This is a genomic window from Streptomyces sp. NTD91, from assembly GCF_059510455.1.
The window spans coordinates 1-57449 of sequence record NZ_JCAJZW010000027.1 but is presented as its reverse complement, the minus strand read 5'-3'; the positions used below and the strand labels follow the sequence as shown (position 1 = coordinate 57449).

The 57449-nt window shown below is 69.2% G+C and carries 48 protein-coding genes and 3 pseudogenes; 20 read left to right on the top strand and 31 right to left on the bottom strand.

The window, feature by feature from the left end:
- Nucleotides 1-387 precede the first annotated feature (387 nt).
- Nucleotides 388-543, top strand: coding sequence for a hypothetical protein (locus AC5WRT_RS25335; RefSeq protein ID WP_496095570.1), 156 nt, complete (start codon nt 388-390; stop codon nt 541-543).
- A 417-nt stretch (nt 544-960) separates the two neighbouring features.
- Nucleotides 961-1455, top strand: coding sequence for an aminoacyl-tRNA deacylase (locus tag AC5WRT_RS25330; RefSeq protein ID WP_496095571.1), 495 nt, complete (start codon nt 961-963; stop codon nt 1453-1455).
- Nucleotides 1456-1727: 272 nt separating this feature from the next.
- Here the strand turns inward: AC5WRT_RS25330 and AC5WRT_RS25325 are convergent, their stop codons facing one another.
- Entirely contained in the window at nt 1728-2270 is a 543-nt protein-coding gene (locus AC5WRT_RS25325; RefSeq protein WP_496095624.1) for a GNAT family N-acetyltransferase, read from the bottom strand.
- An 871-nt stretch (nt 2271-3141) separates the two neighbouring features.
- Here AC5WRT_RS25325 and AC5WRT_RS25320 point away from each other — a divergent pair.
- The 4 genes from AC5WRT_RS25320 to AC5WRT_RS25305 all read left to right on the top strand — a co-directional run bounded on the left by AC5WRT_RS25320 (nt 3142) and on the right by AC5WRT_RS25305 (nt 7104).
- Complete coding sequence (locus AC5WRT_RS25320; RefSeq protein WP_496095625.1) at nt 3142-5103, top strand: ABC transporter ATP-binding protein; 1962 nt, start codon at nt 3142-3144, stop codon at nt 5101-5103.
- A 375-nt stretch (nt 5104-5478) separates the two neighbouring features.
- The gene (locus AC5WRT_RS25315; RefSeq protein ID WP_496095572.1) at nt 5479-5880 is read left to right on the top strand and encodes a sortase-dependent protein; all 402 of its coding nucleotides are present in this window, start codon (nt 5479-5481) and stop codon (nt 5878-5880) included.
- On the top strand, nt 5877-6494 hold the full coding sequence (locus AC5WRT_RS25310) for a class F sortase (protein ID WP_496095573.1): 618 nt from the start codon (nt 5877-5879) through the stop codon (nt 6492-6494). Before AC5WRT_RS25315 ends, AC5WRT_RS25310 begins: the two co-directional genes overlap by 4 nt.
- 118 nt (nt 6495-6612) lie before the next feature.
- Complete coding sequence (locus tag AC5WRT_RS25305; protein WP_496095574.1) at nt 6613-7104, top strand: RNA polymerase sigma factor; 492 nt, start codon at nt 6613-6615, stop codon at nt 7102-7104.
- 767 nt (nt 7105-7871) lie between these two features.
- On the opposite strand, the gene AC5WRT_RS25300 is transcribed toward AC5WRT_RS25305, so the two are convergent.
- The gene (locus AC5WRT_RS25300) at nt 7872-8447 is read right to left on the bottom strand and encodes a TetR/AcrR family transcriptional regulator (RefSeq protein ID WP_496095575.1); all 576 of its coding nucleotides are present in this window, start codon (nt 8445-8447) and stop codon (nt 7872-7874) included.
- Nucleotides 8448-8891: 444 nt separating this feature from the next.
- On the opposite strand from AC5WRT_RS25300, the gene AC5WRT_RS25295 reads away from it, so the two are divergent.
- Nucleotides 8892-10439, top strand: a complete 1548-nt coding sequence (locus AC5WRT_RS25295; RefSeq protein ID WP_496095576.1) for an MFS transporter — start codon at nt 8892-8894, stop codon at nt 10437-10439.
- Nucleotides 10440-10471: 32 nt separating this feature from the next.
- On the opposite strand, the pseudogene AC5WRT_RS25290 reads toward AC5WRT_RS25295, so the two are convergent.
- Nucleotides 10472-10591: pseudogene (locus AC5WRT_RS25290) on the bottom strand (IS481 family transposase); the annotation flags it as partial.
- Between the two features lie 473 nt (nt 10592-11064).
- Between AC5WRT_RS25290 and AC5WRT_RS25285 the strand changes: the two are divergent.
- Together AC5WRT_RS25285 and AC5WRT_RS25280 are read left to right on the top strand one after the other, a co-directional pair.
- Nucleotides 11065-13023 (top strand): APC family permease, encoded by a 1959-nt coding sequence (locus tag AC5WRT_RS25285; protein WP_496095577.1) that lies wholly within the window; start codon nt 11065-11067, stop codon nt 13021-13023.
- Nucleotides 13024-13134: 111 nt separating this feature from the next.
- A complete protein-coding gene (locus AC5WRT_RS25280) occupies nt 13135-13653 on the top strand; it encodes a hypothetical protein (protein WP_496095578.1) in 519 nt (172 codons plus the stop codon).
- 183 nt (nt 13654-13836) lie between these two features.
- Here the strand turns inward: AC5WRT_RS25280 and AC5WRT_RS25275 are convergent, their stop codons facing one another.
- The 3 genes from AC5WRT_RS25275 to AC5WRT_RS25265 form a co-directional block, all read right to left on the bottom strand.
- The gene (locus AC5WRT_RS25275; RefSeq protein WP_496095579.1) at nt 13837-14250 is read right to left on the bottom strand and encodes a hypothetical protein; all 414 of its coding nucleotides are present in this window, start codon (nt 14248-14250) and stop codon (nt 13837-13839) included.
- Nucleotides 14251-14413: 163 nt separating this feature from the next.
- On the bottom strand, nt 14414-15229 hold the full coding sequence (locus AC5WRT_RS25270) for a class I SAM-dependent methyltransferase (RefSeq protein WP_496095626.1): 816 nt from the start codon (nt 15227-15229) through the stop codon (nt 14414-14416).
- A gap of 321 nt (nt 15230-15550) precedes the next feature.
- Nucleotides 15551-16894 (bottom strand): WD40 repeat domain-containing protein, encoded by a 1344-nt coding sequence (locus AC5WRT_RS25265; RefSeq protein ID WP_496095580.1) that lies wholly within the window; start codon nt 16892-16894, stop codon nt 15551-15553.
- Here AC5WRT_RS25265 and AC5WRT_RS25260 point away from each other — a divergent pair.
- Nucleotides 16868-17233 (top strand): mycothiol transferase, encoded by a 366-nt coding sequence (locus AC5WRT_RS25260; RefSeq protein WP_496100622.1) that lies wholly within the window; start codon nt 16868-16870, stop codon nt 17231-17233. The two genes, AC5WRT_RS25265 and AC5WRT_RS25260, sit on opposite strands and share 27 nt — an antisense overlap.
- 269 nt (nt 17234-17502) lie before the next feature.
- On the opposite strand, the gene AC5WRT_RS25255 is transcribed toward AC5WRT_RS25260, so the two are convergent.
- Nucleotides 17503-18237 (bottom strand): dienelactone hydrolase family protein, encoded by a 735-nt coding sequence (locus AC5WRT_RS25255; protein ID WP_496095582.1) that lies wholly within the window; start codon nt 18235-18237, stop codon nt 17503-17505.
- Between AC5WRT_RS25255 and AC5WRT_RS25250 the strand changes: the two genes are divergently transcribed.
- Nucleotides 18161-19438: a carbonic anhydrase gene (locus AC5WRT_RS25250; protein ID WP_496100621.1), complete on the top strand. Its 1278-nt coding sequence runs from the start codon at nt 18161-18163 to the stop codon at nt 19436-19438. The two genes, AC5WRT_RS25255 and AC5WRT_RS25250, sit on opposite strands and share 77 nt — an antisense overlap.
- A gap of 641 nt (nt 19439-20079) precedes the next feature.
- On the opposite strand, the gene AC5WRT_RS25245 is transcribed toward AC5WRT_RS25250, so the two are convergent.
- A complete protein-coding gene (locus tag AC5WRT_RS25245; protein WP_496095584.1) occupies nt 20080-21300 on the bottom strand; it encodes an alpha/beta hydrolase family protein in 1221 nt (406 codons plus the stop codon).
- Nucleotides 21301-21601: 301 nt separating this feature from the next.
- Nucleotides 21602-22150 carry a TMEM175 family protein gene (locus AC5WRT_RS25240; RefSeq protein WP_496095585.1) on the bottom strand — a complete coding sequence of 183 codons (549 nt, stop codon included), beginning with the start codon at nt 22148-22150 and terminating at the stop codon, nt 21602-21604.
- Between the two features lie 615 nt (nt 22151-22765).
- Here AC5WRT_RS25240 and AC5WRT_RS25235 point away from each other — a divergent pair.
- Nucleotides 22766-23413: a response regulator gene (locus tag AC5WRT_RS25235; protein WP_496095586.1), complete on the top strand. Its 648-nt coding sequence runs from the start codon at nt 22766-22768 to the stop codon at nt 23411-23413.
- Nucleotides 23414-23644: 231 nt separating this feature from the next.
- Here AC5WRT_RS25235 and AC5WRT_RS25230 read toward each other — a convergent pair whose 3' ends face one another.
- A complete protein-coding gene (locus AC5WRT_RS25230) occupies nt 23645-24394 on the bottom strand; it encodes a trimeric intracellular cation channel family protein (protein WP_496095587.1) in 750 nt (249 codons plus the stop codon).
- 749 nt (nt 24395-25143) lie between these two features.
- Nucleotides 25144-26388 carry a sensor histidine kinase gene (locus AC5WRT_RS25225; protein WP_496095588.1) on the bottom strand — a complete coding sequence of 415 codons (1245 nt, stop codon included), beginning with the start codon at nt 26386-26388 and terminating at the stop codon, nt 25144-25146.
- Between the two features lie 216 nt (nt 26389-26604).
- On the opposite strand from AC5WRT_RS25225, the gene AC5WRT_RS25220 reads away from it, so the two are divergent.
- The gene (locus tag AC5WRT_RS25220) at nt 26605-28929 is read left to right on the top strand and encodes an MFS transporter (RefSeq protein WP_496095589.1); all 2325 of its coding nucleotides are present in this window, start codon (nt 26605-26607) and stop codon (nt 28927-28929) included.
- Nucleotides 28930-29158: 229 nt separating this feature from the next.
- Complete coding sequence (locus AC5WRT_RS25215) at nt 29159-30523, top strand: guanyl-specific ribonuclease (RefSeq protein WP_496095590.1); 1365 nt, start codon at nt 29159-29161, stop codon at nt 30521-30523.
- 1118 nt (nt 30524-31641) lie between these two features.
- On the opposite strand, the gene nhaA is transcribed toward AC5WRT_RS25215, so the two are convergent.
- From nhaA to AC5WRT_RS25180, 7 genes are all read right to left on the bottom strand, one after another.
- Complete coding sequence (gene nhaA, locus AC5WRT_RS25210) at nt 31642-33522, bottom strand: Na+/H+ antiporter NhaA (protein WP_496095591.1); 1881 nt, start codon at nt 33520-33522, stop codon at nt 31642-31644.
- A gap of 313 nt (nt 33523-33835) precedes the next feature.
- Nucleotides 33836-34750, bottom strand: coding sequence for an NADP-dependent oxidoreductase (locus AC5WRT_RS25205; RefSeq protein WP_496095592.1), 915 nt, complete (start codon nt 34748-34750; stop codon nt 33836-33838).
- A gap of 103 nt (nt 34751-34853) precedes the next feature.
- Nucleotides 34854-36317, bottom strand: a complete 1464-nt coding sequence (locus AC5WRT_RS25200; protein WP_496095593.1) for a dihydrolipoyl dehydrogenase family protein — start codon at nt 36315-36317, stop codon at nt 34854-34856.
- A gap of 119 nt (nt 36318-36436) precedes the next feature.
- Nucleotides 36437-36568, bottom strand: coding sequence for a hypothetical protein (locus AC5WRT_RS25195; protein WP_496095594.1), 132 nt, complete (start codon nt 36566-36568; stop codon nt 36437-36439).
- Nucleotides 36569-37225: 657 nt separating this feature from the next.
- Entirely contained in the window at nt 37226-37801 is a 576-nt protein-coding gene (locus tag AC5WRT_RS25190) for a pyridoxamine 5'-phosphate oxidase family protein (RefSeq protein WP_496095595.1), read from the bottom strand.
- Between the two features lie 392 nt (nt 37802-38193).
- Entirely contained in the window at nt 38194-39102 is a 909-nt protein-coding gene (locus AC5WRT_RS25185) for an NADP-dependent oxidoreductase (RefSeq protein WP_496095596.1), read from the bottom strand.
- A gap of 75 nt (nt 39103-39177) precedes the next feature.
- On the bottom strand, nt 39178-39726 hold the full coding sequence (locus AC5WRT_RS25180) for a carboxymuconolactone decarboxylase family protein (RefSeq protein WP_496095597.1): 549 nt from the start codon (nt 39724-39726) through the stop codon (nt 39178-39180).
- Nucleotides 39727-39869: 143 nt separating this feature from the next.
- On the opposite strand from AC5WRT_RS25180, the gene AC5WRT_RS25175 reads away from it, so the two are divergent.
- Nucleotides 39870-40523 (top strand): TetR/AcrR family transcriptional regulator, encoded by a 654-nt coding sequence (locus AC5WRT_RS25175; RefSeq protein WP_496095598.1) that lies wholly within the window; start codon nt 39870-39872, stop codon nt 40521-40523.
- An 865-nt stretch (nt 40524-41388) separates the two neighbouring features.
- Nucleotides 41389-43842 carry a SpoIIE family protein phosphatase gene (locus tag AC5WRT_RS25170; protein WP_496095627.1) on the top strand — a complete coding sequence of 818 codons (2454 nt, stop codon included), beginning with the start codon at nt 41389-41391 and terminating at the stop codon, nt 43840-43842.
- Nucleotides 43843-43881: 39 nt separating this feature from the next.
- Here the strand turns inward: AC5WRT_RS25170 and AC5WRT_RS25165 are convergent.
- The 7 genes and pseudogenes from AC5WRT_RS25165 to AC5WRT_RS25135 all read right to left on the bottom strand — a co-directional run.
- Nucleotides 43882-44095 (bottom strand): annotated as a pseudogene (locus tag AC5WRT_RS25165) (transposase); the annotation flags it as partial.
- A gap of 429 nt (nt 44096-44524) precedes the next feature.
- Entirely contained in the window at nt 44525-45469 is a 945-nt protein-coding gene (locus AC5WRT_RS25160) for an NADP-dependent oxidoreductase (protein ID WP_496095599.1), read from the bottom strand.
- A 238-nt stretch (nt 45470-45707) separates the two neighbouring features.
- Nucleotides 45708-46214 carry a GNAT family N-acetyltransferase gene (locus AC5WRT_RS25155; RefSeq protein ID WP_496095600.1) on the bottom strand — a complete coding sequence of 169 codons (507 nt, stop codon included), beginning with the start codon at nt 46212-46214 and terminating at the stop codon, nt 45708-45710.
- Nucleotides 46215-46253: 39 nt separating this feature from the next.
- A complete protein-coding gene (locus tag AC5WRT_RS25150) occupies nt 46254-46526 on the bottom strand; it encodes a GNAT family N-acetyltransferase (protein ID WP_496100636.1) in 273 nt (90 codons plus the stop codon).
- A gap of 529 nt (nt 46527-47055) precedes the next feature.
- Nucleotides 47056-47973, bottom strand: coding sequence for an NADP-dependent oxidoreductase (locus tag AC5WRT_RS25145; RefSeq protein WP_496100620.1), 918 nt, complete (start codon nt 47971-47973; stop codon nt 47056-47058).
- Between the two features lie 153 nt (nt 47974-48126).
- Complete coding sequence (locus AC5WRT_RS25140) at nt 48127-48510, bottom strand: MmcQ/YjbR family DNA-binding protein (protein WP_496100619.1); 384 nt, start codon at nt 48508-48510, stop codon at nt 48127-48129.
- A gap of 256 nt (nt 48511-48766) precedes the next feature.
- Complete coding sequence (locus AC5WRT_RS25135) at nt 48767-49255, bottom strand: carboxymuconolactone decarboxylase family protein (RefSeq protein WP_496100618.1); 489 nt, start codon at nt 49253-49255, stop codon at nt 48767-48769.
- 833 nt (nt 49256-50088) lie between these two features.
- Between AC5WRT_RS25135 and AC5WRT_RS25130 the strand changes: the two genes are divergently transcribed.
- The 3 genes from AC5WRT_RS25130 to AC5WRT_RS25120 are packed head-to-tail and all read left to right on the top strand — an operon-like array spanning nt 50089 to nt 51726.
- Entirely contained in the window at nt 50089-50688 is a 600-nt protein-coding gene (locus AC5WRT_RS25130) for a sulfite oxidase-like oxidoreductase (RefSeq protein WP_496100617.1), read from the top strand.
- Nucleotides 50658-51413, top strand: coding sequence for a ferredoxin reductase (locus tag AC5WRT_RS25125; RefSeq protein WP_496100616.1), 756 nt, complete (start codon nt 50658-50660; stop codon nt 51411-51413). The genes AC5WRT_RS25130 and AC5WRT_RS25125 overlap by 31 nt, the downstream gene beginning before the upstream one ends.
- Nucleotide 51414: 1 nt before the next feature.
- The gene (locus tag AC5WRT_RS25120) at nt 51415-51726 is read left to right on the top strand and encodes a DUF6510 family protein (protein WP_496095606.1); all 312 of its coding nucleotides are present in this window, start codon (nt 51415-51417) and stop codon (nt 51724-51726) included.
- A gap of 130 nt (nt 51727-51856) precedes the next feature.
- On the opposite strand, the gene AC5WRT_RS25115 is transcribed toward AC5WRT_RS25120, so the two are convergent.
- Nucleotides 51857-52186, bottom strand: coding sequence for a hypothetical protein (locus AC5WRT_RS25115; protein ID WP_496095607.1), 330 nt, complete (start codon nt 52184-52186; stop codon nt 51857-51859).
- 289 nt (nt 52187-52475) lie between these two features.
- On the bottom strand, nt 52476-52943 hold the full coding sequence (msrB, locus tag AC5WRT_RS25110; RefSeq protein WP_496095608.1) for a peptide-methionine (R)-S-oxide reductase MsrB: 468 nt from the start codon (nt 52941-52943) through the stop codon (nt 52476-52478).
- 908 nt (nt 52944-53851) lie between these two features.
- On the opposite strand from msrB, the gene AC5WRT_RS25105 reads away from it, so the two are divergent.
- Nucleotides 53852-54316, top strand: coding sequence for a DUF417 family protein (locus AC5WRT_RS25105; protein WP_496095609.1), 465 nt, complete (start codon nt 53852-53854; stop codon nt 54314-54316).
- 240 nt (nt 54317-54556) lie between these two features.
- Here the strand turns inward: AC5WRT_RS25105 and AC5WRT_RS25100 are convergent, their stop codons facing one another.
- The 4 genes and pseudogenes from AC5WRT_RS25100 to AC5WRT_RS25085 form a co-directional block, all read right to left on the bottom strand.
- Nucleotides 54557-55267, bottom strand: a complete 711-nt coding sequence (locus tag AC5WRT_RS25100) for a sigma-70 family RNA polymerase sigma factor (protein WP_496095610.1) — start codon at nt 55265-55267, stop codon at nt 54557-54559.
- Nucleotides 55268-55516: 249 nt separating this feature from the next.
- Entirely contained in the window at nt 55517-56116 is a 600-nt protein-coding gene (locus AC5WRT_RS25095) for a sigma-70 family RNA polymerase sigma factor (RefSeq protein ID WP_496100635.1), read from the bottom strand.
- A 406-nt stretch (nt 56117-56522) separates the two neighbouring features.
- Nucleotides 56523-56984, bottom strand: a complete 462-nt coding sequence (locus AC5WRT_RS25090) for a DUF5709 domain-containing protein (RefSeq protein WP_496095630.1) — start codon at nt 56982-56984, stop codon at nt 56523-56525.
- 198 nt (nt 56985-57182) lie between these two features.
- A pseudogene (locus AC5WRT_RS25085) lies at nt 57183-57329 on the bottom strand (thioredoxin family protein); the annotation flags it as partial.
- Nucleotides 57330-57449 lie beyond the last annotated feature (120 nt).

The following is a 57449-nucleotide window of genomic DNA, read 5'->3' as shown; positions in this document are numbered from 1 at the left end:
AGGCGTCCCCCTGCGTGCCACGTGGAACCGGCTCGCCCAGCCGGCAGGCGAGCACGGCACCACCATTCGCTGTCTGTGGAGGACCTCGCGCACAGCACTCCGACCCACGCCGAGTACGCCGAGCGGGCCGAGCTCGCCGCGCCCCGGGCAGCGTGCCGAGCCCGGAGGCCGAGGCGAAGGCCCGGGCTCCGCTGAAGCGCCTGGGCGCCGCCCCGCACGGTCCGCAGGCCGCGTAGTGGCTGCGATCACGGTCCTCCTGGACCACCCGACCGCCGCGGCGCCGTACGAGCCGAAAGACCCCGGCCGGCCGTCGCAATCTCCACCCGCACCGGCGACGTCCGCGTCGCCCAGCAACTCAGCTCCCTCGCCAGCCTGCCACCGCTCGCGGTGACGGCGCTGATCGGCTTCAACGTCATCCACCAGCCCACTCTCACCCTCGCCGTGACCCTCGGCGCCACTCTCCTGCTCATCGACTCGCTCGCCTGGCGCCTGGTGTCCGCTCTGTTCCACCGCGAGCGCCTCGTCACCGGCGCCGAAGCCTGAGGTGATCGCAATGCCTGCGACCAGCCGAATCGAACGCAACCTGCCTTCGCCCACCACGCCGACCAGGTCGTTGCAGACAAGGCCCACCACTCCCGCGGCTTCCGCGCCCACCTGTGTGGACGGGGCATCACGCATGTCATTCCCGAGAAGACAGACCAGCGGCGGCACCGGCCCGACCGCGGCCGCCACGACGGCAGGCCACCAGGATGCGACCGGGCGTTCCACCGCCGGCGCAACATGATCGAGCGCTGATTCGACCGGCTCAAAGGGTTCCGCGGCATCGCCACCAGAACGGGAAGACCGCCACCTCGTACGAAGCGGCGGTCACGCTCGCGTCATTCCCGCTCTGGGCGAGATCCGTTCGAAGACGGACCCTGGAACCAGGCTCGATTCCTGCCCCGTTGTGATGGGAGAAGCATGGAGAACGCACCGACTTCGCTTCCACCCGCCGCCTTGCTCCTCACCGCTGCCGGGGTGGCCTTCAAGGTGCACGAGCACGAGGAGATCCGCACGGGCGCGGACATCCGGAACCGAACCGGGTTCACAGAGGAGAACATCCAGAACTCGTTGAAGACGGTGGCTTTCTCCGTCGAACCGGACCGCCTTGTTCTGGCGACCGTTCCGGGCCCGGCGCGAATCCGTTACGGTCGGCTCGCGGCTGTCTTGGGGGTGTCGCGCTCAGCTTTGAAATCCGCCGACGAGGCGGCGCTGCGAAAGCTGGACATGGAACGCGGCGGAGTCGGCCCCATCTGCGGCGCACCGGACGTCACCGTGGTTTTCGACGCCGCGGTGCCCCGGATGGGCCGAGTGCTCTTCGGGAGTGGACGGCCGGACCGCACCGTGGAGGCGCAGGCGGCGAACATCGTGCAGATCCCGCCGAACGCCGTGGTCGCGGACATCACCTCTGCGTGAGAGGCCACTTCGTGTGCACATGGTCCCGCACGCCCGCCTGTTTCCAGGCGGGCAGGCGCCGCCAGCAGGTCGTGCCCGAGGGGAGTCTGCGTACGCGTCCCGCGAGAAGCGCGGGTCCTCCGCCGGCCGGCCACCGAAGTCCGGCCCGGAGGACCACGACAAGGCCCGACACGCGGTCGAGTGCGGCATCCATCGCCCCAAGAGACATCGGCCCGTGGCCACCGGGTACGACACACTCGCGATCCGCCACGAGGCTACGGCCCTCGCTGCCGCTATCGACGAGTGGTGACGTACCGGTCCGACGACAACTCGAACACCCGTACTCGCCGACCGCCGGTGGGATTCACGGTCTCACGAACCGGACGCATCCCCAGTTTGGCCATGATCCGTTCCGAGGCGTCGTTGCCCACTTGAGTGATGCTGACGATCCGCTCCAGCCCTCGTTCCTCGAACCCGAACCGTACAGCGGCCACAGCGGCCTCGGTGGCCAGGCCCTGCCCCCAGTGGGAACGTCCCAGCCGCCAGCCGACCTCAACCGCCGGCAGTACCTCGGGCAGGAAGTCGGGCACCGAAAGGCCGGTGAATCCGGCCAGTTCGCCGGTGGACCGGATCTCCACGGCGAACAGGCCGAAGCCCTCCGAGTCCCACTCTCTCTCCCATGCCTGGACCCGGTCGCGAGTCTGCTGTTCGTCAAGGACGCTGCCATCACGGATCCACCGCATGACCTCGGGGTCGGCATTCACGGCGGCCATGGGCGCAACGTCTTCCTCGCGCCAGCGACGAAGGATCAAACGGGGAGTCTCGAGCGTGACCATCCATTCATACTGGATCACCATGCGCCCTCCGTCATCCTCACCGGGCACGTTCGATGCGCGCCCGACCCTGCACCCGGCAACCTCGCACTGAGGACGGAAACCCTTGGTGATCCCGTTCCGACCTCAGCCGGAGCGCCTACCGGTGCCATCGGCACACGCGTCGCGGATGGAGGCCGGTACGCGGCCGCCGCGGCCCCGGTTCGGAGGGCAGCCGTGCTCGGCGGCCCAGGCGCGGACGATGTCGGCATCCGGGCCGGGGTCAGGCCGAGAGGGCCGCTGACGGTGTAGGCGGGCAGTGGCGCACGGATCACATTGCTCTGGGCGGGCACGCCCCGAGCGGCCTGTGGCGATCCGGCCATCACGCTCGGCTCCTCCGGCACGGGCAACAGGGCCTCGACCGCTTGCGCAGTTCAATCCGGCGCTGTGCTCGCAGGCTTCCACCCGATCACGCTCCAGCCCCGGACGCAGGAACAGCCGCACGCTCAAATTCCGGCCACCGCCGCAACAGCCCCTGGCCCAGGCGTCGCAAGGATCGATGCAACCCGCACGCTCCAGCACGCGCTCGAAGCCAGGCCTACAACACGGCCGAAACACATGTGTTCGAAATTCCGCCTGACTCGTTGAGCCGCATGAGCAGCCGCTGACCGCCAAGGGGGACCACGTTGACTTCGGCCAGGACACAAACACATGCGGCTTCCCGTAACGCGGCACGGCGCGAGGGCTGCTCGTGTCGCGGCGAGTCCAGCCCCAGGGCCTCCGTGTGGATCACCACTGTCGCCACGGAGCGGTGGCTGCCCACGCCGGCTCTCCGGGCGCTGAGCCGGTCCGGTCCGGGAGGCGCACGGTGACGAGGTTCTTCGGACGCGTGCGGATGGCCGAGCCGGAGGCCTCCGACGCCGAGCAGGAACTCTTCGGCGGTCCTTTGCGCTACGACTTCGGCTGGTCGGAACACGAGAACGCCCGGCTCGACCTGACGATTGTGTCGGCTCTGCGCTCCATGCCGAGGCTGGTCGGGACGACCTTGCGGATGGCGTGGCAGGCGGACCGTCGTGCGCTGCTCACGGTCGCCGTCAGCGAGACGGGTCAGGGTGCCGCCGCGGCGGTCGGGTTGCTCGCGGTCAACGCCGTCATGCATGCGCTGCTCGGCTCGGGCACCCCCGGGCAGCGGCTGCACGCAGTTCTGCCCGGGTTGCTCGCCGCCGCCGGAGCCGCCGTGGCCAACTCGGGCCTGGCAGGGTGGTCGACCTCGCGCGCCGGCCGGCTGGAGCCGCTGGTGGAACGGATCGCCACGACCCAGTACCTGGCCGCCGCGGCGTCCGTGGAGCTGGAGGCCATCGAGGACCCGGAGTTCCGGCGGCTGATCGACGTCGCCCAGTACGGCGCCGGATCCGCCCGCCGCATGATCAGCGCCTGCGTGGCCGCGCTGAACGGGACCATCTCCCTGATCTCCACGGCCGGCGTGCTCACCGTCCTCCACCCGGTCCTGCTGCCGATGCTGATCCTGATCGCGGCGCCGCGCGCCTGGGGCGCGATGCGGGTGGCGCAGGAACGGTACGTGTCGGTCATGACCTGGGTCGAGCACGTTCGGGCCGGCCGCCTCATCGGCAACCTGCTCACCGAGCGCACCGCCGCGCAGGAGGTGCGCCTCCATGCCGTCGGGCCGTTCCTGCTCAGCCGCTACGAGCGGATGGCCGAGAGCGCCGAGACCGAGCAGGAGCGGCTGGCCACGGGCAAAGCCGTCACCGAGTGGGTGGCCGCCGCGCTGTCCGGCCTCGCCATGGCGGCGACGTACGCGGCCATGTTCGTGCTGATCACGAGTGGGCACATGAGTCTGGCCGTGGCCGGGACCGCCGTCATCGCCGTCCGGGCCGGCTCGGCGAGCCTGGGCGCGCTGGTGATGAACGTCAACCAGCTGCACGAGGAGTCCCTCTACGTCCGCGACCACGCCCGTTTCCTTGACGAAGCGGCACGACGCACCATCCCCAGCGGGGGCGATCCGGTTCCGGCACAGGTGAAGCAGGTCGTCCTCGACCGGGTGAGCTACCGCTATCCGGACCGTGAAGCCCCCGCCCTGGACCAGGTGTCCCTCACGCTGCCCATGGGCTCGGTCACCGCCGTGGTCGGCGAGAACGGCTCCGGCAAGAGCACGCTGATGAAGGTGCTGTCGGGTCTGCTGCTGCCGCAGAGCGGGACCGTTCTGTGGGGCGAGGCCGACATCGCTTCCCTGGACCGCTTCGAGGTCTTCGACCGCATCACGCTGCTCACCCAGGACTTCCAACGCTGGCCCGTGACCGCCGCGTTGAACATCCGGATCGGCCGGCCTGCCCAGGCAGCCGGTCGCGAGGAACTGCAGCCCTCCGTGCAGTACGCGGGGGCCGGGCCGGTCATCGCGAAACTTCCCGACGGCCTGAACAGCCTGCTGGCCCGGATGTTCCGCGGCGCCAGTGAACTGTCCGGCGGCGAGTGGCAGAAGATCGGCCTCGCCCGGACCCACTGGCGCAGCTCCACCTCGGACGCCGACGGAGTGCTCATCGTGGACGAGCCCACCTCCGCGCTCGACCCTGAGGCCGAGATCGCCGCCTTCGACCGCATCCGCAGGCTGGCCTCCCCGAACCGGGCCGTCGTCCTGGTCACCCACCGCATGTCCGGCGTACGCCACGCCGACCGCATCTACGTCCTGCACCACGGGCGGCTCATCGAGCGCGGCGGCCACGACGAACTCATGGCCGCCCAGGGGCGCTACGCCTCCATGTTCGACGCGCAGGCCGCCCAGTACGCCCCCGCGGTTGGCATCCCCCGCCCCACCTCCCCCACCGTCGCAGATCCCACATGACCCGCTCGGAAAGGGCAGGCGCGGCACATCGACCACACGCTCAGCGCCACCCGCGCGTCAAACGCCAGCCGTCCGCAGCCGCCTGGCCGGAACAAAGGAAAGCGGACGACATCGGCGGCACGGAATGGCCCTGGAATGAAGACCAGGAAGTACGGCGGACCTCTGGCACGGGCTGTGGTCGGGGCGGCTGGAGCGGTCGTGCAGCCGACGCGCACTGAGCATGCGCCGCCCGGGGACCGACCGCGCCCAGCCCGTGCACCGCGCGACTTTACCGATCCTTTGCAACCTGTGCTGGTCCTCTCTCGTCTCTGTGCTCGATCCATCACGCAGCCCGCCCGGCCGGCCGCCGGGCCTGCCGACGAAAGAGAGCCACACATGCGCCGAACAGTCCTCACCGCCACGGCAGCCGCATGCGTCGCCGTGCTGGCGAGCACGGGACCCGCGTTCGCCCACGGGGCGAGCGCCTCCGCGACCCCCCGTCCCACTGCCACTTCCGAACCGTCGCCCGGGCCGAGCGTGCCGGGCGGCGCGGAGCCGAGCGCGGTCCCCACCCGGGAACCCAGCCGTGCAGCAACCCCCGTGCCGACCACCGCGCCGAGCCGAGCACGGGGCCAGGTCGGCGTCGTGCCGAGTGGTGCACCGAACACCGGCGTGGCCACCGGCTCCAACGACCCCGACTCGGACGGCATGCTGATCGGCGGCGGCACCGCCGGGGCCCTCGCGGTGGGTGGCGCGGTGGTCCTCCTCGTGCGGCGCCGGCGGGCGACCGGGGCATGACTCACCTCTCCAGGCGCGTGTTCGTCACCGCGGCGTCGGTCTCACTGCTCGTGAGCTGCGCCGGCCCTGGCGGCGGGGCGTCGGCCTCCCGTCCCGGCGACACTCACCCGTCCTTCCGGTCCTCCGCGGACCCGGCAAACGGACCGCACGCGTTGGCACGTTCGGTCCCGACGCGGCTGAGGATCCCAGAGATCGGTGTCGACACGCCGGTCATGCGACTCGGGCTGGCGCCGGACGGCAGCGTGCAGGTGCCCCCGATCACCGCCCATGACCAGGCGGGCTGGTACCAGCTTTCTCCGACGCCGGGCCAGACGGGTCCGTCGGTGATCCTCGGTCATGTCACGGTCGGCACTTACGGGGACGGCGTCTTCCGCCACCTCGACCGGCTGCGACGGGGCGACGGAATCACGGTGCGTCTGGAGAACGGCACGTCGGCCGAGTTCACCGTCACCTCCGTACGGACCGTCGCCAAGGCCCACTTTCCGACGAAAGCGGTCTACGGCGACGTCGACCGGCCCGAGCTGCGGCTCATCACGTGCGGCGGACCGCATACCGGCGACGGTTACCTCGACAACGTGATCGTCTTTGCCGCGTTGCGGACCACGAGCCACTGACCGGCCTCCGCGCGCCCCGATCCCGGGCCGATGGAACGTACGCCGTCGGTCCGGGCTCTTTCCCACGGGCGCCGACGCGCGCCGAGCGCGACGAGGCCCTCACCCCCTATGGAGAGCGTTGAAACGGTCCCGTGAGAAGGCGGCAGCAGAGTTGTTCGCCGCTCTCTACCCGCGCCTGGCCGGCTGGTGCCGCCGTCTGGTCGACGACGACGAGACCGCCCACGAGATCGCCTCGGAGGCGTTCACCCGCCTGTGGGCCCGCTGGACGTCCGTCTCGGAGCCCCGAGGGTTCCTCTACGTCACGGCCGCCAACATCGTCCGGGACCACTGGCGCCGCCTGGAGCGCGAGCGACGAGCGGTGCAGCGCGCCGCCGTGGAGGCGTCTGTCCGTCCACCGACCGAGCAGACCGACCCCTCGGTCCGCCTGCTCGTCCAGGCGCTCCCCGAACGACTGCGCATACCGACGCTCCTGCACTACTACGCTGACATGCCGATCCGGGAGGTGGCCGTGCTGACCGGACGCAAGGAAGGAACCGTCAAGGCCGACCTGCACGCGGCCCGCGAACTGCTCCGCGCCCACCTGAGGAGAAGCCTTGATCACATACAATGACGAGGGTCCGGAATTCGAACCCGACGACCCCCTCACCGTCATCATGCGGCCGCCCGCCAAGCAGCTCGCCCCGCCTCCCGGCCGGTACGAGGATATCCGCCGTGGCGCGGCCCGCCGACGCACCCTGCGCGCTGCCGTCACGGCCGGCGCCACCTGCGCGGTCGCCGCACTCCTCGGCATACCGTTGCTGCATGCCCCCCACCAGGACCCCGCCTCCCCGACGGTCCCTCTCGCTCCGCCCCCCGCAAGCAGCCCCACGGCACTACCGACCCCGACCGAGCCGACTCCCACGAGTGTCACCCCTCGCCCCGGCCCCCGCCCCTCGACGGGGAGGACGGCCATTCCCACCCGCCCCCCGGCCGGCACCGCCTCACCCTCCGCCGCCCCCTCGACCACCCCGACAGGACCCCCGCCCCCCGCCCCCACCCCACGGCGCACGGTGGAGCCTTCGACGGACCCGGCGCGCTCGGTACCCCCTTCCACGGCCGGCACCCGCCCATAATCCCGGAAGCTCCCACGCAACGCCGCGGAGCGGTGCAGCCCCCGCGAGCACGCGCCAACGACCCGACCAACAACCGGGGTTGCCCGCCCGGCGGATCGACTTGCTCATGTCCACCCTCTCCCGGTTCCCCGAATGGGTGCAGCTGTCGTCCCGGCCCGGGGCGTAGCGCACAAGGCTGATGTGCCTACGCGGACAACGGAACGCAATGGCGTGATCCGGCCGCGGATGCCACGTACGCGCTGCGCAGGGCCATCGACCGGATCTTCTAGGCGTAGTGCGACGGCGACAGCGGCCTGCGAACCGGCGGCATCCCTATGGTCAGCCGTAGTTGTGGACCGAAAAGGCGGATCAGCTCTTCAGGGGCCATGGAGCTGATCGGCTCCAGCCGGAGCAGGTAGCGCGTGGAGATCAGTCCGGCCAGCACAGACGCGAAGACCGCAGCGCGCTTGCGTGCATGGCGGCCGCCCAGGGCTTCTGCAAGCCGGGCCAGAATCTCACCTTCCAGTGCCTCTTTGACCAAGGCCGCGACGGCGTCGTCCTGGGCTGCCTTCTTGAGCATGGCCAGGAGCGCATTGCCGGATTCGGGGGCGTCCCACGCTGCGATCACCTGTCTGAGGGCACGCTCGGGGAATGTGTCCAGATCGCCTTCGCTCAGCAGTTGTGCCGCCAACTCCGCGGGATTGGCGGAGAGAGCGAGGGCAGCACCGAACAGGCCCTTCTTGGAGCCGAAGTAGTAGCTGAGCAGAGCCAGGTCGACATCGGCCTCGTCGGCGATCGAGCGCATCGTCACCGCGTGGTACCCGTCCTCCAGGAACCGCCGGCGAGCGATGGTCAGGATCACCCTGCGTGTGTCCGGTTTCCCGGGCCTCCGTCCACGCTGTGACATGGTGTTCCTCGCTGTCGAAAGAGTGACCGGCCCCGCATGACGTCGAGGCCCGAGCAGCTGCCGCCAAGGGCGACTGACGATGCTCGACGCCGTCGCGGCCCCAGCAATCCCGGATCGATACCCGGCCTGTGGCGTGCGGCCTCCACAGTAATTCATCGAGGGACCACCACGCTCAGCGGTTCGGACGCCCGCTCTGGCGGGCTCACCGCAAGTCGCGCCGTCATCTTGCGGAGAGGGAACGGGACCTTGGTCGGCCAGATGTGGTGCGGTGACGTGGTGAACGGCAGCGACATCGACGCTTCACTTATTTCATCAGGATGGTGATGACCGTTGCCTCCCGGCGAGTCTGACAGCGGTCGCCCGAGCTGCCGTGTTCGGGCCGATGAAAGAAGAAACACCATGCCCTCGCCCACTGCCGCCGGGTCACCGCCGGCGATGCGCCACAATCTGGTGCTCCTCGTCACCTGCCTCGCCCTGGGCACCGTGATTGCGGCCATGGCATCGCTCAACGTGGCCCTTCCCGATCTCGCCCGCGAGACCCACGCCACACAGACCCACCTGTCCTGGATCGTCGACGCCTACGGTCTCGTCTTCGCCTCGCTCCTGCTGCCGGCGGGTTCGCTCGGCGACCGTTTCGGCCGGCGCAAGGCATTGCTGGCCGGGCTTACCGTCTTCGGTAGCGGTTCCGCGGCGGCCGTCTTCACCACCAGCCCCTCTGCGCTGATATGCCTGCGCGGTGTGCTCGGCATCGGCGCCGCACTGGTCATGCCAGCCACCCTGTCCACCATCACCAGCTCGTTTCCAGGCGCCCAGCGCGCACGTGCCGTAAGTGTCTGGGCCGCCGTGGCCGGTGCCAGCGCGTTGCTCGGCATTTTCGCCACCGGAGCTCTGCTGGAGCAGTGGTCGTGGCGCTCGGTCTTCTGGCTGAATGCGGGGTTGGCCGGCCTGGCGCTGGTGGGAACGCTACGGTGCGTACCGGAGTCGGCCGAAGCGGACCAGCCGCGGCTGGACGCTGTCGGGGCGCTCCTCTCGGTTGCCGGGCTGGTTGCCCTGGTCTACTCCGTGATCGAGGCGCCGACGCGCGGCTGGGCCGCCCCCGCCACCCTCGGTGGCATCGGCCTCGGCCTCATGGTGCTGGCCGGATTCGTGCTCTACGAGCTGCGCCGCCCGTACCCGCTGCTGGACCCGCGCCTGTTCGGCAACCGCCCCTTCGCCGCGGGCTCCCTGTCGATCACGCTGCAGTTCTTCGTGTTCTTCGGCTTCATCTTCGTGACAATGCAGTATCTGCAGCTGGTGCGGGGAGACAGCGCCCTCATGGCTGCCACGTCCATGATCCCCATGGCCCTGGCCATGATGCCGGCCTCCCGGCTGACACCACGGCTGGTGACGCGGTTCGGTTTCCGCGCCCCCTGGACCCTGGGCCTGCTTGCTGTCGCCGTCGCCATGGGCGTGCTGGCCCAGTTGGACGAGACAAGCTCCTACTGGCTGATCGCTACCGGGCTGTTCCTGCTCGGTGCCGGAATGGGACTGGCCATGACGCCGGCGACCACAGCGATCACGGACGCCCTGCCGCGCTCATTGCAAAGCATCGGCTCGGCGATGAACGACCTCTCCCGCGAACTCGGCGGCGCCTTGGGCATCGCCGTCCTCGGCAGCATGCTCACCGCTTCATACCGCAGCCACCTCCACCTCTCCCGCTCCCCGGAACCCGTGGCCCGGGCAGCCCAGTCCTCTCTGGCTGCCGCCCACGCCATCGGCGGCTCCGTCGCCGAGAAGGCACGCGGTGCCTTCATCGACGGCATGCACACCGCCCTGCTCGGCGGGGCGACGGCCGCAGCCCTGGCCGCCGTCGCCGTCGCCACGCTCATGGCTTCCCCCCGCCGCCCCTCCCAGCCCACCGGCCACCCTGTGGCCGGTCGCCAGCCGGTGCCGCAGACAAACACCTGACGGACGGGCACGACAGGAAACGAGCTTCCCGGCGTGCCCACAGAGACCTGGAAGCGTTCCGCGGCCCGCCGCAGGGGCCAGTTGTCCTCGACGATGCAGCGGGCCAGACGCAGCCGTCCGGTCTCGGTCAGCGGTGCGTTGCGGTGCGGCATGAGGGCCTTTCTGGTCGCCGGTGCAGATGTGGCGATCCACACCGAGCCAGTAGGCCCTCACCCATTTCAAGATCACACGTCAGTGATCGTTGTCACCAACCTCCGTGGACAGAACACCTAGCGATCACCCCGAAAAGGAGGACGACCGCGGTGGCGCCTACGGCACCCATCCGGACGGCACCTGCACCGATGGGAGCCTCAGTGGACGTCCGTCCCTGCATCCGGACGCGAGCATCCTGCGGGTCCGCATCACCTGGCTGCAGGGCGGCAGGGCGGCAGGGAGACGTCGTACGACATGACGCTGGGTGTCCGGTGAAGGCGCACGCCACGCGACGTGCTCGGCCTTAACGCGGTCTTGACGCGTGAGGAGGACATACACGTAGGCCCACGCGTCACTCCTTGCTTACGCTGGTGCCGCCGTCCGTGTGATGGCCGGAACCCCACGCTGAGCCGCACATCAGCAGAGCACGTCCATGGCCACCACCGAACACCCTCCCAGTACCAGCCGCCTGCGCACGTGGATGCTGGAGGGCCTGTCCGACATGGGCAAGGCCGGAGGCCACACCGGTCCGCACGCCGAGCCCGAGCCCCCGCACAAGGGCCAGCGCTGGTACCGGGTGATGTGCCTGACCGGCGTCGACTACTTCTCCACCCTCGGCTACCAGCCCGGCATCGCCGCCCTGGCGGCCGGTCTGCTCTCCCCCATAGCCACCCTCGTCCTCGTCGTCGTCACCCTTGCGGGCGCTCTCCCTGTGTACCGCCGCGTGGCGGAGGAGAGCCCGCACGGCGAGGGCTCCATCGCCATGCTGGAGAGGCTGCTGTCCTTCTGGAAGGGCAAACTCTTCGTCCTGACACTGCTCGGCTTCGCCGCCACCGACTTCCTGATCACCATCACCCTCTCGGCCGCCGACGCCTCCACCCACCTCATCGAGAACCCCCACCTGACCCACGTGCTGCACGGCCAGCAGATGCTGATCACCCTGCTGCTGGTGGCCCTGCTGGGCGCAGTGTTCCTCAAGGGCTTCCTGGAGGCGATCGGCGTCGCCGTCGGCTTGGTCGTGGTCTATCTCGGCCTGAACGCCGTGGTCGTGGTCGTCGGCTTCTGGCACGTCCTGACCGCCGGCCACGTGGTCACCGACTGGGCCAGCGCCCTGACCACCCAGCACGGCAACGCCTTCGCCATGATCGGCGTCTCCCTGCTCGTCTTCCCCAAGCTCGCCCTCGGCCTGTCCGGCTTCGAGACCGGCGTCGCCGTCATGCCCCACGTCCAGGGCGACCCGGACGACACCGAGGACAAGCCCACCGGCCGCATCCGTGACACCAAGAAGCTGCTGACGGCCGCCGCGCTCATCATGAGCGTGTTCCTCATCGCCACCGCCTTCATCACCACGGTGCTGATCCCGGCGAACGAGTTCAAGACCGGCGGCCAGGCCAACGGCCGTGCACTCGCCTATCTCGCCCACGAGTACCTCGGCAACGCCTTCGGCACGGTCTACGACCTCTCGACGATCGCCATCCTGTGGTTCGCCGGCGCCTCGGCCATGGCGGGCCTCCTCAACCTCATGCCGCGCTATCTGCCCCGCTACGGCATGGCCCCGCACTGGGCGCGGGCGGTGCGCCCGATGGTCATCGTCTTCACCCTCGTCGCCTTCCTGGTCACCTGGATCTTCGACGCCAACGTCGACGCCCAGGGCGGCGCCTACGCCACCGGCGTGCTGGTCCTGATGTCGTCCGCGGCCATCGCGGTGACCATCGCCGCCCGCCGCGCCGCACAGCGCGGCTGGACCATCGGCTTCGCGATCGTCTCGGCCGTCCTGCTCTACGTCACCGTCGCCAACGTCATCGAACGCCCCGACGGTGTGAAGATCGGTGCCTGCTTCATCGTCGGCATCGTCCTCATCTCCTTGGCGTCCCGGCTGGCCCGTGCCTTCGAGCTGCGCGTCACGCACGTCGAACTGGACGACATGGCGGAACGATTCATCCGCGACATGTCCAGCCGCAAGATCCGGTTCATCGCCAACGAGCCCGGAGTACGGGACAAGGCCCAGTACCGCGACAAGGTCGAGCAGATCCGCGCCGACAACGACATGCCGGAGCAGGAGGACTTCGTCTTCGTCGAGGTCACGGTCACCGACCCCTCCGAGTTCGAGGCCGGCCTGACCGTACGTGGCGAGGTCCTGCACAACCGCTACCGCGTCCTGACGGTGGAGTCCTCCTCCATCCCCAACGCCCTCGCCGCGCTCCTCCTCCACGTCCGGGACATGACGGGCTGCACCCCGCACATCTACTTCGAGTGGACCGAGGGCAACCCCTTCGCCAACTTCCTCCGCTTCTTCCTCTTCGGCCAGGGAGAGGTCGCCCCGGTCACCCGCGAGGTCCTGCGCGAGGCGGAGCCGAACCGTGCCCGCCGCCCCCGCGTCCACACCGGCTGAGGACCGGCTCCGCGTGAGAGTCGTCAGGATCCCGTCAAGATTCGCCCGTACGCGTTAGGAGCCCGTAAGCACCGGTCGCCGCACCGGGTGCGGGCGCCTAGCGTCGGCGTCATGCGACGGAGCGGACCGCCAGGCTCGACCGGCGACCGCCACTGGCGTGGCGGCGCCCGGCTCGCGATGAGCTGCGCCCTGCTGTTCTGCGCCCTGAGTCTCCTGGTCGACTGGGACGCCGGAAGCCTGACACCCCTGCGCGCCCTGCTCTGGGGCACCCTGTCGGCCGCAGTGTGCGCCGTCCTGCTTCCCCAGCGGGTGAGCGCGGGGCCCGGCTGGCTCGCGGTCCGCACACCCTGGCGCCGGCACATGGTCCGCACCGACGCGCTGACGGCAGTACGGCAGTACGACGGCGTCTCCTCGCACCTGGTCCTGCGAGACGTACACGGCAACCGCCTGGAACTCGACCCCCGCGTCCTCACCGCCAACCCCCTGCTCTGGCACGAACTCGACACGGGCGTCCGCCGCTCCACGGAACGCGGCACCTTGCGCCAGGGAGCCGACGTCCTGGAACGGCTGGGCCACCGTATCGACGACGATGCGCTGCAAGCGGTCCTCCGGGCGTCGGGACTCTCCTGACCTGACCCGAGCACCACGTACGCTTGTCCAGCCCTCGCTGTGCGGCGCGGTCGTACCCATCACCACGGTGATCATCGTGGCGCTGTTCGTGGTGCAGCGCCGGGGAACCGCGGCGGTGGGCCGGGGGTCCGGGCCGGGCGGTCGAACGCTGGTAGGCAGGCCGTCGGCCGGTACAGGCCGGTGCTACTGCCTCCCCAGCGGCGAGCACTGGTAACGCAACCCCCGGCTCGCGATCCTGAAGCGGTCACGTCCTTGCACCGAGAAGGGATTCGGCAGATCGAAGACGTGCTGGTCCTCGGGGGCAAGGGCGGAGGTGATCAGCAGGACGCGGTAGCGGTCGCCCCGTGGATGGCGGCGGGCCGCATCCACCTCGGACGGTCCCAGTTCGAACTCCACGCGGTCGGCGCACGGTCCGCTCAGAGCCTTGACCTCGTACAGCCGTGTGGTGTCCCGCCAGGCGACCTCGAAGTCGTAGCCCAGCCTGTCGGACGCCTCCGGGTCGTCGTCGACGACAGCCGCGGAACCCGAGGTCCACTCCACGTCGGTGCAGAGGCGCTGGAGCCAGGCGCGTGCGGCCACCTCCCCGACAAGGCCCACAGCGAAACGCTGGTCCTCGTCCGGCTGGGTCGTCCGAGCGACCACGACACGTGGCGCTGCGGGCGAGGTGCCTCCGCGTCGCGGTTGGGGCACACCGGCCACGGTGTCGAGCGCCTGGAGATGGCCTGCGCGGCCAGACCACGGGAGGGAACCCGGAGGCGCTCTACCGGCGGACCGCCGAGATCAGTCCGCCGGGCCGCTCCTCGCGCCGCTGCGGGGTGCTGATCGGGCGGCCGTAGGCGGCAGCACACTCACGCAGGGTGTGGCAGCGGGCCTCCCAGCCGTACCCGGCCAGCCAGCCCACCGGGTCCTCGGGCATCTCCGAAACCCACAAGGACGCCGCCGATCCCGGCACGGCGTCCGCGCCGAAGCGTTCGATCACGCCGCGCGAGCCCAACGTCAGCCCCATCCGACTGCCTGCCGCCGACTGCGCGCTGATCCGGGCCAGCAGCAAGTCCACCGCGTCCTCCGGCAGATAGATCAGCAGTCCTTCGGCGATCCACACGGTCGGCTCCGCCGGATCATGCCCTGCGGTGGCCAGCGCGGCCGGCCAGTCCTCACGCAGATCCACCGCGACGGTGATCCGCTCGCAGCGTGCGACGGCCCGCTCCTGGCGCAGCACCGAAGCCTTGAAGTCCAGTGGCACGGCGGTGTCGACCTCGAACAGTCGCGTGCCCTCGGGCCAGTCCATCCGGAAGGCCCTGCTGTCCATGCCGGCGCCAAGCAGCACGACCTGCCGGATCCCGGACGCGGAGGCCTGCTGCAACAGGTCGTCGAGGAACTTCGTCCTGATGACGATGGAGAACGCAAGGCCCAGCCGGCGGCGTCGCGCGGCCTCGTCACCGGGCAGCGACGGCGAGGAAGGCCACACGCCACCGGCGGCGGCGAAGGCCTGTGCCAGCGGGTCGCGGAACAGCGCGTTCTCCCGCTCGGTCTCCAGCGCCCGCACCCTGGCCACCCCCACCGCCGTGGCCCACACTCCCGACGGCTGCACCCGCTCCTGCTCATCAGTCACCGCGCCAGCCTAGATGATCGATTCCCGAGGGGGCCCGACGAGTGGAAGCCAGGTTCATGCGCGGCCGACCGGTCGTGCGCGCTCTGACCACCTACGACCGCATGACCCCTCGGAATCGGCCATCTTCATCCCTCACGCCGTCGATCATGTCGGCTCAGCTCGACGAGTCGTCCACCAGATCATCACCGGTCCCAGATCACAAGCGGGTGCCGGCGACCGGAGGGGAGTTGGTGCCCCTTGTGGCCGCTGCGCCGCCGTCGCAGGCGGTGCGGCGCGTTCCACGGCTCACTCGCTCTGCACCTGTGCCTTGTTGATGGCGGCTTGAAGGCGAAGCCAGGTCGGATCTGTCGGGCCGGCCGCGGTCACCGTTGCCAGATCCTCTGCTTCCCATGTGCGTGTTCCGTCGGTCAGGACAAGGTGCGCCTCCAGGTCGTCGCCGTCGTCCGGAATCTCGGCGGTGGCCTCCAAGAACGCTGTCGCTGCGGCCCTCGAACCGTCCCTGCTCGTGGTGCAGGTCTGCGTAGAGCCGGAGAGCACGGACAGGAGCACCAGGTCTCCCCCACTGCCGGCGACGAGAAGCTCGCCCGTCGCCGTGGCGGCCAACGCGGACAAGCGCGACCCGGTCAGCACATCGTGCTCGACCGCTCGTCGGGTTTCGAGGTCCACCTCTACCAGTGTCCCCGCGGGCGTTGCGATCCACAGCACGCCCGGCCGCGATGCGAAGGCGATGTTGTGGCGCGACCAGGCTTCCATCTGGTCAAGCCATTCCTGCGGGTACGGATAACCAGGGCTGGGGTCGCCGAGGGTTGTGGCCAGAACCCGGTGCAACGACGGAAACTCGAACACCTCAACCGAGTTGTCGTACGCGTTGCCACGAATCGCCATGTAACGCCCGTCCGCGCTGAAGAGCGGAGTTTCGTAGCCGTCGCAGTCCAGGATCAGCGCCCGGCGGAGCGGCCGCATCACGGAAGGCACGGTCCCCTGATCGACGCGCGCGAAAAGGCAGTGCGTGGCCCCCTGGTCGCTGGCGAGGGTGGCGACAAGTCCGCCCCCGGGATGCTCCGCCACTCCTGTGTCCCACCGGGGTCCGGCACTGATGGTTCCGGAGGCGAGGTCAAGGACGTCCGAGCTCTCCCACCCGCCGCCTTCGTCGCGAAACGACGGCGAACCCCACAGGGTCTGCCCGTCCGGGCTGAAAGCCAGACTGCGGTAGCAGGCCGAAGCCGGAGCGCCGTCCGGTTGGGAGACGCCGGACGGAGTCCATTGCCGCAGTCCGTCTTCCCCCGCCACGACAAGCAGTGGCTGGTCCGGATGCCACGCCGCTGCCGGCGTCCGCTCTGCCCGCTCCCACCCAATGGCGTCTCCATAGACGTTCGCCGTGAGGCCCACCGAGCCGAGTTCGCGTAGCTGCCCCGCGCCGCAGTCCCAGATGCGGACTGCCGGACGCTCGGAGTCACAGCAGGCCACGAGCGGAAGCCGCGGATGGCATCTCAGCCGTTCGAAAGAGCCTTCGCCGCCAACCAGCCCACGTGCCACTATTTCAAGATCGGTCATCCCAGCACCGTAGTTCTCGCCGACCTGCGCGGCGAGGCCCTCACGGGCATGCGTTGGCTCGGTCTCGTGCAGCACATGGCCGAGGTGGAGCGCCTGGTTCCAGGGCGTGTGCGCAGGTCAGGACGTGCCGCCGGTCTTCGAAGAGAACAACGTCGCCGGCTTTGTCCTTCAGCCGGGACGAGGGCTCGGCGAGGCGACGGCCGCGTGGCGGCGGAGGTCGCTCGAGGCCGTGAGCTGATCGCTGAAGCATCGCTGGACGATTCGGGCCGTCCGTCCGAACAGGAAGCGGGTCACGTCGGCGATCAGGGAGTCTCCCTGCGCTGGATCATGGTGCGCATGATCGAGGAATACGCACTGCACAACGGTCATGCCGGCCTGATCCGCGAGCAGATCGACGGAGTGACCCGCGCATGAGACGTGCTCGCGCGGTCGGAAGGACCGCGCGAGCATCCGGCTCCCGGGCTCAGCCCGCGGCGGCCTGTTCGGCCGGGGTCTTGGTGTGGGCCAGGCGCTGCGACTCGGTGCCGGTCCGGACGATCGCGCGTTGACAGCCAGGCGGTCGACCGGCAGGCGCTCCGGCTCCGGGTTGTGATCGGTGTCGGAGGAGCGCCGGTGACTGCACTCGATGAGCAGCATCCTGACCAACACGGCTCACCGTCCGCCGGCGGCCTGACAGCCCGGCCTCACTTCAGATGCCGGGTCAGGAACTGGGCCGCGGCGTCTCCCGCGAACTGCGGAACGCCGGTGTGCCCGCCCATGTTGGCATGCAGGGTCTTCTCCTTGGAGCCGAAGGCGTCGAACAAGTCCAGGGCCGCCTGCCGGTCGTTCCCTTCGTCGTCCCACTGCAGCAGGACGTGCAACGGGATGGTGACCTGCCGTGCCTCTTCGAACACGGCGGCGGGCACGAGGCTCCCGGCGAACAGAACGGCGGCCGAGATACGCGGCTCGACCACCGCAAGCCGGATCCCAATGGAGATCACTCCCCCCGAGTACCCGACCGGGCCACCGATGTCGGGCAACGATAGGAGGGCGTCCAAGGCGGCCCGCCATTCCGGGACTGCCTTTTCGACCAGCGGGAGAACGAGGGCGTCGACGATCTCGTCGCTGACCGGCCCGCCGGCCTCCGTCGCCCGGCGCAGATCGGCGCGGGCCTGCTCGGCGGCGGGCCAACGGGGCCGGTCGCCGCTTCCAGGGAGCTCGATGGTGGCCGTGGCGATGCCATCCGCCGCGGCGTGCTGGGCCCGGGCCACCAGCCGGGGGTACATCTTGCGCAGCCCGAGGGGAGGGGGGCCGAGCAGGATCAGCGGCACCGGAGCGGATGCGGATGCGGGTGTCCACAGGATGCCGGGGATCTCACCGAGGGTGAATTCGCGTTCGAGGACGCCGTCGTCGAGGCGCTGCTCGGAAGTGAAATGCATGGTCGTGCCTTTCGGGAGTGCACTGGAACGGCGCTCCCGGACGACCTGTCTATCGCCCGACCGTGACCCCGGAGGGGAGCACCCATGTCGATACTGCGTTCACGGGTACCACCTCCTCGATCTCTCGCACGGCCTCCGGAAATGTAGCAGCGCTCGCCCCTCGTCCGCCAACAGGGTTTTTCCGGAGCCTCCGCCGACGCTCCCCGAACTCGTCTGTGGTTCTCGGGTTCTGGCCCGGCTTCCGAGTTCGATGAGGCGTCGTGGCCCGTCCGCGACGCGACCACCCTGCTGTGGGCGCGGCATGATGCGATCACTCGGTATCGGGATCGACGCCGCCGCCCCGGCAGATTCGGTGGGCCGTCTGCCGCAATGTGGCCCGCGCCCGCTTGCGCCTGCTGTCAGGACACTCGCACAACGCCGACCATGGGCCTGGTCAGGACACAGGGACAGGTCTGAGCGGTGTCGAAGGGAACAACCGATGGAAAGAGCCGGGTGTCCGGGTCGTAGGGCGCTGCTTGCGGGTGCCGCGGTCGTGCTCGCGGGGTGCTCGTCGAGGAGCGCAGCCTCGCCGGCGACCAGCGCCTCGTCGCAAGCACGGCCCACGACGCCCGCGGCGGCATTCGCGAGGCTGATGGAAGGAAACGAGCGCTGGGTGAGCGGGCGCCTCCAACACCCCGACCGGGATCCCAGCCGACGTCAGCTCCTGGCCCAGGAGCAGGAGCCTTTTGGGGCGGTCCTCTCGTGTATCGACTCGCGCGTGCCACCCGAACTCCTCTTCGACACCGGCCTGGGTGACCTTTACGTCATGCGCACGGGTGGGGAGGCGGTCAGCCCGGTGGTGACTGGTTCTGTCGAGTACGGGCCCATGACGAGCAACACCCCCCTCATCGTGGTCCTCGGGCATCAGCGCTGCGGCGCTGTCAAGGCGGCGTACAAGTCCCTTCGTGACGGCAAGACACTGCCCGGCAACCTGCAGGCGATCGTCGAGGCCCTGAAGCCGGCGTACGAGCGGGCACGCCGCGAGGGTGGCACCGACCCGGTCGAGACCATGGCCAGAGCCCAGGTCACGTTGACCGCAGCTGACCTGCGTTCCAACCAGGACCTCGCCCCGCTCGTGGGAAAGGGCGCGCTCGCCGTGGTCGGTGCCTACTACTCCCTCGACACCGGCAAGGTGGATATCCTGGCCGGCGCCCCCACCTGACCGGTCGAAGCGGTTGCGCCGCAAGCCTTCGACAGGGCCCCGGACGCGCTGAGCCGGGCATCGCGTGGGCATGGCCGGGCACGCGGGTGGGACGGTCGGGTGGGACTGGGGGTGACGCTGCGCCGAACGTTCCGGGACGGGCCGGCCGGGATGGGGACTGAAGCGCCGGACAAGGCTGGTGCTCGCCAAGGACATCGGCATGGAAGGCCGCGCGGGCGGCGCCCGGCGAAGGGACGTACGAAGGCAGCGAAGGCATGTGATCGCCCACGTCCTCGAGGTTTCAGTGCTACGCCCGCACCTGCACCGACCGGTTCCGCGATGCGTTCGCCGCGCACGAGAGGGATCCAGGCCATGCCCGTGGACGACCCGCCCGGCTGGGAAGCTCGTCAAGACCGCCGAACTCACTGTCGCCGGTACGCCGCGGCCCACGCGGGAATCCACGACAGCGGTGACTTCCACGCCCAGCCCGCCGCCGCGAACCGCCAGGCATCAGTCGCCGCTGCTCTGCGTGCTGTTGCAGGCGGATCGGCCACACGTTGGTGGACGGCCCGTTTCTCGCGCGCAGAGCCCCCCGCTGCGCTCCCCACCGCCAAGCCTTCGACAAGGCGAAATACAGGAGTCCGACTGAAGTACCGGTGGGATCAGCCGCCCTGAATTGTCTCCTTCAGCCAGTCGAAGACGACCTCGCAGTGCTGCCTGGGCGCCATCGGCGAGCAGTGCAGTTGGGCGCCGGTCGCTGCGGTGAGCTTCACGTATTCCTTCGGAGCCGTCAGCTTGCCGAACATCTCGTGCGGCTGGCCGGGGTAGAACTGTTCGAAGTCGTAGTCGAGGACCAGCGTGGGTGCCTTGATGCGGCCCACGACGTCCGTGATGTCCAGCGACTTGATGAGCTGGGCGGGGGTGTAGAAATCGGTGAAGAGCCGGCCTTGGCGAGCGGCCAGCATCGCCGGCGCGGAGAAGGGTTCGAAGCGTTTCTTCACAGTCGCCGCCTCAGCGGGCGACAGATGTGGGGCGACTTCCTTGTTCCAGACGTTGTTGGTCTCTCGCCTGTCCGGAGTGAGAATCTTCCGGAGCTCCCCGAAGCCCCGCCACGGATCCAGGCAGCCGGGCATCGCGACCACTGCTGCGATCCTCTGTTCGAAGGCCGCGGCCCGGGGAGCCAGGTCGCCTCCCATGCTCAGCCCGGTGAGAGCGATCTTCTCCCCGTCCACGTCGGAACGGGCGGTCAGCCAGTCGACGAGCGGCGTCACAACCGTCTCCCAGCGAGTGCTGAACACCACCTGGTCCACGAAGATCATCTGTCCCTGGCCAGGCCCCTCGTAGACGAGGGCATTCCAGCCCCGGCCCAGCGCGGCGGAGACACCGTACGTCCACATATCGACATTCTGTCCGTCACTGCCGTTGGTGAGGATCACGGTGGGGCGCCGGTGTCCTGATGCGTCGGGGCGGAACAGCCATACGGGCAGCGGAGTCCTCCCGTACGGAACACTTGCTGTCACCGGTGCCGGGTCGCACAGTGTGCAGAAGGTGTCCCAGGCGGCACGGCAGGCCTTGTACAGCTGTTCCTCGCTGCCCGGCGCCTCGGAGCCGAGGACGAAGAAGAGCGCCTGGGAGTAGTACTGCGAAGCTCTCAGCGCCCGGAAGCGCGCGGTCTCCCGGTCGGGTTTCCGGCCCTCGGGCGCTTTCATCAGACGGTCGCCGAGCTTCCTGAAGGTCTCGACGTACGCCTGTGCGGACGGGCCGGCCTTGTTGATCGCGTTCACAGCCGTGAGCACCTCGCCCACGTCGCTGCTGCCCTGGTCGGACCCGCCGAGCGCCAAGAGGCCGTTGAAATTGAGCTCCGGATTGCTGAACAGTGTCATCGCCCCGGGCGTGGGCCCGCCTGCGGAGGGGGAGGCTGTCCCCGAGGCGGGAACCTGCTCGGAGGAGGCCTCCGTACTGGTACAGCCCGCGGCCAGCAGCGCGGCCCCCGCAACGCCGACAAGCCCTGAGAGGGCGCCGCGCCGTCCTGGGCCGAGGACCTGATGTGGCGGAACGTGACTCATGGCTGCCGAATGTATGCCGGAGCTCCGCCCGGCCTGCCGCACGACGCCCGCGGGTGCCCCCAATGGCCGATGCCCCCGGCTGCCGCCCTGGAGCACCGGGCAGGCGCGGCCGGGGGCTTCAACGGCCCCGCCGGTGGGCGAGGCGGTCCGCGACAACGGACAGCGGCACAGCCGCAGCCCAGGAGCACATCGCCGCAGTCGGTGAGAGTTGGGCGATGCCCACGGAGGCGAGGAACACGAACGCCTGTGAGGGCAACGGAACGGTGTCCAGCCGCGCGCCTGCCTGACGGCAAAGGCGCAGGGCGATGAAGTACAGCAGCAGCGCCGCCATACCGACCACCGCCCCGTACAGGGCGGGACCGAGTGGTCGGTCGCCGTAGTCCTGAAGCGCGGAGGTAGGGAAGGGGATCAGAGACAGCAGCGCCAGGAAGGCCATGTTGAGCCAGAACAGAACGGGGTCGACATCGATGACCCGGCGCATAACGGCGTGATGGGCCCTCCAGAAGAGGCCGATGACGACGGCGCTCAGCGTGAAGGCTCCCAGCTCGGCCCAGGTCTCGTCGAGCGCGTGGCCCAGTGCGGTGCCCCGCAGGCCTGCAGGCAGTTTGATCTCCAAGGCGAGCAGCGTGAGGGCAATGGCCGCCACGCCGTCGGTCAGGGCGAACAATCGAGAGGCGGAGACGTAATCGTCTTCCTCAGTGCGAACGACTCGCCCGGCGGCAGGAGGCCTTCGGTCCATCACCTCTTGGTAGCACGGGATTCCGTCCCTGGACGAAAGCCGGACGGTTTCGCGGTGACGCGCCCACCCGATTGTCGTGCGGTGGCCTGCCTGACACCACAACAGCTACGGCCCGTGTTCCGGCAGCACGCACAAGCGGCCACAATTCGTCCGACGCCGGTCCACGGTCGCGCCGCATGGGTCGAGTCGCTGGTCCTGCACTCGGCGATTCTGGTCGGCAGGGTGACTGCGTGCACGGGGCTTGCCGTGGGCGACGAGCGCCGGGACTTCTTCGGCCGCTGAGCAGCCGCGGCAGCAGCCGGGCGGTGCCCGCGCCCCACTACCCGGCCTTCGAAGGACGTTTCGACTCCTCTTCTGCCCGGTTTACGGAGCTGAGGCCATGATCCTTCCCCTTCCGACCAAGGAGAGCCCCTCTCCCCACGGCGGCAGTCGGAACGGGCGGGACGCCGCGGCATGCGACAGGCACGGGCGCCCGGCCGTAGCATCGGGATTGAGGTGGATCTCCGTCGCCTTGCAGGGAGCAACACCTGAGGAGGCCGCCACATGAGGGACTCACGCGTACGCGTACGCGTCGTGGTGGGTGATGATCATCCGCTCTTCCGTGAGGGCGTGGTGCGCGCTTTGAACAACAGCGGCTATGCCGAGGTGGTTGCCGAGGTCGGGGATGGCCGGGCAGCGTTGGAAGCCATCCATGAGCACCGGCCTGACGTGGCGCTCCTCGACTATCGCATGCCTGAGATCGACGGGGTGGGAGTGGCCCGTGCGGTGGTCCGTGATCAGCTTCCCACCCGTGTGCTGGTGCTGTCCGCGTTCACTGAGAGTGCCATGGTGTACCAGGCACTGCAGGAGGGTGCGGCCGGCTTTCTGACCAAGGAGGCCGACCGCGACCAGATCGTCGAAGGCGTGTTGGCCTGCTCCCGGGGTGAGAATGTCCTCCCTGCCGAGCTTGCCGCCGGGCTGGCCGGGGAGATCAGGCAGCGTGCGCGCTCCGAGGCTCCCGTCCTGACCGAGCGCGAGACGCAGGTGCTTCGGATGATTGCCCAGGGCGAGTCCGTGCCCTCCATGGCCAGCAAGCTGTTCCTGTCGCCCACGACGGTGAAGACTCACGTGCAGCACCTGTACGAGAAGCTCCGTGTCTCCGACCGCGGTGCCGCTGTCGCCGAGGCCATGCGCCGGGGCATCCTCGAGTGATTCCGGTGCGCGCGTCGATGTGCCGGTCTGCCGTGGCCGCGGGGCCGACGTCCCGTGTCGGCCCGTCTGGGTGATGCGTGGAACCCCGAGGATCCGGTCGGTGAGGTCACGGCGGACGACGACCGTATGGGCGATCAGGTACGGCACCACGGTGCGGAGGGCGAGGAGACGGTTGCGGCGCCCAGTGACTGCACCAGCCACGGGCTGCGCATAGGCCGAGCAAAGGCCGGGTCACCTTCTGGGTCGCAGCGACGGCACTGCCGCCGCACCGGCGTGTGACCGATGGCCCAACCGGTTCTCCAGGTGCATCCGTGGCATCCGATTCTGCCGACCGGGCACGGCCCACGACGTCTGCCACGAGCCGGCCCCAACGGCCTGCAGCTCACTGAACCGCATCCTGACCAGTCGAAGGATGAACACGCCGAGGGTGATCGCGGATCCTGTGAGCGGGTCGGACCCGTGCTGGGGGATGAGCAGGGCGGCCACCAACGCCCCTGCGGCAGCCGGCTCGGCGTAGAAGCCGTGACCGCGTCGCAGCGTCCTTGGCACCCGTCCGCACATCAGGTCGGTGATGATGCCACCGCCGACTGCGGTGAAGGCGCCCAGCACGGCCGCCGCGAAGGGGGCTTGCCCGTAGGCCAGGGCCCTCTCGGTTCCTGCCACGCAGAACACGCCTATGCCCATCGAGTCGACAACCTGCAGTCGCCACAGACACCGCTGGATACGGGCCCGTGTCGTGAGCACTACGAGGGTGGCGACCAGCGGGGTCAGGCAATAGTCGGGTCGGTGGAAGGCCACAGGCGGGGCGCCGATGATCAGGTCACGGACCAGGCCGCCGCCAAGCGCGGTTGTCTCGGCGCAGAATGCCACGAGCACTGCGTTGAGGTGTCGGCCTACGGCCGTCAAGGCGCCCAGCACGCCGAAAGCGAAGATGCCTGCCACGGAGAGGAGCTCGTTCACGTCGGGGTAGAAGGAGAACATTGCCGTACCTCCGCGACCTGGCTACTCCTCGACTCTGCGGCGCGGACCCCACGACCTCGACCTCCCATCGCACGGTACGGAGGATGAGGAAAGCTCCTCCGACAGGAGGAGCCGACCACGACGGCAGGCCGCGGGAGGCATGCAGGCCCGGTGTCCCGGGCGGGCATCCTCGTCGGCCACCTGCGGGAGGGCTCGCGGCCGCCCGTGTACTGCGGCGGGCAGGCGAGGGCTGACGGGGCGCCCGCCAGCCGAAGACGGTCCCGGCGCGATCGGAGCCGCCACTGAGTCAGCGGTTCCAGGAGCCTTCTCGTCCTCGCAGACCGGGTGACCTAGGGATCCGGCGTGAGGGGGCGTGCAGCGCGCCCCGCGGTCTGAGGCATGTCACGCCCGGGATGACGGCCAGTGCCTCCGCCCCGTGATGGCGCTGCTCGAGCAACCGCCCGATCGACCGGCTCAGCTCCTCGAGGGTCGGCCGAGTGCCGCGGTCATCGCCCGTGGCCGGGCACATTGCGCACGGACGCGTCTCCGCGGACACCTGCAGTGCTTCGTCGTACACCGCGGCCTGTGCCGACGGCGCGCTGAGCGCCATCCAGCCCGGACGGAACCAGGGTGCCCGAGGTCCTGCAGAGCGCCGTTCGCGCTGGGACGGGTCTCCGCTCATCGCCCGCACGCGCGGCAGGAGCGCGTCTGCCGGGAAGGCGGTGTCACCGTATTGTTGCGGGTGCCATCCACCTGCGTCCCCGTCGGCGCTATGTCCGATCGATGGCTGTGCGTGCCGGCCGGGCGGGGGGACCGTCGTCCGTGGAGAGCGGCAGGGTGGCCTCCGCGATGGTGCCGGTGGGGTGGCGGGGGCGGATGGTCAGGCTGCCGCCCGCCTCCTCGACGCGGACCCGGTGGGAGGCGATGCCGATGTGACCGCCCGCCATGGCGACGGCCTGGGGTTCCACCGCCGTTCCGACGCCGTCGTCGATCACCTGCAGCCGGGCGAGGTCCGCACCGACGTGGAGCCGGATCTCGGCGTTCCTGGCGTGCGCGTGCTTGACGACGTTGGTGAGCAGCTCCCGGGCGACCCGGTACAGCAGGCGGTCTGCCGGGCCTGTGGTCGGTGCGTCGCAGTGGACGACGACGGTCATCCCGGTGCGCTGGGACGCCTGCTCGGCGAGGACCGTCAGTGCCGACTGCAGGCCCGCGGTTTCGAGGACGCCGGGGTGCAGTCCCATGATCGAGGAACGCATCTGCGCCGTCGCCTCGTTCAGGGCGAGGGCCGCTCGGTCGAGGGAGGGGGACGGACGCTCATGAGCCGCTTCCTTGATGTCCTGGCGTGCGGCAAGGACGCTCTGCAGGGCCCCGTCGTGGACGATCTCCGCAAGCTCCTCCCGCTCGTGTTCCTCGATGGCCATGGTGCGAGCCAGCAGCCATGTCCGGTGCCGCGCCAGGGAGGCGATGAGTCCCATTCTGGACTGCTGGATCCAGGAAATGAGCGCGCAGCCCGTCCCCACCACGATCACGAACAGCGCGTGGATCAGTGTCCAGTGCCAGTACGGAATGCCTTGACGGTGGCCGATGCCGACACCGGCGACATAGCAGAGCGCGGCAGCGGCGCCGGCACACAGCGTGACGCGGGGGTGGGGCTGGAACGCGGCGAGTATCGGAACGAGGAAGAACGCGTCGTCGACGAACGGCGACGCCCAGGTGGGGTCGGAGAAGTGTCCCGAGACGGCCAGGAAAGCGGTGAGAGACACCAGGTCGACGGCCGGGGACGCCACCATGATGGCCGGTGCCGCAGGAGCGGCCCACGGTGCGGCCAGAACCGTCAGGAGGAGAAGGCTGCCCGCTCCGTAGACGACGAGGAGGGCGAGAGAGGCCTCGGCGTTGCGCAGCGGCGGGAAGACGACCAGTTCGGCGACCAGCGCCGCCACCACCACGGTCCGCAGCAGAGCCTGCATCCGTGCGGCCCGGCATTCCTGAGTCCGGCGTGCGATGTCCGTCTCCATGAGTGCCTCCCGGCACCTGCCCCTCTTCCTGTCAAGTATCCCCCGACCGTGGACCGCGGGCCGCCAGGAAGGGGCCTGGCCCAGGAAGCACCACAGCCGGGCCGACACCTGCGACCTGCTTCCTCTGCCCTCCCCCGATCGGAGGATCGCGTGTCGTCCGGTACAGCAGCCGACCGGCCGACGGTCCGGGGCACGCGAGCGGCGGACGCTCGAGACATGGCGACCACACACATTCCCCTCTCTGTGCGCAACACCGCCCACGCCGACGGCGGGACGAGCGCCCTGCGGGTGCCGAACTTCCGGCTGTTCGCCGCGACGCAGGCCGCGGCCAACACCGGTACCTGGATCCAGCGCACGGCACAGGACTGGCTGGTGCTGGAGCTCACCGGCAGTGCCGTGGCCGTCGCGGTGGCGGTCGCCCTGCAATGCATGCCCGCTCTGCTGTTCGGGCTGTGGGGCGGCTCGGTCGCCGACCGGTACCCGCGTCGCCGGATACTGATGGCCTGCCCCGTGGTGACCGCCCTGCTGGCCCTCGCCCTGGCCGTAGCGGTGCTCGGCCACTGCACGCCCCTGTGGTCCGTCTACGCCGTCGCTGTGTTCCTGGGGCTGGTGTCCGTCGTCGAGACCCCTGCCCGGCAGGCCTTCGTACCGGAACTGGTCGACCGTCATCTGCTGCGCAGCGCCGTGAGCGTGAACTCCGCGGGTTACCAGCTGGGCCGCCTGGCCGGCCCCGCGCTGGCCGGGGTACTCATCGGCGTCTGCGGCACCGGATGGACGTTCCTGCTGTGCGCGCTGACGTCCCTGCTGTGTCTGGCAGCGTTGCTGTTCGTACGGACGTCGGCTCCCAGGGCAGTTCCGTCGGCAGAACGGCGCCGGGGCCGCCGCCTGGAGGCCGTGCGCTACGTCAAGGCCCGGCCGCAACTGCTGTGGACACTCGTCCTGGTGGGCCTGATGGGCCTGCTCGGTTCAAACTTCGCGGTGCTGCTCCCGTCCTTCTCCGCGCTGGGTCTGCAGGCGGATCCGTCGGGATTCGGGCTGCTCAGCACCCTGCTGGCCGCGGGTTCGTTCGGCGGCGCACTGGTGGCGGCCCGACTGCGCGGCGAGGTACTGCGGGTGCTGGCCGGCTCGGCGCTGGCACTGGGAGTACTGGAGGCAGCGGCGTCACTGTGCACGGATCTGTGGGCGTTCGGTGCCCTGCTGGTGCCGATCGGCGCGTGCGCCCTGGCGTTCAGCACCACGGCCAATTCGAGCGTGCAACTCTGCGCCGAGCCCCACGTCCAGGGGCGGGTCAGCGGACTGTACGTGGTGGTGCTGCTCGGCGGTGCCGCCGTCGGCGCCCCGCTCGCCGGAACGGTGGTGCGCGCGGCCGGTCCGCGCTCGGCGTTCCTCGTCGCGGGCGTGTGCTGTCTGGCCCTGGCGGTACTGGCCACGCTGGTCGGCGCGCGCCTCCGGCACCGTCATGGCCGGTCACCGGCCCGGAGCGGGGACGATGCCCCGGCCTCGGCTCCTTGCGGGTCCGGCTGCGCCCCGGAGGACGCGGCCCGGCTGCAGGCCCTGGTCCGCATCGCGCAGATCATGGTCGAGGAGCAGCATCCGGAAGAGGCTCTGCGAGCCGCCGCAGCAGCCGCGGGCCAGGCACTGCGCGCCCGCGCCACCGTCGTATCCGCCCCTCCGGAGACGATCAACGGCGCCTCCCCGGCCGGTCACACCCACGCCGAGCGGAACATGTCCGCCGTGGACGGTCCTGCCGTGTACGGAGGCACGGAGACGGAAGTCCCAGAAGGCCCCATCGCGAGCACCCGGCATCTGGCCGTGCCTGTGGTCATGGAGGGACGGACCCGGGGTCGGATCCTGCTGATCCGGGGCCACGGTCGGCCTCGGTTCACCCACAGTGAGGCCGCCTTCGCGCATGCCCTGGCCCTGCAGCTCTCCGCGGGCCTGACACAACTGGCGCATCTGGAACGCATCCGCCGTCTGGCGTTCACCGACGCCCTCACCGGGCTCGCCAACCGGCGGGCTGCCGATCTCGCGCTCCGGGACGCCGTCGAACGGCACCAGAGCGACGGCACGGTCGTCTCCCTCATCGTCTGCGACCTGAACGGTCTCAAGCGGGTGAACGACACTGACGGACACGAAGCCGGTGACCGGCTGCTCAAGGAGTTCGCCACGCGGCTCACGTCGGCGGCCCGGACCCTGCCCGGCTGCGTCGCGGCACGGGTGGGCGGCGATGAGTTCTGCGTCATCGCCGGTGGCCGGCGAACGAGCGACGTCATGGCCGTGGCCGAGCGTATCTGCCGCGAGGCACGGCGCCTGGGCCGCGGCGACGGCGTCGCCTGCGGCGTGGCTTCCGCGCCCGACACGCTGTACCCGCGCACCACCGCGGAGGCACTGTTCCATCAGGCCGACGCCGCCCAGTACCGCGCCAAGCAGGCGCGGGCCCGCCGACCGGTGCTTGCCGCGCGCCCGCCTGCCGACGGCGACGCCACCGCAGCCTCCACGGCCCGCACGCGATCGTGCGCGGCCGCCCCCGTCTCATCCTGAATCGGAGTGCGGCGCACGCCGGGTCACGCTGCAATGGCAGATGAGCACCGGGATGCGTACTAGGACGAGGAGATGGACCGCCGTGGGGAGCCTCCGCCGCCTGTCCCACCGTCGAACAGCCACGACTCACCTCCCTGGAGTGCCCATGCGCGCGTTCCGTGCCCGTCGGACGCAGGCAGCGAAGGCTCCGCCGACCGCAGCGGCGATGGCGACAGTTGTCATGTTGAGCATGCTCATCGCGTCCCACTCAGCGCCGGGCCGTGCCCAGGCGACCGTCACCGTGCCCTGCCGAACCGGCGTCGCCGCACTCGTGAACGCGGTCGAGACAGTCAACACCGCCGGGTCCGGCACCGTGATTCTCGCGCCCCACTGCACGTACACCCTGGAAGTCCCGCAGGATGCGGACGCCGACGGCCTGCCCGCCGTCACCGGCGACGTCGCCGTCATCGGCAACTCCTCGACCATCACCCGCGCGCCGACGGCCGCCCCGTTTCGCATCCTGAAGGTGGCCGTGCACGGTCGTCTGACCCTGGTGAGCACCACCATCAGCGGAGGCAGGGCGGCCGCTCGCCGGGGTCAGGAGTCCCTCGGCGGCGGCATCGCCAACGACGGCCGCCTGGTGCTGCGCTCCAGCACCCTCACCGGCAACACCGCCGACCGGGGCGCGGGCCTGCACAACGGCCCGCAGGCCCACGCCACCATCGAAGGAACCGCCGTCACGGCGAACGACGCCACCGTCGCAGGCGGCGGGGTCACGAATCTCGGCACCCTCACGGCGGACGGATGCGTCCTCGGTGCCAACAGGGCCGTCGTCGGAGGGGCGCTGTTCAACGCCGACCACACCGCGTCGGTCACCGGTGTCGGCAGGACAGCCCTCACCCGGTGCCGGGTAAGCGGCAACACGGCCCGTGTCCTGGGCGGTGGCCTGTACAGCACCGGCGGCCGCAGCAGGCTGACCGTCGTGTCCGTGGTCCTGAGCGGCAACGTGTCCGGAGGCGGTGCGGGAGGTGTGTTCGTGTCCGCCGGCACCGCCGTCCTGAACCATTCGACCGTCAGGGGCAACACCGCCGGAGCCACCGGCGGCGGCCTGTCCGGCAACTTCGGGTCCGTGGCGCTCCGCTCGTCCAGCATCATCGGGAACCGCGCGGCCAAAGGCGGCGGAATATACGCCCCGCCGGGCGCCGCAGTCACCCTGACGGCGTCCCGGGTACGGGACGACATCCCGGACGACTGCGCCCCGGCCGGCAGTGTCACCGGATGCCGGCCGGCCGGTCCCCGGCCGCCTCACGCGCCCGCCACGGCGGGTGTCCACAGTGCCGTCGTCTGTCTGTCAGGGCTGCCCCGCGAAGCGATCGCGACCGTCCGGCTCATCCGCCGTCACGGCGCCTTTCCGTACCCGCAGGACGGGGCGGTCTTCGGCAACTTCGAGGACTTCCTCCCCCACGCGCCCAGCGGCTACTACCACGAGTACACCGTCGTGACGCCCGGCGTCCTGGACCGCGGAGCCCGCCGCATCGTGACCGGCGGCCACGGCGAGGAGTACTACAGCGACGATCACTACGCCGCCTTCCGTCGCATACTCCCCGCCTGCTGACCCTTCGGCATGCGCAGCAGGCGCAGTCGGCGGCATCCGTCGAAGGCCGAGCACCCGGCCTCCACAGGCGTGCGCGGCAGACGCAAGTCGCGCTGCTCCGACGGCGTCATGGCGACGGTGGAACACCGGTCAGGGGCTGACAGACGTCACGAGTGAGCGTAGCGGCTCGTCACACCATGCCCTCAGCGCGAGATCATGTCGACGTGTCAGTCGGGGCATCGGCGCCATGGCAGCCCTGGGGATGCGAACGGTCGGCGCCTACGCGGCGCTGCCGGAGAGCAAAGGCGCCGGCCTGCTTCGGCAGCGCGGACATCGCAGCCGACCGCGCCTCGGCCCGTTCAGAGCATGCACGTGCGCCGGGGGGACACGCGAACCGGCCGGTCTCCTCGGGAAGGCCGCCGGTCGATGGAGTGCCTGGTGACGTCAGTGGTCGGTGCAGGCGTCGGCGAAGGCGAGGAGAGGTGGTCTTCTTCGAGAGCATGCAGGGGCAGACTGTCGGGGCGGGGTCATCGGGATCTCCTCCGGGACATCAGCGGTCTTACCGCAGCGGTGCGAGAGATGTGCACGGCGAGGGCCGGTGGTACTGGTGCTCGGCCCTGCCGACCCGATCTGTCAGCGCCATGTGACCTGGCTGGTCGGATAACGGCACCCGCGGCACCACGGTGGTCCGTTCCCGGCTGCCGCGCCGCAGGAGTCGTTGGCCCGAGCCCACGCCGCTGTGGTAAGACGTCGCCCGATCGGGGATCCACTGGTAGTGCTTCCCACACTGTTCCATGCCCGGTGGGCGGGACGGCCGGCGGCGGACCAGGACCACTCTCGTCCGTACGTAGCAGGCACTCACCGCCATCGGCCCCTGGTGGAGCCCTCCCTGGCCCCTCCTGGGCAACGCGCGAACCACTCGGCACACACCCACCCCCGCCACCCGACAGCCCGCCACTGGCCCCGAAACCAAAGCCGTGGCCGCCTGCGCCTCCGCCTCGGCCCACAACACCTACCTGGCCACATCGGCATCGCCCCTGCCAGACACTCCGTGGCGACACGGCGCTCAAGTCGCGGGCCGGGCGTCGGCGCGTTCCACCTGCCCGACGGCTTACGGCGAGTCCCCACTGCCGTGGCCGTCAGGCGGTGACGGCGGCGCGTTCGCGGGCTGCGCGGACGGCGGCGCTGAGGCTGGTGAGGTTGTAGGCGCCGTGGTGTCTGCGGCCGTTGACGAAGAAGGTGGGGGTACCGGCCACGCTGCTGAGGTCGGCCGACTCAACGTTCTCGGCGACGCGGGCCGCGCCGGTGTGGGCGCGCATGTCTCGTGCGAAGCGTTCCGCGTCCAGTCCGATGGCGGCCGCGTGGGCGTGCAGGTCTTCGATGCGGAGGGCTTCCTGGTGGCTGAGCAGCAGGTCGTGCATGTCCCAGAAGCGGCCCTGGCGTGCGGCTGCTTCGGAGGCTTCAGCGGCGAGTTGGGCGTGGATGTGCACGTCGGTGAGGGGGAGGTGGCGCCATACGTAGCGTACGTCTCCGGAGTCGGCGAGGAGTTCGCGGACGACGGGCTCGGCCTGCCCGCAGTAGGGGCATTCGTAGTCGCCGTACTCCACTACGGTCACGGCGGCCAGGTGCGGCCCTCGGATGTGATCGCGGTCGGGGTCGACGGGCACGGCCAGGTCGACGAGTGTCTCCGCCTTCCCGAGCAGTGCCCGGGCCCGCAGGGGAGGCGGCAGAAGCTCGATCGCCGCGGCGACGAGCCGGGCTGTCAGGAAGGAACAGACCAGGGTGGCGAGGATGCCGATCTTGGCCTCGTCGAGGTGTGCGCCGTGGAAGGCGAGGGCCGCGATGAGCAGGGAGACGGTGAATCCGACCCCGCACAGCGTGCCGCCGACAGATGCCGCTCCCCAGCCGACCGGGAAGCGCAGCCGCCCTTGCGAGGCGAGGGTGGCGAAGGCACAGGCCCCGACGATGCCCAGCGGCTTGCCCAGGACGTAGGCGATGAGGATGCCCAGGGTGACGGGCGAGGTGAACGCTCGCGCCAGTTGGTCGCCGCTGATCTCGATGCCGGCGTTGGCCAGGGCGAACAGCGGGACGACCAGGTAGCTGGTCCAAGGGTGGTAGATCCGTTGCAGGCGGTCGTTGGGGGAGATCGCCGAGGCCATGCCGGCGCGGACGGACCGCTCGAGTTCCGGGGTGGGCTGCTCGCGGAACAGCCGGAAGAGGCCGCTCGCGTGCTCCAGGTCGGCGCGCGAGGCAGGGTAGGCGTAGGTGAGCAGCCCCAGGGCGAGACCGACCACGACCGGGTCCACCCCCGACTCGAGCAGGGCGACCCAGGCGACCAAGCCCAGAAGGGCGTACACGCTGCCGTGGCGTACGCCGAGCCGCCGAACAAGCAGGACGAGTGCGAGGGCGCCGATGGCGACGACCAGTGCGGGCGCGGTGATGCGGTCGCTGTAGGCGAAGGCGATGACGCCGAGGGAGAGGAAGTCATCGACCACGCTCAGCAGGAGGATGAAGACCCGCAGCCCGGGCGGCATACCGCGGCCCGCGACGGCCAGCACGCCCAGGGCGAACGCAGTGTCCGTGGACATCGCCGCTCCCCAGCCCTGTTCGCCGCCGTGTCCGGCGTTGACGGCGAGGTACAGGGCGATGGGCACGATCATGCCGCTGAGCCCCGCGACAAGCGGCAGCGCCAGCCGCTTGCGTTCGCGCAGTTCGCCCATGTCGAACTCACGGCGTGCCTCCAGACCCACGACGAAGAAGAAGAGTGTCATCAGTCCGCTGTTGATCCACTCACGCAGGCCGAGCGAGACCCCGTACGTTCCGATGCGGACGGACAGATGGGTGTCCCAGAACGACGTGTATGCCGATGGTGCCGCGTTGGCCCAGACGAGCGCGGCGAGCGCGGCGGCGACCAGGACGGCGGAGCCGCCGGTCTCGGTGTGCAAGAAGGCACGCAGCGGGGAACGCGATGTGCTGCCGCACACCGTCTGGCCTGTGTAAGCGTCCGGTTCACGGGGCATGGGTCAGATTCTCGTCGAGGCAGGACTACGGGCCGACGGACAGAGAGCCGGTGTGTCGGCCGCGTGGCCCTTTGCAGCCGGGCGGACCAGCTGGAACATGCGGCCCGGCACACGCCGTGCGTCAACGGTGGCACCAGTAGGCCAGGGACAACCGGAGCGGCTGCCTCGCCCCGGGGCACCACCAAGTGGAGATGTTCAGGCCGACCGAGGCTCGCGTCTCTCTGGGCGGCGGCGCCGCCCTCTCTCAGGCCCTGCCCCTGCCTTCCTTGAACACGCGGTCAAGGTCAGGTGGCGCTGCCCTCATGCGCGTGGCTCAGGGTATGAGCACCAGCTTCCGGCCTGATGTCCGGCCGGCCGTCACTCGCTCGAACGCGACCGGCCCCTCTGTCAGTGGCAGAGGTTCGGGGGTGAGGCGGAGCAGCCCTTGTGCGAGGTCGGTTGCGAGTCGGGCGAGTTGCGCAGGGTCGGGCCGCACATAGAGGTTGGTACTGGTGATCCCTCGCTCGGGGTTGGGCGCGTCCGAGGTCAGAGAGCAGAGTTGCCCGCGGTCACGGATGAGGGGCAAGGCAGTCGCCGCCGTGCCGGGCGCGGCGATCAGGGCCGCATCGAACCCGCCTTGCGCTCGTGCAGGCCATGCCGGGTCGTGGTGGTCGATGACCTCGACGGCTCCGAGACCGCGGAGGCGCTCCTCGGCGGACCGCGAGGCTGTCGTCGTCACCTCGACTCCGGTGACCGCCGCCAGTTGGACGGCCAGGGAGCCGGTGTTGCCGCCTCCGTTGACGATCAGGAGGCGCTGTCCTGCGGTGAGCCCCAGCGCCTCCAGGGCCTGCAGTGCGGTGAGGCCGTTGATCGGGAGCGCGGCCGCCGCAGCGGATTCCAGTTCGTTCGGGACGGGTGCTGTGTGGGCGGCGGTGACAAGGACCTGCTCGGCCCAGAAGCCGCTGCCGCCCGGAAGCGGCGCCTCATGGGCCACCACACGGTCACCGACGGAGATCCCCTGGACACCGGGGCCGACCGCACGTGTCCGGCCAACGCCCTCGACGCCCAGTGCGGCGGAGGGGCGCAGGCCGACATCCCAGCCGCCGGTGTTCAGCAGCCTGTCCCACGGCCCTACGCCGGCGGCCTCGACCGTGATGAGTACCTGGCCCGTGCCGGGCGACGGAGGTTCGGGAAGGTTGAGGAGGGTGACTTCCGTCGCCCCGGGCGTGGAGACTCCGCTTGCTTTCATCACTGCTCCTTTCGTCAGGTCGTTCGGGCCGCCCGGTGGCCGGTCCTGCGCGTGCGGCGGCGCCGAGGGCCCCGGACCGGGGAGGTCGTCAGGTGGCGGTGGTCTATGGCGTCTCCTGATCGTGCTGGTAGGCCGCGAGGAGGAAGAGCCAGATCTCGCTGACGGTGGGGAAAGGAGCGATCGCGTGCCTGAGCCGCTTGAGTGGGACCTCGCCGGCGACCGCGATGGTCGCCGAGTGCAGGAGCTCGCTGACGCCGGGGCCCACGAAGGTCACTCCGACAAGAACTTCCCGGTCGAGGTCGACGACCAGCCGGGCGTGGCCCCGGTAGCCGTCGGCGTAGAGGTTGGCACCCTGGGCGGCGTTGAAGTCGAGGTCGACGACCTTGATGCGGTACCCGGCGCGCTCCGCCTGTTCGGCGTTCAGGCCCACCGCGGCCGCCTCGGGGTCGCTGAAGAAGACCTGCGCCACGGCGTGCTGGTCGGCGGTGGTCGCATGGTCGCCCCAGGGCGTGTCGTCCAACGGGCGGTCGGCAGCGCGGGCGCCGATGGCGTCGCCCGCGGTCCGGGCTTGGTATTTGCCCTGATGGGTGAGCAGGGCACGATGGTTGACGTCGCCGAGGGCGTACAGCCAGTCGCCTTCGACACCCTGCACCAGGCAGGTGGTGTCCACGTCCAGCCAGGAGCCGGGAGCGAGGCCGACCGTCTCCAGACCGATGTCGTCGGTGGCGGGCGTGCGGCCGGTGGCGAACAGGACTTCGTCGGCCTCCAACTCGCCGCCGTCGTCGAGGGTGAGGGTGACCGGCCCCCCCGGGTCCGGGCGGCGCAGGGCGGTCACCTGGATGCCGATCCGCACATCCGCGCCCGCCTCGCTCAATCCCTGAGCGACCAGTTCGCCGGCAAAGGGTTCCATGCGGGGGATCAGCCGACGGCGGACGAGCAGGGTGACCTGGGAGCCGAGGCCCTGCCAGAGAGTTGCCATCTCGATGGCGACTCCGCCGCCGCCGATGATCGCGAGGCGGGTGGGCACGGTGCTGGAGTCGGTGCCGTGCCGGTTCGTCCAGGCACGGGCCTCGGCGATGCCCGGGATGTCGGGCAACGCCGGCCGGCTGCCGGTGGCGATGGCCACCGCGTGCCGGGCCGTGAGGGTCTGCCGGGCGCCGTCGTCACGGGTGACGCTGACGCGTCGGGGCCCGTCGAGACGGCCGTGGCCACGGAAGAGGTCGGCTCCGATGGACTTGAAGAACAGAGCCTGTCCGGAGTCGTCCCAGTCGGAGACATAGCGGTTGCGACGTGCGAAGACGCCATCGGCGTCGAGCCGACCGGTGACGGCCTGCCGGGCACCGTCCACGCGCCGCGCGTCGGCCACGGCGATGACCGGCCGCAGCATCGCCTTACTGGGCACGCACGCCCAGTACGAGCACTCACCGCCGACCAGTTCCCGTTCCACGACCGCCACGGAGAGGCCGGCGGCACGGGCGCGGTCGGCGACGTTCGCACCGACCGGGCCTGCGCCCAGCACGACCACGTCGTAAGGCGCGCCTGTCCGGGATTCGCGCGATTCGCTCATGTTCTTCCTCGCATTCCTGGGAGTGACTGACGACGGCCGAGGCGGTGGTGACGCCGCCCGTGGGGCCGGCCGGTCGGGCCCGGACCGGCCTGCTCCCCGACCAGGCCATGACGCGTCGGTCAGGCGTGGGTGTGCGGAGTGACGACCGGCCATTGGGTGTCGGTATCGGCGAGGACGGTGCAGTAGTTCGTGAGGAGGTTCAACGCCAGAGTGCCCACGACCTCGGCGATCTCCGCGTCGGTGACGCACACGGCCGGGGCAGCCTTGATCTGCGTCTCGCCGATGTGGCCGCGACCACGGGCAATGCGGGGGGCAGTGCCAGCAGTGCGGTGTGCGGGTCGGCGTACTCCGTGTGGCGGGCACGCTCCAGTTCCCCGGTGTCGACCCGGCCACGGTGCCCTATGCAGGTGTGGGCGCAGAGGCGGTAGCTGCCATTGTTGTACTCGGCGGTGGCCAGCGCCAGCCGTTCCCACACCGGGGCCGGGGTCATGGTCCCGGTCCCGGTCCCGTGAGGGCAGCTTCCTCGCGGCGATCACCCACGAGCAGCCGGACACCATCACCAGCACCGGCGGCCGGCCCGTCTGCCCGTGCGAGCGGGCTGTCCGCCCCGGGAACCGCAGGTCACACCGGGCCGGCTCGCCCGGTCGCTACGTCGTCCGGGACATCGGGTCCACCGGCAAACACGACCCACGTTCCTTGAGGATCGTCGGCTCCGCAATCACGGTCGCCGGAATGGTCGGCGTCTCCCGCGACACCTTGCGGAGTTGCACCTCGACCGCGTCCACCGCTGAGCCCTTCAGCGGACGCTCGTACTTCGGCGGCCGGCAGTGCGCCAGAACACGCCTCGCAGTGTTCTCCGAGATGCCCAGGTGCCGGGCGATCGTCCCGACCCCCGCTCGATCGTCTCCTCACGGTCCTACCCCTCCTGCAACACCCGGCATCTCCCTGCCCTTGAATTCGAACAGGCGGCTGCCCGCAGGAGCCGAAAGGGAAGAAGCGGACTCCAGTCCGTGTACTCGAAGCGACGGTGAAACTCCCGACGCACGGCTCTCGGCGTCCGGCTGGACCACGGTCTCGACGACCATGGGATTTCCGGCGTCGATGGGCAGCCAGTCCCGATTTGCAGCCCGGAGCGGCTGGATCTCGTCGACGCCCGGCCTCAGCAGTTCCAGGCCGAGCTGCTCGACAACCTTGCTCAGCAGGCACCTCGCTGGCGGCCCAACCGACACGTGCAGGGATTGAGACGGCGCGGATCTCGGCTGTTCCCTTGAAGCGGTCACGTTGACCTCGACCCGCGGATTGTGCCGCAGGTTCTCCACCGTATGGGGCGACGCCATGTTCATGAATACCAGGTGATCGTCGTCGTGGACGCGCACGGACCCCTTCGGGGAGAGGTTCGGGGATCCGTCATCGCAGACCGTCGCAACGAACGCCAGCTTGGCGCTGGTGACGATGCGCCGCATGTCCTCAGTGATTATTCCCATCGCTCCTCAACCTTTCCTGCCACTTCTGCGTGCCCCGCCCTCCTGGGACGTCACGACGCAGCCTTTTTCGAGTGCGCGCCACAACAGGCCGATGGCCTGGTCCGCCGAAGCCTCGGCCGCTCGCTCTGCGGCCGTTGGGCGGGCTTCCCGATCGCGTTGGACGCCCCTTGTCCGCCGACACCCCGGTCAGTGATGACATCCGCGCCGACGGCCGTTCCGGCGACCGTGTCCCGGAGCCCGACCGGCGGTCGGCCTCCACGGTGCCACCGTGAACCGGTCCGACCGCCTGATGCGCGCCGCGCCTGGTGGGTACGGCCGCACGCGGCCGTACCCTGTCCGGCGGGTGCCATGAGTCGGTGTCAGGACCGGGAGACACCCCGTCGTGGATGTGCTCAGGTCAGCACGATCTTCGCGCCACCGGCCTGCCCGGCGGACACCCGGGCGAAAGCGGCCGGCCCCTCACTCAACGGGAGCGCTTCCACGTTCTGCTTCAGCTTCCCCTCCACAACCGCCTCCGCCAGATGGGCTAGCTGAGCGGCATCAGGCCGGACGTAGAGATCCGTGCTGGTGATACCACGCTCCCCCGCCGGCGCGTCCGAGGTCAGCGACACCAGACGCCCACCGTCCCGCACCAGCGACAGCGCGGCCTGCGCCGTACCGGCAGCAGCGATCAGTGCACCGTCGAACCCACCACGAACCCGACCCGCCCAATCCGAGTCGTGGTAGTCGACAACCGCCAACGCGCCCAGACCACGCAGGCGTTCAGCAGCCGAAGCGGACGCCGTCACCGTCACCTCGATCCCCCGAGCAGCAGCAATCTGCAACGCCAGCACACCGGTCGCCCCACCACCATTGGTGATCAGAAGCCGCTGCCCCCGGCTGAGCCCCAGCGCCTCCAGCGACTGGTACGCCGTGAGCCCGGCAACCGGCAGCGCCCCCGCCTGCACCGGATCCAGCCCCGCCGGGCAGATCGCAGCACTGGCTGCGGTGATCAGCACCCGCTCAGCCCAGAAGCCACTGCCACCGGGCAACGGGACCTCATGCGCAAGCACCCGGTCACCGACAGCAAAGCCCTCGACACCAGGACCCACTGCCACAACCCGGCCCACGCCCTCTACACCCAGCGCCGCCGGCGGACGCAGCCCCACATCCCAGCCCGCGCCGTTCAGCAACCGATCCCACGGACCGACACCGGCCGCCTCCACCTCCAGCAGAAGCTGACCAGAGCCAGGGTCAGGCGGCTCAGGCACCTCCAGGAGGACGACGTCCGCATCGGGTCCGGACACTCCGCTTGCCTTCATGGTTCATCCCTTCACTCGGTCCGGCCGACGGTAGGCACGAGCCGGCCGCACATCTTCACTTCGGGGTTTCGGCGCTCAACCGGGCGCACCGACCGAGCCGACGGAGGGGATGTCGATGTCGGTCCGGTTCACGTTGTTGAGAAAATTGGTCAACAGGGCCTGCACTGCGACCGTGACGATCGCCAAGATCTGCGGGTCGGTGTAGCCGGCGCCGCGCACAGCCGCGAGGTCCGCGTCGCTGACTCGCCCGCGGCTCTCGACCACCCGTTGAGCGAAGCGAGCGACTGCGGCGCGCTTGGGGTCGACCGAGCTACCGGCGCGAGCCAGGTCGATGTCGTTGCTCGACATACCGCCGAGTTCGGATGATACGTAGGTGTGAATCGCCAGGCAGTAGGCGCAACCGTTGGCCTCCGAGACCGCGAGGGCGATGGTGTGCCGCGTCTTCGCGTCCAGAACGCGACTCATGGTGCTCTGCAGCGTCACGACGGCGTCAAGAACGGTCGGGTTCGCCGCGATGGTCTTGAACATGTTCGGGACGAAGCCGAGCTGTGCGCCGACGTTGTCGAGGACGCCTTGCGCTGCCGCGGGGACATCGCGGGAAGAGGGAACGTTCAGTCGTGACACAGCGCATCAACCTCCGGTAGGTGTGCGAGTAGTCGCCGAGCCCAGGCCAGGCCGAGCATTTTTTGGGCTTGACAGCCCACTCCTCGGAGCTAACACCGCCCAAGACTGGGCTGTCAAGCCCACCCTGCGGTATCGTGCGACGTATGGAAGCGACGACACGAGCCCGGGTGCCTCGCAGGCTCACGGACAAGGGCCAGGCGACGCGTACCCGGATCCTGGAGCATGCCGCGGAACTCATCTACACGAAGGGTGTCCACGCGACGAACAACGAGCAGCTCCGTCGCGCAGCCGGCGTCAGCGGCTCACAGCTCAACCACTACTTCCCGACCAAGGAGAGTCTCGTCCTGGCAGTCATCGCATGGCAGGCCGATCGCGTCCTCGCATTCCATCGCAGTGAGCGATTCGCCTCCTTCGACGACCTCGACGCATTTCGGGTGTGGGCGGATTTCTACGCCGGCTACGAGCGCGCCTACCAGGAAGGCTGCACCCTCGGCTCCCTCGCGAGCGAGATCATCAAGACCGACCTCGACGTTCACGATGAGCTCGCGAGTGCGTTCGATCAGTGGCGGGACATCTTCCGTGACGGGCTCCAGCACATGCAGCGACTCGGCCGCCTCAGCACCGACGCGAATCCGGCGCAGTTGGCCAATCTGCTTCTCTCCGCATTCCAGGGCGGCAGCCTCCTCGCTCAGGTCGCTCGGGACGTCACGCCGCTGAAGGACGCGTTGCAGGCAGCCATCGATTACGTGCAGACCTTCGCGAGGTCTCCCGAAGGCGACGTACCCCAGGCTCGCTAGGGCTTGTTTCGAAAGTAGCGTCGTCCGCCCGGAGGGCGGGGTCCGCGGCGTCTGGTGCGGTGCATCGCAAGGCGGAGGGTCGTCCTCGTACCGGGCGTACGTGGACGATCCGACAGCGCGGCGAGGTGCCGTGCCAGGCGTCGGCCTGTCCGACCGTTCACGTCGTTGCCCGAAGGGCGGCAACGCGGCGTCAGGTGCGTGCTCCCGGCGTGTCGGCCCCAGGCCCTCGTAATGGACGTACTTGGCTCTGGGGTCGGTCCGGCGAGTGGGCGAGCGTGCCCAGCCGCCGACGGCTGAGACGGCCCCTCGAGCGTGAGAAGGGTGGTATCCGCGACCGCGGGCCCGGGTGGCAGTCGAGCATCCGCGTCATGAGGCGGACACGCGAGACCGTCATGGCGCGTGCAACTCCGCGCGGATGTGCGGCTTGCCGGGCTCGTTCAGCAAGATCGCGGCCCCATCCGTGGCAACGCGCTCGGCGACAGATGCTCAGCGCCCGCACGGCTCCTGAGACCGCGGCATACCAATCCCCCACCAGCCTCCACACGCGGTCATGGATCTGCCGGCCGTGCGCTCCGTCCCGGGATCCCATCGCTGAGGAAGAGCGCACGACAGCAGTCGCACTCTCCTTGAGCTGTTCAGGAAGTCGAGTCGAGGTCAGGCAGTGAGCACTTCGTCCAGCCCGGCGGTTCCGTCCGGCGTCGTCGAGCTGCCGCGGCCCCTGCGCCGGCGCGGCAGAAGCAGGCCCCCAGGGGCCTGCCCGGCCGTTCGGCGCGAAGTGGTCCGGTCTTTTGCGCAGAAAATGGTCCGCACGTGTGGGCAGACGCGCGCATACGGTCGGGTCGCGACGCGTCTGATGGGAACCATGATGATGAGCACTGACCAGACCGCACTCTTGGAGCCGCTGGGGCTCCGCGAGACACCCGACGCAGCGATAGCGATGATCGACGAGCAAGGTACGGTGGTCGCGTGGACGCAAGCCGCTCAGCACCTTGTGGGGTATTGCGCTGAGGACGTGGTGGGCCGGTCCGCCACAATCGTTCTGCCGTCCTCCGAGGAGGCGCTGCGGGCATCAGCGTTCACCGAGCAGTGCCGTGCCCAGGGTGGCTGGTCGGGCACGGCGGCGGTCCGTCACCGCGACGGCCGCACGCTCAAACTGAGCCTGCGCCTCTCGCTGCTGCGGGGAAAGGACACAACCCACCGGTGGCTGGTATCCCTGACCGACACAGGCGCGCTCCCCTCGCGAATGGTGAACGGATCGGTGCGGGAGTCGTTGCTTGCCCGTGCGCCGGTCGGGATCACCATTCGTGACCTACAACTGCGCTGTACCTGGATGAACGACACGATGGAGCGCTATGACGGTATTCCCCTTGACCGGAGGATCGGACGCCGCCTGAAGGATTCACTGCCCGGCTTCGAGGCCGAGGCCCTTGAAGCGGTGATGCGGCAGGTGCTGGCCAGCGGCACTTCCGCGGTCCACGAGCACCGGGGGTGGCCGCCGGAAGATCCGCGCCGGGAGCACGCATTCTCGGCCTCGTTCTTCTGTCTCCAGGACGCGGACGGCCAGGCACTGGGGGTCTGTACCTTGACCGTGGACGTCACCAGCAACCAGCGGGCCCGCGAGCGCCTTGCCGTCCTCAGCCAGGCCAGCACGCGTATCGGCAGCACCCTGGACGTCATGCAGACCGGACAGGAACTGGCCAGCCTCGCCGTGCCCCTGTTGGCCGACTACGTCACCGTCGACCTGGCAGAGTCGGTTCCACTCGGCAAAGAGCCCCCTGTCCGAATCGAGACAACGTACGGTCGCCCCCGCGTGTTCCGACGTGCCGGTTCGGCCTCGATCCGCCCAGGGGTCCCAGAGTCGACGTTTGCGCGAGGGGAGACGATTTCCGTCCCCCCGAACTCTCCGCTGGCCAACGCACTGCGCACGGGAAGGTCCCACCTGGAACCGGTACTGGACACCACCCCTGGGACATGGATCGACCACGACCCCGTACGGGGGCAAAAGATCCGTGAGAACGGGGTGCACTCCCTGATGATCGTGCCCATCCGTGCCCGGCGCTCCGTGTTGGGCGTGGTGGTGTTCGCACGCACCGAGGACCCGATGCCATTCCAGGACGATGACCTGCTCCTGGCTGAGGAACTGGTCACCCGGGCCGCGCTGGCCTTGGACAATGCCCGTCAGTACACCCGCGAACGCAGCACGGCCCTCGCCCTCCAGCGCAACCTGCTGCCGCACCGTCTGAGGGGCGGCGTCGCCGTCGAGACGGCAGGGCGCTACTTGCCGGCCGACACGGACGCCGGCGTCGGAGGCGACTGGTTCGATGTGATCCCGCTGCCCTGCGCCCGGGTGGCCCTCGTCGTCGGTGACGTGGTCGGACACGGCATCAACGCCGCGGTGACCATGGGCAGGCTCCGCACCGCCGTCCGCACGCTCGCGGACCTGGACCTGCCGCCCGATGAACTGCTGAACCACCTCGATGACAGCGTCCGGCGGCTGACCGGGGAAGAGGACGACGCCCCGGATCAGATCCCCGAGATCATGGGCGCGACCTGCCTGTACGCCGTCTACGACCCGGCCACCCGGCAGTGCACGATGGCACGGGCCGGGCACCCCCCGCCCGCGATAGTCGACGCACAAGGCCAGGTCACCTTCCCCGACCTCCCCACCGGGGCCCCACTCGGCCTCGGCCTCGGGCTGGTCCCCTTCGACGCCGTGGAAGTGGAACTGCCCGAAGGCAGTCTGCTCGCGTTCTACACCGACGGCCTGGTCGAATCCCGGGACGACGACATCGACGTCGGCATGCACCGCCTCCGCACCGCCCTGGCACAACCCGAACAGTCCTTGGAGGAGCTGTGCTCCTCAGTGATGGAAACCGTGCCGACTCAGGCAGCATCCGACGACGTCACCTTGCTCCTTGCCCGGACCCGCACACTCAGCGCGGCCCACATTGCCTCCTGGGACCTGCCAACCGAGCCGGCCGTCGTCAGCACCGCCCGGCACCTGGCCGCCCATCGACTCAGCGAATGGGGACTGCAACATCTCGTGCCCACCACGGAGCTGATCATCAGCGAACTGGTCACCAACGCCATCCACCACGGTGCCGGCCCGATCCGACTACGGCTCATCCAGCACGAAGTCCTGACCTGCGAAGTCTTTGACAGCGGAAAGTGTTACCCGCGCCTGCGCCATGCCCGCATCGTCGACGAGAACGGCCGGGGACTTTTCCTGATCGCGCAGTTGTCCAGCAGATGGGGCTTCCGCTCCGCAACGGGCGGCAAGCTCGTCTGGGCCGACCAAGACCTCCCGTCCCCGCTGTGAAGCCGGGATCGATGAGGGCGCCCCCCTCGATCCCCGCGCGATCATGTCGTCGACCTGGGGCAGGATGCTTGCCCTCGTGCACGATCACCGGCTCGAACTCGGACCTGCGATCGCACGGCACGTCCATGGAGACCGGCCCGGTCACCATGGACACCGTCTTGGAGCACGTGCCCTCGCGGGAGTTGCCCGAGCCCCGGCCGGCGGGATCGCCGGCCTCGTAGCCGAGGTGGTCGGCCAGTTCCGCCTGCAGGGCTCAGCCCAACACCGCGTTGAATCGGACCGTGTACATACTGATCACCGCCCCGCCGCCGCGTCCGAGCATTCGGCGGCTCCTCCCCCATCGCGGGGTGTCCGTGCAGCCGCAGACGGTGTCGGCTACGTACAGGCCATCGGCCACCGCACATAGAACGGCTACGTGAAGATCGGCTCCACGACATGACAGGGAACCCGGCCGGGACGAACTCCTACGCGCGTACCTCCCATGGGCTGGAGCCGAACGACTTCTGGCTCTCGCCCTCCCCCGAGCACCTACGGATCGAGAAGCGCACCCTGCCGCGCTGCCGCGCGCTCGCCCCCTCCCCCACGCCCGGAGCGAGTACTTGCGCGGTCACCCCTTCGAGCGGGCACGCAGGGGAGATCACAGAAGCGGCATACCTGAGGAAGGACCGTCCCCGGGCCCTCCTTACGGACGAACGCGGATGATCGTCTTCCCGTTGATCCGGTCGGTAGGGTTGAAGGCGGCCACGGCATCCTCGAGGGTTGCGACTTGGCCGATGTTCGTCCGTAGCCGTCCGTCCTTCACGCGCCGCGCGATCTCACTGAGTTGCGCGCGATCGGGCACGACAACGAAATCGATCGCCCGGCCGTTGGTCGGCCGCGCCTCGGGCGGCCCGGCGACGGTCACCAGCATTCCTCCGGCTCGAACCAGACCCGCGGACCGCCTCCCGATGGCACCGCCGAAGAGATCGAATACCAGATCGACGCCGCCGACGTCTTCCAGCGCGTCGTTCTCAAGGTCGACGAACTCCTGTGCGCCGAAGTCGAGCGCCGGCTGACGATGGGCAGCGCGTCCGGTTCCGATGACATAGGCGCCGACCTCACGGGCGAGTTGTGTCGCCATCGAGCCGACCGCGCCGGCCGCACCGTGCACAAGGACGCTCTGCCCCACCCCGAGGTGGCCGTGCTCGAACAGCCCCTGCCACGCGGTCAGGCCAGTCATCGCGACGCCCGCCGCTGCCGTGAAGTCAACGTCGCCGGGCAACGGCGCAAGGTTGCGCGCCTCGACGACGACGAACTCCGCAAGGGTGCCGTCGCGGGTCCAGTCGGTGAGGCCGAACACCCGCTGTCCGACCGACAGCCCCGCCGTTCCGTAGCTGAGGGCGGTGACTACACCAGCCACCTCGTGGCCCGGAATTGACGGCGTGCGGTCACGGCCGAGGCGATCGATCCAGGTCGAGGGCCACTCCAGCTCATCCCCAGTGAATCCTGACGCATGAACTTCCACGACGACATCGCCGTAGTTCGCGCCTTCAAGACTTGCGAGCACCGCCGTGTCCGGATCGGGTCGCTCCACCAGCTTCATCCCTGCCGTTCCCGCGGCACGGTCCGTCACCACGATCGCTTTCATCTGAAAACCTCTCTCCGTAACAGCCCTCGTTTACCTCCTGCACGAGATAACGGGGATCTCTGCTCTCTCCGCGTCCAGATGGACGAACCCGGATGGTCGTCCTTGCCCCTGTCCCGTTCGGTCGGGTCGAAGGCGCCGACGGCATCGGCGAGGGCGAGGCGCTGCGATGCCTGTCCGCGCCGGCCCGTCTCCGGACTCGCTGGACGACTCGAAGCACGTTTGAAAGACGGACGGACAGCTACATCCAGTCCTGCTCGAGCGCGGCGATCTGCTTCTCGTCGTCCGGCCCGCCCGCGGGACCGTGCTGACGGTCTGGCCCGTCTGCGGGTTCATGCTGTGGGTGGGCGCCGGAGCCCGGATGCACCTTGTCGACGAGATCCAGATATTGCGGGTGGCGGGCAATGAACTTGCCCACAACCGGGCAGATGACGGTGATCTTCTTTCCGCTCTCGCGGATCTCGTCCAGCACGCGGGCGATGAGCTCTGTGGCTACCCGATTTTGGCGGTAGGCGGGGTCGACCCAGGTCGTCAACAGTACGACGCGGCCGCCGACGAACCGATATTGGAGTTCTGCGATCGCTTCGGGACCGAGGGACGCGGTCCAGCGGCCGCGCTCCGCGTCGTTGGCGATATCGAGTTCCCAGGCGGACTCGGCCTCACGGAGACCGGTCTCGTCCAGAGCAGCGATGAGGGCCGTGTTGTTCTGTTCACGAAAGGCCGCCTCGGCCTCGACGTTGGTCGTCATTGTCGGACACCTTCTGTCAGCGGAGTCCAGCGGGTCGGTTCAGGGCTGGTGCGGTCCTCTGGTCGCCCCCGGGTGCTCGGGGTCGATGAGGTCCGCATACTCAGGGTTGCGCTCGATGAAGGTGCGCACCATCGGACACACGATGGTGACGGTCGTCCCTCGCGTGCGCACGTCATCGAGGACGCGTCGGATCAGCTCGGTGGCGATGCCCTGTCTGCGGTACTCGGGGAACACCGAGATGGCCATGAGCACGAGTCGGTCGTCGCTGGCGACGTCGTACGGCAGGCCCGCGATCTCGGTGTCGCCGACGATGGCCTCGTAGATGCCGGTTTTCTCGTCGTTGACTACGTAGAAGTCGAACGCAGGGGCGTCGGGATCACCGATCGCCTCGTCGACGAGGACGGTCCGGTCCTGGCCGAGCGTGCCTTTCCCGTCGGGGTGGCCGGCCCCGTCGGGGTATTCGATGGCGTAGGGGGAGAACAGGACACGACCTACCGGCAGTTCTCCTCCGTGCGCGCGGCTGCTCGACTCGAGCCCTCAGTGCGCAACTGCTGACTCGCCCGAAACAATGACCGCAGGTCCGGCGCATACCGGGGCGGCGGTTCCCTCGCCGCACGAGACAGTCCGAGCCCTGCGGGTTGCGGCCTCCCCGACGAACGCTGTGAACGTTTTTGGTGTAAGCCCTTTGACGGCCATTTTTGGAAACGGCCGGGGCCGCCCAGGCCGTGGGCGAACAGGTGGTCGGCGAGCGCGGTGAGTTCGGCGGCGTCGTGGCCGAGCCGCCGCTTCGTCTCGTGCACCGTGAGGATGACCCGCCAGTCGGACCGTGGCCATCCATTCCTTACGGGCGTACGCGGATGACTGTCTTCCCGCTGCGTCGCGTGGTCGGGTTGAGGGCACCAATGGCATCATCGAAACTCGCGACGTCACCGATGTTCGTCCGCAGCCGTCCGTCCCGCACCCGCTGCACGATCTCACCCAGTTCGGTGCGATCGGCCTCGACGACGAAGTCCACCGCCAGGCCGTTCGTGGGCCGCGCCTCGACTGGGCCGACGACGGACACCAGCGTTCCTCCGGCCTTGATCAGGGCAGCGGACCGCCTCTGAACGTCGCCGCCGATGACGTCGAAGACCAGATCGACGCCCCCGACGTCTTTCAGCGCGTCGTTCTCAAGGTCGACAAACTCATGCGCGCCGAAGTCGAGTGCCTTCTCACGGTCGCCGGCGCGTCCGGTGCCGATGACGTAGGCGCCGGCCTCACGTGCGAGCTGGGTCACCATCGTCCCGACTGCCCCGGCCGCGCCATGGGCGAGGACGGTCTGGCCGGCCTGAAGGCGGCCGTGCTGGAACAGCCCCTGCCACGCGGTCATACCTGAGATCGGCAGGGACGCGCCTACCGTGAAGTCGACGTCGCCGGGCAGCGGTGCGAGGTTGCGTGCCTCGATCGCCACGTACTCCGCAAGGGTGCCGTCGCGGTGCCAGTCGGCGAGGCCGAACACCCGCTGCCCGACCGACAGCCCCGTCGTGCCGTAGCCGAGGGCGGTGACCACTCCGGCCAGTTCGTGGCCGGGGATCGACGGTGTCCTGTCACGGCCGGCGCGATCGGTCCAGGTCGACGGCCACTCCATCTCAGTCGGGACGAAGCCCGATGCATAAACCTGAACAATGACGTCGTTGATCGCTGCGGGCGGCTCAGGTCGCTCCGTGAGCGTCATCCCGGCCGCTCCCGCTGCCTGGTCGGTTACCACAATGGCTTTCATCGAGATTGTCGCCTTCCTCGTATGAGCTCGTAACACGATCACGAGCTGTGTTTCTCCAGCCAACTCCACGAGATGAGGCCGCAGGCGGATGAGCCGCGGGTGTGTCGCGCGCTCTGTCCTGGAGCTTCTCGCCGCTGATGGGTATGGCCAAGGTCAGGCGCGACGGCCGTAGGTGTGCGGATCCACAGGCCGCTCGGACTTGGGAAGCCCGCCGACCACGAGACGGTAGGAGTCGATCACAAGCTCCTTCACCAGCTTCTCGTCGATGGTGCCCCCGCCTTCCGCCGTGATCCAGTGCTTCTTGTTCATGTGATAGCCGCGGGTAATGTCTGCGTACTGCTCACGCAGCGCTGCGGCGTCGTCCGGATCAGCTTTAAGGATCACGACGGGCCGCCCCGGCATGTCGGTCATGAGCATGAAGACCTTGCCGCGCACCTTGTAGACCTTCCAGTCGGGGCCGAAACGATGCTCCAGGTCGACGCCGGGCAGTCCGACAGTGCAGACGCCCGCGATCTTCTGCAGTTCCTGTCCGTCCAAGGTGATCAACTCCCTTATCGGTCCGAGTGCCCTGACCCCGCGGTCAAGGCCCAAGGTGGCGTCTCCCACATGGCCGCCACGAACGGCGGCGCCCGCACGCCGGCAACCTCAACGAGATCGTGTTGCGCGCTCCATGTGTTGTGGGTCCTGGTTCCCGTGCGGGGTTCACGGGGTTCCGGCGATCAGCCGGGCGTACCGGCCGAACTGACGGCGGGGATGTCGATGTCGGTCTGGTTGACGTTGTTGATGAAGTTGGTCAGCAGGACCTGCACCGCCACCGTGACGATCGCCAGGATCTGCGGATCGGTGTCTGCGGATCGGTGTCCCCGGCGCCTCGCACAGCCGCGAGGTCCGCGTCGCTCACCCGACCGCGGCTCGCCACCACCTGCTGAGCGAAACGAGCGACCGCTGCGCGCTTGGGATCGATCGAGCTCCCGGCCCGGGCCAAGGCGATGTCATCGCTCGACATGCCACCGAGTTCGGACGATACGTACGTGTGTATCGCCAGGCAGTAATCACAACCGTTGGCCTGCGACACGGCGAGTGCGATGGTGTGCCGCGTCTTCGCGTCCAGAACCCGGCCCAAGGTGCTTTGCAGGGTCGTGACGACCTCACGAACGGTCGGGTTCGACGCGAGAGTCGCGAACATGTTCGAGACGAAGCCGAGCTGTGCGCCGACGTGGTCGAGGATGCCCTTCGTTCCGTCTGGGACGTCGTCAGGAGCAAGGACGTTCAGTCGTGACATGGCACATCAACCTCCGGTGAGTGTGTGAATGGTCAGCGTCGAGCCGAAGTCGGTTCTTACTGCTTCAGGGCCCGGTCCTCGTCGCGGCCGTGAGCACCGCCATTTTTTGGGCTTGCCAGCCCACTCGCTTCCGCAGTCAACGCTACTCGGTTATGGGCTGTCAAGCCCAATTTGAGAGGGCGTGTGAAACACGGAAGGCACAACGGAAGCTCGGATGCGTCGTCGCACGCACACAGCCAACGGGCAGGCGACGCAGTTTCGTCCTGGCAGTCATCGCGTGGCAGACGCATCCTCGCGTTCTGGGGGGCCGACGCCGACGCCGGTCGGAGGCAGCTCGGCTCCGGGCCCGGGCGGGATGGGCGCCAGTGTCGCTCGCCGCCCTGACCGGCCAATACGGGTGCCCCGTAACTGAAATTCACCGGCAGGTGCACCCGCTCGTTCCTCGGGAGTGGCTGCGCGCACACCACCGAAGCCGAAATGACGCGAAACGCCGTTCCACATGGCCTGTCCGAGGGTTGCTGCGGGTCTTGAGAGGCGGAGAGCGGAGTCGTAAGGCGACGATCGGACCCGGAATCCGCCGCGTGGTCAGGCGCCCTGCAGCACAAGGGCGGGGTCAAGACCATCTTCGATGCGCGCAGGAAGCTGCGCCCTCAATGGGTGGCGGCCGGACACTTCGGCTGACTGCGCCTTGTCCGGACCGACGGCACGCCGAAGGCCGAAGGTGCGGCTGAGGCCGTAGGAGGCAAGGAAGACAAGAGGCGCGTGTGCCCCGTCGCTGATACTTTTCAAGGGGGCCTGGCCCCTACTCACGACATGCCGATTGGACGGCCAGCATGGCGATCATCTCGCGCGGTTTCCACGGCCGACGGCCGCCTGCGGGCACGAAGCTACCACCCGGACAGTACGAGACCACGGGCTTTCCGGTCCTCTCGGCCGGGCCCACGCCGTGGATGAGCACGGACAAGTGGGAACTGTCCGTCACCACCGAGACCGGGAGGCGGCACAACTGGGACTGGGCCGCCCTCACGAAGCTGCCGTCGGAAACCCCGACGGCAGACCTCCACTGCGTAACCAAGTGGTCGAAGTTCGGCACCCGGTGGCAGGGGGTGTCCTTGGACGTCCTGCTTGCCGATGTCGAGACGGCGGCCGAGTACGTCCTCGTCTCCTCCTACGGGGGCTACACCACGAACCTCCCGCTGGAGGATCTTCTGGACGGCAAGGCCTGGATCGCGTACGGCTACGACGGTCGGCCGCTCGCCCCCGAGCATGGCGGTCCGGCCCGACTGCTCGTCCCGCACCTCTACCTCTGGAAGTCGGCGAAGTGGGTGCGTGGACTGGAGTTGCGGGAGAACGACACCCCGGGGTTCTGGGAGAGCGCCGGCTACCACAACTACGGAGACCCGTGGCAAGAGCAGCGGTATCAAGGAGACTAGGCGACCGGCTCAGGTGGAGGGTCGCCGAGGTGACAGAACGTCGGGCTGAGTCCGCGACGGCCGTCACACTGGTGCTGGAGGTGCCGGAATGGGCCGGCCATCTGGCAGGCCAGCATGTGGACATCCGGCTGACCGCGGAAGACGGTTACAGCACACAGCGCAGTTACTCCATCGCCTCGGCCCCGGACGGAACGCGCCTGGAACTGACGGTACAGCGCGTCTCTGAGGGCGAGGTCTCGCCCTACCTGGTCGACGAGCTCAGGCCCGGAGACCAACTGGAACTGCGGGGACCGGTCGGAGGCTGGTTCGTCTGGCAGCCGGAACAGCAAGAACCGGTCCTGCTCGTGGCCGGAGGCTCCGGGCTTGTGCCGCTGATGTGCATGATCCGCTCGCGGCGTGCAGCCGACAGCCGGGTTCCCTTCCGGGCCCTGTACTCCCTCCGATCGCCGGCCGAGTTGCTGTACGGGCCAGAAATCCGCCAAGGAACACCAGGGGTCGACGTCACACGCATCTACACCCGGGAAGCGCCACAGCAGTTCGCGCGCCCCCCGGGCCGCATCACACCCGACGACCTGACACGCCACGGATGGCCACCGGACTTCGCGCCCACGTGCTACGTCTGCGGACCCACGGCATTCGTCGAGAAGGCAGCTGCCTACCTGGTACTCCTCGGACACGACCCCGAGCGAGTCCGCACAGAGCGCTTCGGCGGAGGAGAAGACTGAGATGACGGCAGGCACACCGGCAGACACCGGTATTCCACGCGACGCAGAGGGCGGCTACGTCGACGGCAACGCGCTGGCCGGCCCTCTGGCCGAACTCTTCGCGGTCGACCTGACAGCAGCGACCAGCCAGTGCGCGCACTGCAGCAATACAGGGCCCGTCGCACGCCTGCACGTATACCGGCAGGCACCAGGACTGGTAGCCCGCTGCCAGCAGTGTGGACAAGTCTTGCTACGTGTGGTGCGCGCACCGGAGACGGTCTGGCTGGACATGAGCGGCATCACGGTACTGTCGATTCCCGTCGGCGCCGACTGAGCCACCCATGGCCTCCCCTGCGGATGGCACGCGGTCGGCGCGGCAAGCTCGGTGGTGCACGCCACGACCGGAAGGTGGAGCCGCCGGAAGCTGGTGGGCCACCGCTCGGATCGTCACCTCAAACCTGGGACTACTGGAAACGGCCGTCGAAGCAGGTCCCGCTCCTCAGGTCGGAGAACCGAAGGCCGACGACTGCTCCCCCTTGCACCACCCAGCGCAGATCGTAGGACGCTTGGTAGGAGGGCGGCCAGAAGGAGCAGAAGCGCCCATTCTCGTCGACGGACCAGGTGCCCTCCGTCTGGCGTCCTGTCTCGAAGTAACAGGTGCTCCCGTCGGGTTGGAAGGTCTGGGTCGTGCCATCACCGTAGGCCAGGCGGCCCGCGGTGACGGCGGTGTGGATCTGCTCGGGCGGCACGATGGCACCGTTTTCCGGGTGCAGGTTGTCGATGTTCCTGGTCACTGTGCTGTCCTTCTCCCTGGCCCGACGGTTCCGTTTCTCGTGAGGTCCGGCGGGCGTCTTCTGGCTCAACGCGGCGAAGATGATCCCGTTGGAGGGGGTCTGCGCTGTTGTCTTGGCCGCCTCCGCTCCGTGGAGGGGACTCACCCCCTTGGACGCCGCAGCACATGAGCGCTTTCCGTACTGCTCAACACGGGTATCGGCTGGGGCCCTGCCGGGCCCCGAGCCGCAGCACGGGGCGCCGAGCCGCCATGCCGTTCGAGCTCCGGGGCCCTGCCCTGGTTGCCGGTCATCAGCTCTCGGCGGCGTCCTCATCCGTCGTCTCGAAGACGCTCAGGTACTGGCCGTAGCCCTCCTGCTCCAGATCCTCCAGGGGGACGAAGCGCAGCGAGGCGGAGTTGATGCAGTACCTCAGTCCTCCGCGGTCGCTGGGCCCGTCCTGGAACAGGTGCCCGAGGTGGCTGTCCCCTTGCACCGACCGTACTTCGACACGGACCATGCCGTGGCTGGTATCGGGCCTCCCGACGACGTGGCCGGACTCCAGAGGCCTCGTGAAGCTGGGCCAGCCGGTCCTGCTGTCGTACTTGTCGACCGAGGCGAAGAGGGGCTCCCCGGACACGATGTCCACATAGATACCGGGTTCCTTGTTGTCCCAGTAGGCGTTGGAGAACGAGGGCTCCGTCTCGTCTCGCTGGGTCACACGGTACTGCTGGTCGGTGAGCTGTGAGATGCGCTGTGGGCTCTTGCTGTACTCCGGCATGTCTACCTCCCAGACGGTGCTGAAGTGTCTCTTCTGCCCTGTTCGCGTCATGCATCGCCCGACTCTTACCGTGTTGCAGGGGTGCGGAGGCCGCGGGTGAGGGCCTGCCCAGGGCGCGATCCACGGGCCGACCGTTGAAGTGGTGGTCAGAAGCGGCCGCCCGTCGCAAGCCCGGCTGCCTCCCCTGACGACCGGGACGGGAGGGCGAGGAAGGGTTGCCCGATCTGCCCCCTCGCTCGTGCCCGGCCCGTAGCGGCGACGCTGCGTTGCAGGTCGCCCTCGACAGGCCGGGCACGGATGTGGACACAGCCTCCGTTTCTCGGAAACCGGCGACGGAGCCCGGTTCCTGCTCCTCCGAGACCCCCACCGGCACACCGGAAAGTCGACGCTCAGGCGCAGTGCCTCCTGCCTGCCTCGCGCGCGGTACTGGGCGAGCGCTCGCTCAGAGCGCGGCCGCCAACTCCCTTCGGTCACCACACCATTGCCCTGCGGACACGAGCCGAAGCCGGCCACTGTGCCACGAAACCGCCCCTTTGACGCAGTCGGGTGCCTCACCGTGTGTTGTGTTTGGTGTTCGGAGACCACAGCCCAGGCACGTCGGCGCGACCGGCGCCCCGGGCGAAGCTGGCGCTGGCACGCTGGGGCCGACGTCCTCTCCTCGAGTGACCGTGATGCCCTGCAGCCGCGCCGGCCGACCCTGGGATGCCGGCGGCGCAGGCCCTTGACATGATGGGAGAAGTGCCGAGAAAACGTCCCCCCGCCGGCCGAGTTGAGGGGCACGGGTCGAGGCCGGTACACACACGATACTCGGGCAGAGTCCGCCTCGGGCCTGCAACTGCGCCGGGAAGCGCAGACGCCACCACGGACCGGCCGTCGGGGCAGCCCCGTGCGAAGAGGAGGAGATCGCCATGGCCGCGCGCACCGCCATCGCCAGGTTGCACTCCGGGGGGATCACGGCCAGCCGATTCGGACTCGCGCTGAACCTCGCCAGCATCGGACGGCTCAAATTCGAGGACTACGAGGTGGAGAACATCCGTCCTGTGGTCGTCTCGAGCCCACTGCTGCGACGGCCACTGAGAGGGCTGGGGGAGACGAGACTGGCCAGAGCCATCGGGATCACTGAGATCACGATCGCCGGGATGATCTCCACCGGAAGGTGGGCGCCCAGAGTCTCGGCAGCCGGCAGCCTGCTCGCGGCCGGGATGTTCACCGTCACGCTCAGTTTTCTGATCAGCACCCCGGAGGCGTGGCACCAGCGGGGCCGAGAGCCGAAGCTCTCCCCGGCCGGCCAATTTCTCATCAAGGACGTGGTGCTGCTGGGTGCTTCCCTGATCACCGCCGCGGAATCGCTGAGCAGAAACCGCCGACCATAGCCTGTCACGGCTCCAGTCGCCCGTGACGCCTCGGACATCCAAGGACCCTTTTGGACTCCATCCGCGTCAGCGACCAGACCCTAGCCCGCCGACGACCCAGCGCCTCGGGAAGGTGAGTACCTGGGGGCGCAGTCCTTCTCGTCCGCCCAGGGGGACGACTGCCCGGCTCCCCGGGGCGTGTGCGGCCGCGGTGCGAACCGCCTGGTCAGCGCTGCCCGAGCCGACGTAGTCGCCGCTGCATCAGCCCGCGGCGCTGAGATGTCCGCCGGCTATCAGCTGAGCTCGCAGCTTCTTACGGGCGTCGAACATCGTCTTGTAGAGCGCGTTGCGGTTCGTCTTCAACTCACTGGCCAGCGCTTCCAGGGGGACGCCGTTGACGACGGCGGTGAACACCTTCCGCTGGCGGGCGCTCAGTGTCTCGATCGCGTCACGCACGGCTTCGACCAGCTCTCGCGCCTGCCAGTGGCTGACGGGGTCGATACCGGAGCGGTCGGGCACTTGCGCCCATTCGTCCAAGTCGACCCGGGCATTTGAAACACGCCAGAAATGGCGGCCAAGCTTGCTGGACACCTCAAGTACGACGAATCGGAACGCCCATGTGGTGAATCTGGCGTCCCCTCGAAATTCCCGGATTTTGCGGGTGATCCTCATCAGTGCGTCGGCGGCCGCCTGGTGAGCGAGATCGTTCAGTTCGGGCCCGGTAATCCGGTAACGCGGACCCCGGCGAAACACTTCGTCCATGGCAATCCGCACCAGCATTTCGTGCAGCCGCGTGCACGCCTGCTCGTACTGCGGCCCACGACCGTCCTCGAGCGCGTCCACCCAGGCGGCGGATTCCGGGTCGAGTTGCCATCGGCCCTCGGCGAGCCGTGCTGCCGGGGCGCTGCCGCTGCTCCCGGCACGTCCGTCGGGAGCCGAGTGGCACGTTCTTCTGACATCCGCAGAATGCATGGACTTCAATCCTCAGGTCATCTCGTGCGGACAAGCCAACCACGAGACTCATCTACAGGCCGTCTACGCGAAGTCGCTGTTTCCCCTTCGCCGTGCGCGCATTCCGAGATTTCGCGGGCGCGGCTTTCCGGCGTATTTCGACGAGCAACTCGGACGCGTCCTGGGGCGCGCCTTCCCGTACTGTCGCGGCCGGCTGGTGAGCAGGCCGGTCCACGCAGGCCCGCGACCCTCCACGCCGACGGCGGACGGTCACGCTGTGTGCAGCCGGGGCATGTGCGGCTGCAGCAGCCGCCGCAGCTGCCGCCGCCCCCTGTAGATGCGCGACATCACCGTGCCCACAGGGGTCCCCATCGTTTCCGCGATCTCGCGGTAGGAGAGACCCTCGACGTCTGCGAGGTACACAGTGAGGCGGCGCGGCGGGGAGATCTGACGGAAGGCTGCTTGGAGGTCGGGATTCACGATGTTCTCCAGCGCTTCTGCCTCGGCCGACTTCGGGGCCCCGGAAGTACCGGCGCCAAGACGCGCCAGTTGCTCGTCTTCGACTTCGGAGGAGAGACACAGGTGCGGTCTGCACTGCTGTCTACGACGGGTGGATATGTACTGATTGACGATGATCTTCTTCATCCAGGCCGCGAAGTTCGTGCCTGGTCGAAACTGGTCGAACGATGCGTACGCCCGCGCGTACGCTTCCTGGACCAGGTCTTCAGCGTCTGCTGCGTGGCGGGTCATGTGCCAGGCGGCGGCGTAGAGGGTGCGACGATGCGGGAGGGCTTCCTCTTCGAATCTCGCACGGCGCTGGGCGGGGCTCTCCCGCTGGCTGCTGGTGCCCGGTTCCGGTGGGAAATGCATCGTTTTCACGGTCGCTTCCTCTCTCAGCACCCAGACCACGCCGGCTGCGCCCGGCGTGCGGTCTCAGCCCGCTTCGGACAGTCCAGGGCTTGGCACCGGCCCGGCTCCTCCGCCGGCGGGCCTGGTGACTGGTCTGGGTGAGCGGGTGGGTCCGACCGACCTCAACGCCTACCGAGGCTGCTTGAGGCGTATGATCTGGCAGCCGCTGCCGGGCCGAGAGTGCGGTGAAGGGCGTATACCGTCCCGGCGACGGCGGTCTTCCGTGATGCGCCCGTCCTGGGCGGGCCGGCATACAGCCTGCCGGACCCACTACGGAGGGGCAGGAAGTCCTCCCCAGCTCATCGCCCCTTCGTCCGGGCATCTCGGACTCGCCCGCGCTCGCTGGTCCGGCCGGAGGGGCGCGCGCTCAGGAGTCCTCTTGAGCGTCAGGCACCACATGGACAGCCGCCTCCTCGGCGGAAGCGGCACCGTTGTCGATGCCCACGTCCCGCGCCCAGTAGTCGTCGCCGTCGTAGCCTGCGGCGAGAACGTCCGTGTCCCAGCCGAGGAGGCGTCCGGCACGCTCGTCGCCGACCTGGTCGTCGATGAGCTCTCCGTCCGTGCCGATCGTGTCGCCCAGCCCGTCGCCCTCGTCCGATGCACTGACTTCCGGCACCTCGCGCCTGAGCCGATGCGCGAGGTCCTCGTGGGAGGCGCCCTCCCTCGCAGTGACGCCCCAGTCGTTCACGGCGAGGGGTGTATTGGCGGGTGAGTAACCCCGGTTCAGGACATCCTCTCCCAGTTCGTCCTCGTCGTACTCCTCCTGCGAACGCAGGGGGTTGGAGTCGGCCAGGTATTCGTAGGGCGGGACATTGTCTGGTGAAGTCATTACGGCCTCCATGCCATCGGATCCCCGCGACCTCACGGTGCCGGCGCCTCGGTGCCAGCCCGGCGGGACAACGCCATTCAAGCGGCCCGATGTCGACGAGGCGTCTATCCGCCATAGTCGCCTGGGCGGGCGGCCACCGGCTCCGGCCGAGTGGTGAAGGCGCCCCTGGGGCTCAGGGCTGGCCATCTTGTCACTGTGCTCGGCAGCGAGCGTCTCAAGGACCGGCGCTGCAAGGCGCCAGGGCCTGCACCACTCGGCCCAGAAATCGACAAGCACAGATGTGCCGCTCTTGAGCACCTCCTTCGCGAAGGTCTCGTCCGTCACGCTTCTCAAATGGCCTGCCATTCGGGCTCCTTCACAAGCGGCCGGTGTTGATCGATGCCTTCCGGACACCTCGCCCGGGCAGGTGACAGGTCGCGGTCCCGGGCGGGGCGTGAGGGTGCGTCTAGGGCGTGTTTCGAAAGT

Excerpts from the sequence above, each read along its gene's own strand:
- AC5WRT_RS25205 (WP_496095592.1), bottom strand. The coding sequence starts at position 34,750 with ATGAAAGCAAGCGGAGTCTCCACGCCCGGGGCGACGGAAGTCACCCTC.
- AC5WRT_RS25155 (WP_496095600.1), bottom strand. The coding sequence starts at position 46,214 with ATGACGACCAACGTCGAGGCCGAGGCGGCCTTTCGTGAACAGAACAAC.
- AC5WRT_RS25245 (WP_496095584.1), bottom strand. The coding sequence starts at position 21,300 with ATGACACTGTTCAGCAATCCGGAGCTCAATTTCAACGGCCTCTTGGCG.
- AC5WRT_RS25200 (WP_496095593.1), bottom strand. The coding sequence starts at position 36,317 with ATGAGCGAATCGCGCGAATCCCGGACAGGCGCGCCTTACGACGTGGTC.
- nhaA (WP_496095591.1), bottom strand. The coding sequence starts at position 33,522 with ATGCCCCGTGAACCGGACGCTTACACAGGCCAGACGGTGTGCGGCAGC.
- AC5WRT_RS25310 (WP_496095573.1), top strand. The coding sequence starts at position 5,877 with ATGACTCACCTCTCCAGGCGCGTGTTCGTCACCGCGGCGTCGGTCTCA.
- AC5WRT_RS25325 (WP_496095624.1), bottom strand. The coding sequence starts at position 2,270 with ATGGTCACGCTCGAGACTCCCCGTTTGATCCTTCGTCGCTGGCGCGAG.
- AC5WRT_RS25100 (WP_496095610.1), bottom strand. The coding sequence starts at position 55,267 with ATGCATTCTGCGGATGTCAGAAGAACGTGCCACTCGGCTCCCGACGGA.
- AC5WRT_RS25215 (WP_496095590.1), top strand. The coding sequence starts at position 29,159 with ATGCTCATCGCGTCCCACTCAGCGCCGGGCCGTGCCCAGGCGACCGTC.
- AC5WRT_RS25175 (WP_496095598.1), top strand. The coding sequence starts at position 39,870 with ATGGAAGCGACGACACGAGCCCGGGTGCCTCGCAGGCTCACGGACAAG.
- AC5WRT_RS25330 (WP_496095571.1), top strand. The coding sequence starts at position 961 with ATGGAGAACGCACCGACTTCGCTTCCACCCGCCGCCTTGCTCCTCACC.
- AC5WRT_RS25250 (WP_496100621.1), top strand. The coding sequence starts at position 18,161 with ATGCCGGGGATCTCACCGAGGGTGAATTCGCGTTCGAGGACGCCGTCG.
- AC5WRT_RS25295 (WP_496095576.1), top strand. The coding sequence starts at position 8,892 with ATGCCCTCGCCCACTGCCGCCGGGTCACCGCCGGCGATGCGCCACAAT.
- AC5WRT_RS25285 (WP_496095577.1), top strand. The coding sequence starts at position 11,065 with ATGGCCACCACCGAACACCCTCCCAGTACCAGCCGCCTGCGCACGTGG.
- AC5WRT_RS25225 (WP_496095588.1), bottom strand. The coding sequence starts at position 26,388 with ATGGAGACGGACATCGCACGCCGGACTCAGGAATGCCGGGCCGCACGG.
- msrB (WP_496095608.1), bottom strand. The coding sequence starts at position 52,943 with ATGCCGGAGTACAGCAAGAGCCCACAGCGCATCTCACAGCTCACCGAC.
- AC5WRT_RS25145 (WP_496100620.1), bottom strand. The coding sequence starts at position 47,973 with ATGAAAGCCATTGTGGTAACCGACCAGGCAGCGGGAGCGGCCGGGATG.
- AC5WRT_RS25255 (WP_496095582.1), bottom strand. The coding sequence starts at position 18,237 with ATGCATTTCACTTCCGAGCAGCGCCTCGACGACGGCGTCCTCGAACGC.
- AC5WRT_RS25135 (WP_496100618.1), bottom strand. The coding sequence starts at position 49,255 with ATGTCACGACTGAACGTCCTTGCTCCTGACGACGTCCCAGACGGAACG.
- AC5WRT_RS25130 (WP_496100617.1), top strand. The coding sequence starts at position 50,089 with ATGGCGATCATCTCGCGCGGTTTCCACGGCCGACGGCCGCCTGCGGGC.
- AC5WRT_RS25315 (WP_496095572.1), top strand. The coding sequence starts at position 5,479 with ATGCGCCGAACAGTCCTCACCGCCACGGCAGCCGCATGCGTCGCCGTG.
- AC5WRT_RS25320 (WP_496095625.1), top strand. The coding sequence starts at position 3,142 with ATGGCCGAGCCGGAGGCCTCCGACGCCGAGCAGGAACTCTTCGGCGGT.
- AC5WRT_RS25260 (WP_496100622.1), top strand. The coding sequence starts at position 16,868 with ATGCGTTGGCTCGGTCTCGTGCAGCACATGGCCGAGGTGGAGCGCCTG.
- AC5WRT_RS25190 (WP_496095595.1), bottom strand. The coding sequence starts at position 37,801 with ATGGGAATAATCACTGAGGACATGCGGCGCATCGTCACCAGCGCCAAG.
- AC5WRT_RS25120 (WP_496095606.1), top strand. The coding sequence starts at position 51,415 with ATGACGGCAGGCACACCGGCAGACACCGGTATTCCACGCGACGCAGAG.
- AC5WRT_RS25160 (WP_496095599.1), bottom strand. The coding sequence starts at position 45,469 with ATGAAAGCGATCGTGGTGACGGACCGTGCCGCGGGAACGGCAGGGATG.
- AC5WRT_RS25220 (WP_496095589.1), top strand. The coding sequence starts at position 26,605 with ATGGCGACCACACACATTCCCCTCTCTGTGCGCAACACCGCCCACGCC.
- AC5WRT_RS25235 (WP_496095586.1), top strand. The coding sequence starts at position 22,766 with ATGAGGGACTCACGCGTACGCGTACGCGTCGTGGTGGGTGATGATCAT.
- AC5WRT_RS25185 (WP_496095596.1), bottom strand. The coding sequence starts at position 39,102 with ATGAAGGCAAGCGGAGTGTCCGGACCCGATGCGGACGTCGTCCTCCTG.
- AC5WRT_RS25090 (WP_496095630.1), bottom strand. The coding sequence starts at position 56,984 with ATGACTTCACCAGACAATGTCCCGCCCTACGAATACCTGGCCGACTCC.
- AC5WRT_RS25105 (WP_496095609.1), top strand. The coding sequence starts at position 53,852 with ATGGCCGCGCGCACCGCCATCGCCAGGTTGCACTCCGGGGGGATCACG.
- AC5WRT_RS25170 (WP_496095627.1), top strand. The coding sequence starts at position 41,389 with ATGATGAGCACTGACCAGACCGCACTCTTGGAGCCGCTGGGGCTCCGC.
- AC5WRT_RS25230 (WP_496095587.1), bottom strand. The coding sequence starts at position 24,394 with ATGTTCTCCTTCTACCCCGACGTGAACGAGCTCCTCTCCGTGGCAGGC.
- AC5WRT_RS25095 (WP_496100635.1), bottom strand. The coding sequence starts at position 56,116 with ATGCATTTCCCACCGGAACCGGGCACCAGCAGCCAGCGGGAGAGCCCC.
- AC5WRT_RS25280 (WP_496095578.1), top strand. The coding sequence starts at position 13,135 with ATGCGACGGAGCGGACCGCCAGGCTCGACCGGCGACCGCCACTGGCGT.